The 57,671-nt window shown below is 70.3% G+C and carries 37 protein-coding genes and 2 pseudogenes (1 of these 39 running past the window's edge); 20 read left to right on the forward strand and 19 right to left on the reverse strand.

The window, feature by feature from the left end:
• Window positions 1–22 precede the first annotated feature (22 nt).
• Genes ABD126_RS34725 through ABD126_RS34740 form a run of 4 tightly spaced genes read left to right on the forward strand, consistent with a single transcriptional unit; the run spans window position 23 to window position 18,327 of the window.
• Window positions 23–6,925 (forward strand): amino acid adenylation domain-containing protein, encoded by a 6,903-nt coding sequence (locus tag ABD126_RS34725; RefSeq protein WP_343939124.1) that lies wholly within the window; start codon window positions 23–25, stop codon window positions 6,923–6,925.
• Window positions 6,922–16,884 carry a non-ribosomal peptide synthetase gene (locus ABD126_RS34730; RefSeq protein ID WP_343939126.1) on the forward strand — a complete coding sequence of 3,321 codons (9,963 nt, stop codon included), beginning with the start codon at window positions 6,922–6,924 and terminating at the stop codon, window positions 16,882–16,884. The genes ABD126_RS34725 and ABD126_RS34730 overlap by 4 nt, the downstream gene beginning before the upstream one ends.
• A gap of 13 nt (window positions 16,885–16,897) precedes the next feature.
• On the forward strand, window positions 16,898–17,266 hold the full coding sequence (locus tag ABD126_RS34735; RefSeq protein WP_343939128.1) for a nuclear transport factor 2 family protein: 369 nt from the start codon (window positions 16,898–16,900) through the stop codon (window positions 17,264–17,266).
• Between the two features lie 17 nt (window positions 17,267–17,283).
• A complete protein-coding gene (locus ABD126_RS34740) occupies window positions 17,284–18,327 on the forward strand; it encodes a branched-chain amino acid aminotransferase (RefSeq protein WP_343939130.1) in 1,044 nt (347 codons plus the stop codon).
• Between the two features lie 340 nt (window positions 18,328–18,667).
• Here the strand turns inward: ABD126_RS34740 and ABD126_RS34745 are convergent, their stop codons facing one another.
• From ABD126_RS34745 to ABD126_RS34755, 3 genes and pseudogenes are all read right to left on the reverse strand, one after another.
• Complete coding sequence (locus tag ABD126_RS34745; RefSeq protein ID WP_343939132.1) at window positions 18,668–19,282, reverse strand: hypothetical protein; 615 nt, start codon at window positions 19,280–19,282, stop codon at window positions 18,668–18,670.
• Between the two features lie 605 nt (window positions 19,283–19,887).
• Window positions 19,888–20,247, reverse strand: a pseudogene (locus ABD126_RS38910) (transposase); the annotation flags it as partial.
• Window positions 20,236–20,589: pseudogene (locus tag ABD126_RS34755) on the reverse strand (hypothetical protein); the annotation flags it as partial. The pseudogenes ABD126_RS38910 and ABD126_RS34755, both read right to left, overlap by 12 nt.
• A 1,029-nt stretch (window positions 20,590–21,618) precedes the next feature.
• Here ABD126_RS34755 and ABD126_RS34760 point away from each other — a divergent pair.
• The 6 genes from ABD126_RS34760 (at window position 21,619) to ABD126_RS34785 (ending at window position 27,896) form a co-directional block, all read left to right on the forward strand.
• On the forward strand, window positions 21,619–22,161 hold the full coding sequence (locus tag ABD126_RS34760) for a hypothetical protein (RefSeq protein ID WP_343939134.1): 543 nt from the start codon (window positions 21,619–21,621) through the stop codon (window positions 22,159–22,161).
• Window positions 22,162–22,462: 301 nt separating this feature from the next.
• The gene (locus ABD126_RS34765; RefSeq protein ID WP_343939136.1) at window positions 22,463–22,789 is read left to right on the forward strand and encodes a hypothetical protein; all 327 of its coding nucleotides are present in this window, start codon (window positions 22,463–22,465) and stop codon (window positions 22,787–22,789) included.
• A complete protein-coding gene (locus ABD126_RS34770; protein WP_343939138.1) occupies window positions 22,786–25,386 on the forward strand; it encodes a LuxR C-terminal-related transcriptional regulator in 2,601 nt (866 codons plus the stop codon). Before ABD126_RS34765 ends, ABD126_RS34770 begins: the two co-directional genes overlap by 4 nt.
• Before the next feature lie 146 nt (window positions 25,387–25,532).
• Complete coding sequence (locus ABD126_RS34775; protein ID WP_343939140.1) at window positions 25,533–27,023, forward strand: PPC domain-containing protein; 1,491 nt, start codon at window positions 25,533–25,535, stop codon at window positions 27,021–27,023.
• 55 nt (window positions 27,024–27,078) lie between these two features.
• The gene (locus ABD126_RS34780) at window positions 27,079–27,249 is read left to right on the forward strand and encodes a hypothetical protein (RefSeq protein ID WP_343939142.1); all 171 of its coding nucleotides are present in this window, start codon (window positions 27,079–27,081) and stop codon (window positions 27,247–27,249) included.
• A gap of 224 nt (window positions 27,250–27,473) precedes the next feature.
• Window positions 27,474–27,896, forward strand: coding sequence for a hypothetical protein (locus ABD126_RS34785; RefSeq protein WP_343939144.1), 423 nt, complete (start codon window positions 27,474–27,476; stop codon window positions 27,894–27,896).
• A gap of 628 nt (window positions 27,897–28,524) precedes the next feature.
• Here the strand turns inward: ABD126_RS34785 and ABD126_RS34790 are convergent.
• Window positions 28,525–28,995, reverse strand: coding sequence for a helix-turn-helix domain-containing protein (locus ABD126_RS34790; protein ID WP_343939146.1), 471 nt, complete (start codon window positions 28,993–28,995; stop codon window positions 28,525–28,527).
• A gap of 27 nt (window positions 28,996–29,022) precedes the next feature.
• Window positions 29,023–29,259 (reverse strand): hypothetical protein, encoded by a 237-nt coding sequence (locus tag ABD126_RS34795; RefSeq protein WP_343939147.1) that lies wholly within the window; start codon window positions 29,257–29,259, stop codon window positions 29,023–29,025.
• 610 nt (window positions 29,260–29,869) lie between these two features.
• Here ABD126_RS34795 and ABD126_RS34800 point away from each other — a divergent pair.
• Window positions 29,870–31,450 carry a transcriptional regulator gene (locus tag ABD126_RS34800; protein WP_343939149.1) on the forward strand — a complete coding sequence of 527 codons (1,581 nt, stop codon included), beginning with the start codon at window positions 29,870–29,872 and terminating at the stop codon, window positions 31,448–31,450.
• Here the strand turns inward: ABD126_RS34800 and ABD126_RS34805 are convergent.
• From ABD126_RS34805 to ABD126_RS34815, 3 genes are all read right to left on the reverse strand, one after another.
• Window positions 31,439–31,789 carry a signal peptidase I gene (locus tag ABD126_RS34805; RefSeq protein ID WP_343939151.1) on the reverse strand — a complete coding sequence of 117 codons (351 nt, stop codon included), beginning with the start codon at window positions 31,787–31,789 and terminating at the stop codon, window positions 31,439–31,441. The two genes, ABD126_RS34800 and ABD126_RS34805, sit on opposite strands and share 12 nt — an antisense overlap.
• The gene (locus ABD126_RS34810) at window positions 31,786–33,357 is read right to left on the reverse strand and encodes a transcriptional regulator (protein WP_343939234.1); all 1,572 of its coding nucleotides are present in this window, start codon (window positions 33,355–33,357) and stop codon (window positions 31,786–31,788) included. The genes ABD126_RS34805 and ABD126_RS34810 overlap by 4 nt, the downstream gene beginning before the upstream one ends.
• A 150-nt stretch (window positions 33,358–33,507) precedes the next feature.
• Window positions 33,508–33,891 (reverse strand): helix-turn-helix domain-containing protein, encoded by a 384-nt coding sequence (locus tag ABD126_RS34815; RefSeq protein WP_343939153.1) that lies wholly within the window; start codon window positions 33,889–33,891, stop codon window positions 33,508–33,510.
• A 179-nt stretch (window positions 33,892–34,070) separates the two neighbouring features.
• On the opposite strand from ABD126_RS34815, the gene ABD126_RS34820 reads away from it, so the two are divergent.
• The 7 genes from ABD126_RS34820 (at window position 34,071) to ABD126_RS34850 (ending at window position 39,585) form a co-directional block, all read left to right on the forward strand.
• Complete coding sequence (locus ABD126_RS34820) at window positions 34,071–34,253, forward strand: helix-turn-helix domain-containing protein (protein WP_343939155.1); 183 nt, start codon at window positions 34,071–34,073, stop codon at window positions 34,251–34,253.
• Entirely contained in the window at window positions 34,250–34,576 is a 327-nt protein-coding gene (locus ABD126_RS34825) for a WhiB family transcriptional regulator (protein WP_343939157.1), read from the forward strand. Before ABD126_RS34820 ends, ABD126_RS34825 begins: the two co-directional genes overlap by 4 nt.
• A complete protein-coding gene (locus tag ABD126_RS34830; RefSeq protein WP_343939159.1) occupies window positions 34,573–34,905 on the forward strand; it encodes a hypothetical protein in 333 nt (110 codons plus the stop codon). Before ABD126_RS34825 ends, ABD126_RS34830 begins: the two co-directional genes overlap by 4 nt.
• Complete coding sequence (locus ABD126_RS34835; RefSeq protein WP_343939161.1) at window positions 34,902–35,561, forward strand: hypothetical protein; 660 nt, start codon at window positions 34,902–34,904, stop codon at window positions 35,559–35,561. Before ABD126_RS34830 ends, ABD126_RS34835 begins: the two co-directional genes overlap by 4 nt.
• Window positions 35,558–37,651, forward strand: a complete 2,094-nt coding sequence (locus tag ABD126_RS34840; protein WP_343939163.1) for a cell division protein FtsK — start codon at window positions 35,558–35,560, stop codon at window positions 37,649–37,651. Before ABD126_RS34835 ends, ABD126_RS34840 begins: the two co-directional genes overlap by 4 nt.
• Window positions 37,652–37,789: 138 nt before the next feature.
• Window positions 37,790–37,945, forward strand: a complete 156-nt coding sequence (locus ABD126_RS34845; RefSeq protein WP_343939165.1) for a hypothetical protein — start codon at window positions 37,790–37,792, stop codon at window positions 37,943–37,945.
• Between the two features lie 563 nt (window positions 37,946–38,508).
• Entirely contained in the window at window positions 38,509–39,585 is a 1,077-nt protein-coding gene (locus ABD126_RS34850; RefSeq protein ID WP_343939167.1) for a recombinase family protein, read from the forward strand.
• Between the two features lie 298 nt (window positions 39,586–39,883).
• On the opposite strand, the gene ABD126_RS34855 is transcribed toward ABD126_RS34850, so the two are convergent.
• From ABD126_RS34855 to ABD126_RS34905, 11 genes are all read right to left on the reverse strand, one after another.
• Window positions 39,884–43,087 (reverse strand): hypothetical protein, encoded by a 3,204-nt coding sequence (locus tag ABD126_RS34855; RefSeq protein WP_343939169.1) that lies wholly within the window; start codon window positions 43,085–43,087, stop codon window positions 39,884–39,886.
• A 388-nt stretch (window positions 43,088–43,475) separates the two neighbouring features.
• The gene (locus ABD126_RS34860) at window positions 43,476–44,141 is read right to left on the reverse strand and encodes a lytic polysaccharide monooxygenase (protein ID WP_343939171.1); all 666 of its coding nucleotides are present in this window, start codon (window positions 44,139–44,141) and stop codon (window positions 43,476–43,478) included.
• Window positions 44,142–44,327: 186 nt separating this feature from the next.
• Window positions 44,328–47,060, reverse strand: a complete 2,733-nt coding sequence (locus ABD126_RS34865; RefSeq protein WP_343939173.1) for a glycoside hydrolase family 15 protein — start codon at window positions 47,058–47,060, stop codon at window positions 44,328–44,330.
• A 63-nt stretch (window positions 47,061–47,123) separates the two neighbouring features.
• Window positions 47,124–47,543, reverse strand: a complete 420-nt coding sequence (locus ABD126_RS34870) for a DoxX family membrane protein (protein WP_343939175.1) — start codon at window positions 47,541–47,543, stop codon at window positions 47,124–47,126.
• Entirely contained in the window at window positions 47,540–47,953 is a 414-nt protein-coding gene (locus ABD126_RS34875; protein ID WP_343939177.1) for a hypothetical protein, read from the reverse strand. The genes ABD126_RS34870 and ABD126_RS34875 overlap by 4 nt, the downstream gene beginning before the upstream one ends.
• 65 nt (window positions 47,954–48,018) lie before the next feature.
• Complete coding sequence (locus ABD126_RS34880) at window positions 48,019–48,726, reverse strand: hypothetical protein (protein ID WP_343939179.1); 708 nt, start codon at window positions 48,724–48,726, stop codon at window positions 48,019–48,021.
• A gap of 217 nt (window positions 48,727–48,943) precedes the next feature.
• Window positions 48,944–51,241: a family 49 glycosyl hydrolase gene (locus ABD126_RS34885; protein ID WP_343939180.1), complete on the reverse strand. Its 2,298-nt coding sequence runs from the start codon at window positions 51,239–51,241 to the stop codon at window positions 48,944–48,946.
• Window positions 51,242–51,297: 56 nt separating this feature from the next.
• Window positions 51,298–53,040, reverse strand: a complete 1,743-nt coding sequence (locus tag ABD126_RS34890) for a glycoside hydrolase family 13 protein (RefSeq protein ID WP_343939182.1) — start codon at window positions 53,038–53,040, stop codon at window positions 51,298–51,300.
• Between the two features lie 19 nt (window positions 53,041–53,059).
• Window positions 53,060–53,962, reverse strand: a complete 903-nt coding sequence (locus tag ABD126_RS34895) for a carbohydrate ABC transporter permease (RefSeq protein WP_343939184.1) — start codon at window positions 53,960–53,962, stop codon at window positions 53,060–53,062.
• Window positions 53,949–54,914: a carbohydrate ABC transporter permease gene (locus ABD126_RS34900; protein WP_343939186.1), complete on the reverse strand. Its 966-nt coding sequence runs from the start codon at window positions 54,912–54,914 to the stop codon at window positions 53,949–53,951. The genes ABD126_RS34895 and ABD126_RS34900 overlap by 14 nt, the downstream gene beginning before the upstream one ends.
• 23 nt (window positions 54,915–54,937) lie before the next feature.
• The gene (locus tag ABD126_RS34905; protein ID WP_343939188.1) at window positions 54,938–56,218 is read right to left on the reverse strand and encodes an ABC transporter substrate-binding protein; all 1,281 of its coding nucleotides are present in this window, start codon (window positions 56,216–56,218) and stop codon (window positions 54,938–54,940) included.
• 190 nt (window positions 56,219–56,408) lie between these two features.
• On the opposite strand from ABD126_RS34905, the gene ABD126_RS34910 reads away from it, so the two are divergent.
• Window positions 56,409–57,569 (forward strand): ROK family protein, encoded by a 1,161-nt coding sequence (locus tag ABD126_RS34910; protein WP_343939190.1) that lies wholly within the window; start codon window positions 56,409–56,411, stop codon window positions 57,567–57,569.
• 89 nt (window positions 57,570–57,658) lie between these two features.
• On the forward strand, window positions 57,659–57,671 hold the start of the coding sequence (locus ABD126_RS34915; protein ID WP_343939192.1) for a glucan 1,4-alpha-glucosidase. 3,155 nt of this gene lie beyond the right edge of the window; the window shows 13 of its 3,168 coding nt (coding positions 1–13); the start codon lies at window positions 57,659–57,661; its stop codon lies off the right edge, out of view.

Raw genomic sequence — 57,671 nt, forward strand, 5'->3', positions numbered from 1 at the left:
CCCCTTCCAGACCGGCCAACGCATGTACCGCACCGGCGACCTCGTCAAGTGGCGCGAAAACGGCACCCTGGACTACCTCGGCCGCGCCGACGACCAGATCAAGATCCGCGGCTTCCGCGTCGAACCCGCCGAAGTCCGGGCGGCCCTCACGGCGCACGACGACGTCGTGGACGCGGCGGTGGTCGTGCGCGAGGACCGCCCCGGTGACAAGCGGCTCGTCGCGTACGCGGTCGCGCCCGGCCTGGCGGTGGCGGACCTGCGGGCGCACGCCTCGGCCCTGCCGGAACACCTGCGCCCGAGCGCGTACGTGCTGCTCGACGCGCTCCCGTTGACCCCCAACGGCAAGCTGGACCGCGCGGCGCTGCCCGTGCCGGAGGCGACCCCGACTGCCCGCCGCCGACCCCGCACCGCGCGGGAGCGGATCGTGGTCGGGCTCTTCGCCGACGTGCTCGGTCTGCCCGAGGACCGGGTGGACCTCGACGACGACTTCTTCGCCCTGGGCGGCCACTCGCTGCTGGCGGCCAAGCTCGTGGCCCGCGCCCGCCGCGCCCTGGACGCCGAACTGGGCGTCCGCGACCTGTTCGACGCGCCGACCCCGGCGACGCTCGCGCAACGCCTCGACCGGGCCCGGTCCGCCCGCGTCCCGTTGCGCGCGGTCGATCGCCCGGAGTGGACGCCGCTCGCACCCGCGCAGGCCCGCCTGTGGTTCGTGGACCAGTTGCGCGGCCCCAACCCCGCGTACAACGTGGCGCACACCGTGCGGCTGCGCGGCGAACTCGACGTGACCGCACTGCGGGCCGCCTTGACCGACGTGGTGGACCGGCACGAAGCCCTGCGCACCGTCTTCCCGTCGGTGGACGGCGAACCGCGCCAGCTGGTCTTGCCCGCACACGTGGACTTGCCGGTTCTGTCTGGTGTGGACGTTGTCGGTGCCGCACGTGAGCCGTTCGACCTGACGGCGCAGCCGCCGGTCCGGGCGTCGCTGCTGCGCGTCGCCGACGACGAGCACGTGCTCCTGCTGGTGCTGCACCACATCGCCGGTGACGGCTGGTCGATGGGGCCGCTGCTGCGCGACCTCGCCGAGGCCTACACCGCACGCCTGGCCGGCGGCGCGCCCGGCTGGTCGCCGCTGCCCGTGCAGTACGCCGACTACACGCTGTGGCAACGGGAACTGCTCGACGACCTCGCCGAACCCCAGCTGGAGTTCTGGCGGCGGGCACTCGCCGAGCTGCCCCACGAGGTGCCGCTGCCGACCGATCGGCCGCGCACGGCCGATCGGACCGGCGTCGGCGGGCTGGTGGACGTCCGTCTCGGCCCCGACCTGCACGCGACGCTGCTCGACGTGGCACGGGCGCACGGCGTGACCCTGTTCATGGTGTTCCAGGCGGCCTTCGCCGCGCTGCTGACCCGCCTCGGCGCGGGCACCGACATCCCCATCGGCACACCCGTCGCCGGCCGCACCGACGAAGCCCTCGACGACCTGGTCGGCTTCTTCGTCAACACCCTCGTCCTGCGCACCGACACCAGCGGCGACCCCACGTTCACCGAACTCCTCGCCCGCGTCCGCGACACCGACCTCGCCGCCCACGACCACCAAGACCTCCCGTTCGACCGGCTGGTCGAGGAGCTCAACCCCGTCCGCAAGCCCGGCACGCACCCGCTGTTCCAGGTGGCGTTCGTGGTGCAGAACAACACCAACGACCGCGTCGAGCTGCCGGGGCTGGAGGTCGAGGTCGCCCCGGTGGACATGGGCGCGGCGAAGTTCGACCTCACCCTGAGCCTCGGCGAGGAGCCCGGCGGTGGCGTCACCGGCGCGCTGGAGTACGCCGCCGACCTGTTCGACCACGCGACGGCCGCCGCGCTGGTGGACCGGTTCGCGAGCCTCCTGGCGGCCGTCGCCGCCGACCCCGGCGCCCGCGTCGGCGCGCTCGACGTGCTCACCCCGGCCGAACGCGCCCGCCTCACCGCCGGATCCCCGGGCGCACCCGCCCGGGTCGTGGACGACCGCACGGCGCACGAGGTGATCGCCGCCCACGCCGCCGCGACCCCCGACGCCACCGCGCTGGTCTTCGACGGCCGTCGCACGTCCTACGCCGAACTCGACGCCGCCGCGAACCTGGTCGCCCACCACCTGCTCGACTCCGGGGTGCGGCCCGGCGACCTCGTGGGCGTGCTGCTCGAACGCGGCCCGGACCTCGTCGTGGCGGTGCTGGCGGTGCTCAAGGCCGGCGGGGCGTTCACCCTGCTCGACCCGGGCTCGCCGGCGCGGCGGATGGCCGCCGTGCTGGACGCCGCCGGGGCCACCGCGGTCCTCACCGACGCCGACCACCGGCTGGACGGCCGTCGGTTGATCGACATCGCCGAAGCCCCCGCGTCCTGCGATCGGTCCCCGGACGTCGCCGTGGACCCGTCCGCGCCGGCGTGCGTCATCTTCACGTCCGGCTCGACCGGCCGGCCCAAGGGCGTGCTGGCCCCGCACCGCGCGATCGTCCGCACGCTCGTCGGCCAGGACTACTTCGACCCGTCGCCGGACCAGGTGTGGTTGCAGAGCGCACCGCTGCCGTGGGACGGGTTCGTGCTGGAGCTGTTCGGCGCGCTGCTGTCCGGCGCGACGTGCGTGCTCCAGCCCGGCCGCACGCCCGAGCCGGCCCTGATCGCCGACCTGGTGGCCGCGCACGGCGTCACGACGACGTTCCTGTCCGCGAGCCTGCTCAACTACATGGTCGACGAGCACCCGCACGTGTTCGACGTGCTGCGGGTCGTCATGACCGGCGGCGAGGCGGCGTCACCGGCGCACCTCGCGCGGCTGCTGCGCGAGCACCCGGGCATCCGCGTGGTCAACGGCTACGGCCCGGCCGAGCACATGGTCTACACGTGCTTCCACGACGCGGCACCCGGCGAGGCCCCCGTCCCGATCGGTCTCGCGCTCGCCGACAAGCGCTCCTACGTGGTGGACGACCGGCTGGAGCCGGTGGCCCCCGGCGTGCCGGGCGAGCTGTACGTGACGGGCGTGGGTTCGGCGCTGGGCTACGCGGGCGAGCCGGGGCTGACGGCGGAGCGGTTCGTCGCGTGCCCGTTCGAGCCCGGCGCACGGATGTACCGCACGGGCGACCTGGTGAAGTGGCGGTCGGACGGCCGGTTGGAGTTCGTCGGCCGCGCGGACGACCAGGTCAAGATCCGCGGGTTCCGCATCGAGCCCGGCGAGGTCGTGGCCGCCCTGGACGAGCACCCGGGCGTGCGCCGCTCGGCCGTCGTGGTCCGCGAGGACCGGCCGGGTGACAAGCGGCTGGTCGCCTACGTCGTGCCGGAAGGGGCGTTCGACCACGCCGCGCTGTCCGCCCACGCGGCGGCCGTGCTGCCGAGCCACCTGCGGCCCGCCGCGTACGTGGCGATGGACCGCATCCCGCTCAACGCCAACGGGAAGCTCGACCGGACGCAGTTGCCCGCGCCGACGCGGGACGCCGAAACCGGGCGACGCGCACCCCGCACCCCGCGCGAGACGATCATGGTCGGGCTGTTCGCCGACGTGCTCGGCCGGTCCGCGGACGAGATCGGCGTGGACGACGACTTCTTCGACCTGGGCGGGCACTCGCTGCTCGCGGCCAAGCTCATCGGCCGGGTCCGTGCCGCCCTCGACGCCGAGATCGCCGTCCGCGACCTGTTCGACGCGCCCACCCCGGCCGGGCTGTGCGGGCGGCTCGACCGCGTGGCCGACCGGCTCGCGCTCACCCCCGTGCCGCGACCGGACGAGGTGCCGCTGTCCTACGCGCAGGCCCGCCTGTGGTTCATCGACCAGTTGGAGGGCGCGGGCGCGGCGTACAACGTGCCGCACACGGTGCGGTTGCGGGGCGCGCTGGACGTGGCGGCGCTGCGGGCGGCGTTGACCGACGTGGTGCGGCGGCACGAGTCGCTGCGCACGGTGTTCCCGTCGATCGACGGCGTGCCGCGGCAGGTGGTGCGACCGGCGGCGGACGTGGTGCTGTCGTTGCCGGTGCGGGACGCAAAAGAGTCCGATGTGGACGGTCTCGCGCTCGCCGCCGCACGGGAGGCGTTCGACCTGACGGCCGAGCTGCCGGTGCGGGCGTCGCTGCTGCGCGTCGCCGACGACGAGCACGTGCTCCTGCTGGTGCTGCACCACATCGCCGGTGACGGCTGGTCGCTCGGCCCGCTGCTCGGCGACCTGACCGACGCGTACGCGGCCCGACTGGCGGGCCACGCGCCGGACTGGGCCCCGCTGCCCGTCCAGTACGCGGACTACACGCTGTGGCAACGGGAACTGCTCGGCGACCCGGACGACCCGACGAGCCCGCTGGCCCGGCAGTTGGAGTTCTGGCGGCGGGCGCTGGCCGGCGTGCCGGACGAGCTGCCGCTGCCCGCCGACCGGGCGCGTCCCGTGACGCCGTCCGGGCACGGCGAGTCGGTGCCGGTCGCGGTGGACGCCGCCGTGCACCGGGCGCTGCTCGACCTGGCCCGCGCCACCGGCACGACGTTGTTCATGGTGCTCCAGGCCGGGTTCGCGGCGCTGCTGACGCGGCTCGGCGCGGGCACCGACGTGCCCGCCGGTTCCCCGGTCGCGGGTCGGACCGACGAGGCGCTGGACGACCTGGTGGGGTTCTTCGTCAACACCCTGGTCCTGCGCACCGACACCAGCGGCGACCCGACGTTCACCGAGCTGCTGGCCCGCGTCCGCGACACCGACCTGGCCGCCTACGACCACCAGGACGTCCCGTTCGACCGGCTGGTGGAGGAGCTCAACCCGACCCGCTCGCTGTCCCGGCACCCGCTGTTCCAGGTCATGCTGGTGCTGCAGAACAACGCGGCGGCCACCGTCGAGATGCCCGGCCTCACCGCCGAGATCAGCCCGGTGGACACCGCGAGCGCCAAGTTCGACCTCACCCTCGGCCTGCGCGAGGAGCACGACGACGCGGGCGCGCCCGCCGGGATCACCGGCGCGCTGGAGTTCGCCACGGACCTGTTCGACCGCGGCACGGCCACGGCGCTGGCCGCCCGCCTGGCCCGGATGTTCACGGCCGTGGTGGCCGACCCGGACGCGCGGATCAGCCGTCCCGAGCTGCTCGACCCGCAGGAGCGGCGCGGCCTGCTGGCCGCGTGGACGGACACCGCCGCGGACGCGCCGGTGGACCGCTGCGCCCACGAACTCGTGGCGGCGCAGGCGGACCGCACACCCGACGCGGTGGCCCTGGTGCACGGCGACGTGCGCGTCACGTACCGCGAGCTGGTCGACCGGGCGAACCGGCTGGCCCACGAGCTGGTGGCGCGCGGCGTGCGGGCCGGTCAGGTCGTCGGCGTCCTGCTGGACCGCGACCCGGACCTGGTGGTGGCCGTGCTGGGCGCGCTGACGGCCGGCGCGGGGTACACGGCGCTCGACCCGCGGTTCCCGCGGCGTCGGCTGGCGGACCTCGTCGACCGGACCGGGACACCCGTCGTCGTCACCTCGACCGCGCTGGCCGACCGGCTGCCGGACGTGTCCACCGTGCTGGTCGACCGGCCCCGGGTCGACGCCCACCCGGCGACTCCGCCGGGCGTGGCGGTCTCACCCGAGGACGTCGCGTGCGTCATGTTCACCTCCGGCTCCACCGGCGTGCCCAAGGGCGTCGTCGCGCCGCACCGCGCCCTGGTCGGCACCCTGCTCAGCCAGGAGTACGTGGACTTCGCCCCGGACCACGTGTGGCTCCAGTGCTCGCCGGTGTCGTGGGACGCGTTCGCGCTGGAGCTGTTCGGGCCGCTGCTGTCCGGCGCGACGTGCGTGCTCCAGCCCGGCCCGACGCCCGAACCCGCGCTGATCGGCGCGCTGGTGGCGGAGCACCGGATCACGACCGTCCACCTGTCGGCGAGCCTGCTCAACCACCTGCTCGACGAGTACCCGACGGCCCTGGCCGGGGTGCGCCAGATCATGACCGGCGGCGAGCCCGCGTCCGTGGCGCACCTGCGCAAGCTGCTGGACCGGCACCCCGGCGTGCGGCTGGTCAACGGCTACTCCCCGGTGGAGAACATGATCTTCACGGTCTGCCACCGGGTGCGGCTGGAGGACACCGACCTGCCGTCCATCCCGGTCGGCCGGCCGATCGTCAACAAGGGCTTCTACGTGCTGGACGACCACCTCAACGTGCTGCCGCCCGGCGTGGTCGGAGAGCTGTACATGACGGGGGTCGGCCTGGCGCGCGGCTACCTGGGCGCGCCGGCGCAGACCGCCGAGCGGTTCGTCGCCTGCCCGTTCGAGCCCGGCGCGAGGATGTACCGGACCGGTGACCTGGTGAAGTGGCGGGCGGACGGCGTCCTGGACTTCCTGGGCCGCGCCGACGACCAGATCAAGATTCGCGGGTTCCGGGTCGAGCCGGCCGAGGTGGCAGGCGCGCTGACCCGCCACCCGGCGGTGCGGCAGGCGGCCGTGGTGGTCCGCGAGGACCGGCCCGGCGACAAGCGGCTGGTGGCCTACGTGGTGGCCGAGCCCGGCGCGGAGCCGGACGCGGCGTCGCTGCGGGCGCACGCCGAGGAGCACCTGCCCGAGCACCTGCGGCCGAGCGCGTACGTGCGGATGGACGTGCTGCCGCGCAACGCCAACGGCAAGCTCGACCGGGCCGCGCTGCCGCCGCCCGACTACCTGGCCCGGCCCGCCGGGCGGCGGCCCGCCACCCCGGCCGAAGAGGTGATGTGCGCGCTGTTCGCCGAAGTCCTGGGCCTGGTCGGCGAGGTGGGCGCCGACGACGACTTCTTCGCCCTCGGTGGCCACTCGCTGCTGGTGACGCGCCTGATCAGCCGCGTCCGCTCGGCGTTCGGCGCCGAGCTGTCCATCAAGTCCGTGTTCGAGCACCGCACCGTGGCCGCGCTCGTCGAGCGCCTGGGCCACGCGGAGCAGGCCCGTCCCGCACTGCGGCGCCGGAGCCGGTCGGAGGGAGTCCAGTGAGCACGCGCATCCCCCTGTCGTTCACGCAGCGGCGGCTGTGGTTCCTCAGCCGGGCCGAACCGGGCGCCGGCTACAACATCCCGGTCGCGCTGCGCCTGCGCGGGAAGCTCGACGCCACCGCGCTGCGGTGCGCGCTGGCCGACGTGGTGGAGCGGCACGAGGTGCTGCGCACCGCGTACCCCGAGGTCGACGGCGAGCCGTACCAGGACGTCCGCGCGACGGCGGTGGAGCTGCCGGTGACCGAGGTCCCGGCCGAGGACCTGCGATCCGCGCTGGAGGAGGCCGCGCGGCACGTCTTCGACCTGACCGCCGCACCGCCGGTCCACACGCGACTGTTCACCGTGGACGACGACCACGTGCTGCTGATCCTGCTGCACCACATCGCGGGCGACGGCGGCTCGACCGGTCCGCTGGTCCGCGACCTGGCGACCGCGTACGCCGCGCGGGTCGCCGGACGCGCTCCGGAGTTCGCCGAGCTGCCCGTGCAGTACGCCGACTACACCTACTGGCAGCAGGACGTGCTGGGCGACCCCGACGACCCCGGCAGCCGGTTCGCGCGGCAGGTCCGGCACTGGGCGGACACCCTGGCCGGCCTGCCGGTCGAGGTGGGCTTCCCGGCGGACCGGTCCCGCCCGCCCACGGCCGTGCGGCGCGGCGACTCCGTGCCGGTGGACGTGCCGGCGGACGTGCACCGCGCGCTGCTGGACCTGGCCGCGACCACCGGGACGACGCTGTTCATGGTGGCGCAGGCTGCGGTGGCCGCGCTGCTCACCCGGCACGGCGGCGGCACGGACGTCCCGCTGGGCACGGCCGTCGCCGGGCGCGGTGACGAGGCGCTGGACGACCTCGTGGGCTTCTTCGTCAACACGCTGGTGCTGCGCACCGACACCGGCGGCGACCCCACGTTCGCCGAGTTGCTGGACCGGGTCCGCGACACCGACCTGACGGCGTACGCCAACCAGGACGTGCCCTTCGAACGGGTCGTGGAGGAGTTGAACCCGCCCCGCTCGCTGTCCCGGCACCCGCTGTTCCAGGTGATGCTCGTGCACACGGCCGAGGGCGGCGGGGACGCCCCCGCCCTGCCCGGCCTGGCCGTGGAACCGGTGCGGCTGGGCACCGGCTCGGTGAAGTTCGACATGACCGTGGGCTTCGCCGAGCGGCCGGCCGCCGGCGGGCTGCGGGTGAACTGGGACTACTCGACCGGCCTGTTCGACCGCGCGACGGTCGTCGCCCTCGGCCGGCGGCTGGTGCGCCTGCTGACCGCGGTCGCGGCCGACCCGCACACCCGCCTGGGCGCGCTGCCGCTGCTCGACGACGACGAGCGCGCCGCGCTGACCGAACCGGGCACCACCCCCGTCGACGCCACCGCGCACGACCTGTTCACCGCGCGGGCACGGCGGCACCCGGACAAGGCGGCGCTGGTCCACGACGGCGGGCGCGTCACCTACGGCGAGCTGGACGCGTGGGCCAACCGGATCGCCCACCGCCTGCTCGACCGCGGCCTGACGCCGGGCGCGGCGGTGGCCGTCCACCTCGACCGGGGGCCGGCGCTGGTCGCCGCGCTGCTGGGCGTGCTCAAGGCGGGCGGCTGCTACACGTTGCTGGACACCGGTTTCCCCCTGGAGCGCCGGCGATCCACCGTGCGCCGCGCGGGTGCGTCACTGGTCGTCGGCGCGCCGTTGGACGGGGCGGAGGTCGTCGATCCGTTCGCGCCCGGCCCGGACCACGCGCCCGCGCTCGTAGTGCCCGCCGAGTCGCCCGCGGTCGTCATGTTCACCTCCGGCTCGACGGGCGAGCCCAAGGGCGTCGTGGCGCCGCACCGGGCCCTGGTCACCACCCTGACCGGCCAGGAGTACGCCGAGTTCGACGCCGTCTGGCTCCAGGCCGCGCCCGTGTCGTGGGACGCGTTCGCCACCGAACTGCTCGGCCCGCTGCTGCACGGCGGCACGTGCGTGCTGCACCCGGCGGGCGCGCCCGACCCGGCGGCCATCGCCCGGCTGGTGGTCGAGCACGGGGTCACCGTGTTCAAGGGCTCGGCCAGCCTGTTCAACTTCGTGCTGGACGAGCACCCCGAGGTCTTCGCGACCGTGCGGCACGCCATGACCGGCGGTGAGCCCGCGTCCGCCGCGCACGCGGCCAAGGCGTTGCGCGACCACGGGCACGTCCGGTTGACCAACGGCTACGGCCCGGTCGAGAGCATGGGCTACAGCACCGCGCACGAGATCACCGCCGCCGACCTCACCGGGCGCTGCGTCCCGATCGGCCGCCCGGTCGCCGGCAAGCACGGCTACGTCCTGGACGCCCGGCTGGCGCTCGTGCCGCCCGGCGGCGTCGGCGAGCTGTACCTGGGTGGCGGCGGTCTCGCGCACGGCTACCTGGGCGCGCCGGGTGCGACGGCGGCGCGGTTCGTCGCCGACCCGTTCCACGCCGGCCGGCGCGTGTACCGGACGGGCGACCTGGTGCGGCTGCGCCTCGACGGCGTCCTGGAGTACGTGGGGCGGGCGGACGACCAGGTGAAGCTGCGCGGGTTCCGGGTGGAGCCCGCCGAGGTGCAGGCCGCCGTGGCGGCGCACCCGGGCGTCACGGGCGCGGCCGTCGTGGTCCGCGAGGACCGCCTCGTCGCGTACGTGGTGGGTGACGTCGAGCCGGCGGCGGTCCGCGACCACGTCGCCGCGCGGCTGCCCGAGCACCTGGTGCCGTCGGCGGTCGTCGTGCTGGACGAGCTGCCGCGCACCCCGAACGGCAAGCTGGACCGGCGGGCGCTGCCCTCGCCCGCCGCGGTCGACCGCGAGCCGCGCACCCCGCAGGAGGAGATCCTGTGCGGCCTGTTCGCGCGGGTGCTGCGGGTGCCGCGGGCGGGCGCGGAGGACGACTTCTTCGCGCTCGGCGGGCACTCGCTGCTCGCGACCCGGCTCGTGAGCGCGGTGCGCGCGGCCCTGGGCGCCGAACTCGGCATCCGCGACGTGTTCGCCGCACCGACCCCGCGAGGCCTGGCGGCACGGCTGGGCACCGGCGCGGCGCGCCCCGCCCTGCGCCCGGTCGACCGGCCCGACCCGGTGCCGCTGTCCCACGCCCAGCAGCGGCTGTGGCTGCTCGACCAGGTCAACGGCGGCACGGCGGCGTACAACTCGCCGTGGGCGCTGCGGCTGCGCGGACCGCTGGACGTCGACGCGCTGCGCGCCGCGCTGGGTGACGTGGTGGCCCGGCACGAGTCGCTGCGCACGGTCTTCCCGCAGGTGGACGGCGTGCCGGCGCAACGCGTCCTGGACACCGCGCCGGAACTCCTCCCGGCCGGCGAGGCGGACCTGGCGGAGCTGTCGGCGCACGTGTTCGACCTCGCCGACGAGACGCCGCTGCGGGCGCACCTGCTGGCGGTGTCCCCGGACGAGCACGTGCTCCTGCTGGTGCTGCACCACATCGCCAGCGACGGCTGGTCCAAGGGCCCGCTGCTGCGCGACCTGGCCACCGCCTACACCGCCCGCGCCGGCGGCGCCGCGCCCGACTGGGCCCCGCTGCCCGTCCAGTACGCGGACTACGCCCTGTGGCAACGGGAACTGCTCGGCGACGCGGACGACCCGGACAGCCTCGCCGCCCGTCAGCTCCGGTTCTGGCGCGACACCCTCGCCGGTGCGCCCGAGCAGCTCGACCTGCCGACCGACCGGCCGCGCCCGGCGGTGGCGTCCGGGCGGGGCGGGCTGGCGGCCGTCGAGTTCGGCGGGGACGTGCGCGACGCCGTGCGGTCATTGGCCGAGGCGACCGGCGGCACCACGTTCATGGTCCTGCACACCGCCCTCGCCGCCCTGCTGACCCGGCTCGGCGCGGGCACGGACGTCGTGGTCGGCTCACCGGTCGGCGGTCGCACCGACGAGGCCCTGGACGACGCCGTGGGCTTCTTCGTCAACACCCTGGCCCTGCGGGTGGACACCTCCGGCGACCCGGAGTTCGGCGAGCTGCTGGCCCGCGTCCGCGCCGCCGACCTCGCCGCGTACGACCACCAGGACGTGCCGTTCGACCGGGTGGTGGAGGAGCTGAACCCGCCCCGCTCGCTGTCCCGGCACCCCCTGTTCCAGGTGACCCTGGTGGTGCAGAACGCCGCCGGCGGCGACGCGGCGCCGCTGCCCGGCCTGGCCGTCGAGCCGGTGCCGACCTGGACCGGCACGGCCAAGTTCGACCTGGTGCTGGCGTTCACCGAGCACGCGGACGGCCTGACCGCCAACGTCGAGTACGCCACGGACCTGTTCGACGAGACCACCGCGCGCTCCCTGCTGACCCGCGTGGGCCGGCTGCTCGCGTCGGCCGCGCCGACGACCCGCCTGGCCGAGCTGGACGTCCTGCTGCCGGGCGAGCGGGAACTGGTCCTCGACCGCTGGAACGACACCGCTGTCGCCTCGGACGCTTGGGTTTCCGTGCCGGCGCAGGTGCGGCGGCGGACGCGCGAGACGCCCGACGCCCTCGCCGTCCGGTCCGAAGTGGACGCTCTGACGTTCGCTCGACTCGACCGTGCGGCCGACCGCGTCGCGAACCACCTGCTGGCTCTGGGCGTGACGCCCGGCTCGGTGGTCGGCGTGTGCGTGCGCCGCTCCCCCGCCGGCGTCGCGGCGCTGCTGGGCGTGCTGCGTTGTGGCGCGGCCTACCTGCCGCTCGACCCGGACTACCCGGCCGACCGCCTGGCGCACATGCTCGAAGACTCCGCCGCGCCCGTGGTGGTCACCGAACACGCGCTGCGCGACCGCGTCACCGCGCCGGCCGTCGTCTGCCTGGAGGACCTGACCGGCGAGGCGGCCCCGGTCGACGTGCCGGTCGGTCCGGCCGATGCCGCCTACGTCATCTACACGTCCGGCTCGACGGGCCGCCCCAAGGGTGTCGTGGTCGACCACGGCGGCCTGGCGGACCTGTGCGCGTGGCACGTCCGGGAGCACGCGATCACCCCGGCCGACCGGACCGGGCACGTCGCCGCGCAGGGCTTCGACGCGGCGGTGTGGGAGCTGTGGCCGAACCTCACCGCGGGCGCGTCCGTGCACCTGCCGGCCGCGGCGACCCTCGCCGACGGGCTGGTGGACTGGATCGCCCGCACCGGCCTGACCACGTGCTTCCTGCCCACGCCGCGCCTGGAGGTCGTGCTGGACGACCTGGCCGCGCGGGCCGGCTCGCTGCGGGCGGTGCTCACCGGCGGTGACGCGCTGCGCGGACGCCCGCCGGCCGGCACGCCGTTCCGGCTGGTCAACCACTACGGCCCGACCGAGTTCTCGGTGCTGGCGACGGCGGGCGACGTGGCCCCGACCGGCGCGGCGGCGCCCACGATCGGCCGTCCGGTCGCCAACAGCCGGGCCTACGTGCTCGACGCCCGGCTGGAACCCGTGGCGGTGGGCGTGGTCGGCGAGTTGTACCTGGCGGGCGCGGGCCTGGCCCGCGGCTACCACGCGCGGCCCGGCCTGACCGCCGAGCGGTTCACCGCGTGCCCGTTCGGCGCGCCCGGCGAGCGGATGTACCGCACGGGCGACCTCGTGCGGTGGACGGCGGAGGGCGAATTGGAGTTCGCCGGGCGCGCCGACCACCAGGTGAAGCTGCGCGGGTTCCGGATCGAACTGGGCGAGATCGAGTCCGTGCTGACCGGTCACCCGGCGGTGGCGCACGCCGCGGCCGTGGTCCGCGAGGACCGGCCCGGCCTGAAGACCCTCGTCGGGTACGTCGTGCCGCGGGGTCCGCTCGACACCACCGCCCTGCGCGCCCACCTGTCCACCGTGCTGCCGGAGCACATGGTGCCGACCGCGCTGGTGGTGCTGGACGCGTTGCCGCTCACCGTGAACGGCAAGCTCGACCGCCGCGCCCTGCCCGAGCCCGAACGCACCACCGGCGACCGTGCCCCGCGCACGCCGCGCCAGGAGATCCTCTGCGGCCTGTTCGCCGAGCTGCTGGGACTGCCCGAGGTCGGCGTGGACGACGACTTCTTCGACCTGGGCGGGCACTCGCTGCTGGCCACCCGGCTGGTCGGCCGGGTCCGCGCGGCGCTGCGGGCGGAGGTCCCGGTCGCCGCGCTGTTCGCCAACCCCACGCCCGCCGGGCTGGACGCGTGCCTGGACCGGGGCGGTCCGGTGCGGCCCGCGCTGCGCCCCGCAGTGCGGCCCGAGCTGGTGCCGCTGTCGTTCGCCCAGCGCCGCCTGTGGTTCGTCAACCGGCTGGACGAGGCGAACCCGAGCTACGCGGTGCCCGTGGCGCTGCGGCTGCGCGGCGGACTGGACGTGCGGGCGCTGCGGTCGGCCCTGGTCGACGTGGTGGATCGGCACGAGGCGCTGCGCACGGTGTTCCCCGAAACCGGAGGGGCGCCGCACCAGCAGGTCAGGACCGGCGTGCGGGTGCCGTTCACGCTGCTCGACCGCGCCCCGGACGAACTCGACGCGACGCTGCGGCGGCTCGCCGCCGCGCCGTTCGACCTCACGACCGACCTGCCGCTGCGGGCCGCCGTGGTGCGGCTCGCCGACGACGAGCACGTGCTGCTCCTCGTGCTGCACCACATCGCGGGCGACGGCTGGTCGATGGGTCCGCTCCTGCGCGACCTGTCCGCCGCCTTCACCGCCCGCCTCGACGGCCGAGCGCCGGACCTCGCGCCGCTGCCCGTGCAGTACGCGGACTACGCGCTGTGGCAACGGGACCTGGTCGGTGACGACCTGGTCGCGTACTGGGTCGAAGCGTTGGCGGGCCTGCCGGACGAACTGGAGCTGCCGACCGACCGGCCGCGCCCGGCGACGTCCGCGCAGACCGCCGGCCGGGTGCCGGTCGAGCTGGGCGCCGACCTGCACCGCGCGGTGCTCGGCCTGGCCCGCCGCACCCGCACCACGCCGTTCATGGTGTTCCAGGCGGCCTTCGCCGCGCTGCTGACCCGCCTCGGCGCGGGCACCGACATCCCCATCGGCACACCCGTCGCCGGCCGCACCGACGCCGCCCTCGACGACCTGGTCGGGTTCTTCGTCAACACCCTCGTGCTGCGCACCGACGTCTCCGGCGACCCCACGTTCACCGAGCTGCTGGCCCGCGTCCGCGACACCGACCTGGCCGCCTACGACCACCAGGACGTTCCGTTCGAGCGGCTGGTGGAACGGCTCAACCCGGCCCGCTCGCTGACCCGGCACCCGCTGTGCCAGGTGCTGCTGACGTTCCAGAACACCGGCGAGGCGGCCTTGGAGCTGCCGGGGCTGGCCGTCGAACCGGTGGGCGTCGAGTCCGGCACCACCGCGTTCGACCTGAACCTGGGGCTGCGCGAGACCCGGGACGCGTCCGGCGCGCCATCGGGTGTCGAGGGCGCCCTGGTGTACCGGGAGGACATGGTGGACGCGGCCACCGCACGCTCCCTGGTGACACGCCTGGTCCGCGTGCTGGCCGCGGTGACCGCCGACCCGGACCTGGCGGTCGGCGACGTGGACCTCCTCGGCGACGAGGAACGCGAACGGGTCCTGGTGGCGTGGAACGACACCGCGCGCGCCGTGCCGGACACGACGCTGCCCGCCCTGTTCGCCCACCAGGTCCGCCGCACGCCCGACGCGGTCGCCCTGGTCGGCGACGGCCGGACGTTGACCTACGCCGGGTTGGACGCGCGCGTCGACCGGCTGGCCCGCGCGCTGCGGGCCGCGGGGGCGGGTCCCGAACGGGTGGTGGCCGTGCGGCTGCCCCGGTCGGTGGACCTGGTGGTGGCGCTGCACGCCGTGCAGCGGGCGGGCTCGGCCTACCTGCCGGTCGACCCGGGCTACCCGGCCGACCGCATCGCGTTCATGCTCGCCGACGCCGATCCGGTGCTGGTGCTGGACGCGGAGGCGTTGCGGGAGCTGGAGGACGGGACGACCCCCGCCGTGGCGCTGCCCGACGTGCGCGGCGGCGACCCCGCCTACGTCATCTACACCTCCGGGTCCACCGGCCGGCCCAAGGGCGTCGTCGTCACGCACGAGGCGATCGTCAACCGGCTGCGGTGGATGCAGGACGAGTACCGCCTGGGCCCGGACGACCGGGTGGTGCAAAAGACGCCGTCGAGCTTCGACGTGTCGGTGTGGGAGTTCTTCTGGCCGTTCCAGGTGGGCGCGGCGCTCGTCGTGGCCCGCCGGGACGGGCACCGCGACCCCGCCTACCTCGCCGACCTGATCCGCGCCGAGGGCGTGACCACGGCGCACTTCGTGCCGTCGATGCTGGAGGCGTTCGTCGCGCACCTGGAGGAGTCCGGCGAGCGCTGCCCCGGCCTGGTGCGCGTGGTGTGCAGCGGGGAGGCGCTGCCCACGGCGCTGGCCCGCCGGTTCGCCGCGGTGTCGAGCGCCGGCCTGCACAACCTGTACGGGCCGACCGAGGCGGCGGTGGACGTGACGTTCCACGCCGTTCGCGGCGACGAGACCACGGTGACCGTCCCCATTGGACGTCCATTGTGGAACACCGGCGTGCACGTGCTGGACGACCGGCTGCGGCCCGTGCCGCCGGGGGTGCCCGGCGAGCTGTACCTGGCGGGCGTGCAACTGGCCCGCGGCTACCACGCCCGGCCCGGTCTCACGGCGCAGCGGTTCGTCGCGTCGCCGTTCTCGCCCGGTGCGCGGGTGTACCGGACCGGCGACATCGTGCGGTGGTGCGGCGAAGGCGTGCTGGAGTACCTGTCGCGCGCCGACGACCAGGTGAAGATCCGCGGCCTGCGGATCGAGCCGGACGAGATCGCCGCCGTGCTCCAGGACCACCCCGACGTCGCGCGGGCCGCCGTCGTGGCCTGCGAGCACGCGCCCGGTGACCTGCGGCTGGTCGGGTACGTCGTGCCGGCGGAGGGCGGTGCGCCGGAGCCGTCCGCGCTGCGGGCGCACGCCGCGTCCCGGCTGCCGGAGCACATGGTGCCGTGGGCCGTGGTGGTGCTGGCCGACCTGCCGCTGTCCCCGAGCGGCAAGCTCGACCGCAAGGCGCTGCCCGCGCCGGTGGTCGAGACCGCCGGACGGGCGCCGGCCACGCCCGCGGAGGAGGTGCTGGCGGGGCTGTTCGCCGACGTCCTGGGCGTGCCGGCGGTCGGCGTGGACGACGGGTTCTTCGACCTCGGCGGCCACTCGCTGCTCGCCACCCGGCTCGTGTCGCGGATCGGCGCGGAGTTCGGCGTGCGGCTGGGGGTGCGGGCGGTGTTCGAGGCGCCGACCGTCGCCGCGATGGCACGGCGGCTGCACGAGGACACCGCCACCACCGCCGTGCCCGTGCTGCTGCCGCTGCGCGCCTCGGGCGTGCACGCCCCGCTGTTCTGCGTGCACCCGGCGGCGGGCATCGGCTGGGTGTACTCCGGCCTGCTCCGCCACCTGCCCGACCGCCCGCTGTACGCGCTCCAGGCGCGGGGGCTGTCCCAGCCGGACGCCCGGCCCGCGAGCCTCGACGAGATGGCCAAGGACTACCTCGACCAGGTCCGCGCCGTCCAGCCGACCGGCCCGTACCACCTGCTCGGCTGGTCGTTCGGCGCCGGCGTCGCGCACGCGATGGCCGCCGCGCTGCGCGACGAGGGCGAGGACGTGGCGCTGCTGGCGCTGCTCGACGGCTACCCGTCCACGCCGACCGGGGAGGTCTACTCGGCCCGCGAGCCGCGGGTCCTGGCGGCGCTGCTGCGCTCCCTCGGCTACCCCGACGACCCGGCGCCCGTGTCCGTGGCGGACATCGCGGCCCGCGTCGCGGACGGTCCGCTGGCCGACGTGGTGCCGACCGGGTTCGCCGACCTCGCCGAGGTGTTCGCCGACAACCTGACCCTGACGGCCACCGGCACGACCGCCCGCTTCGACGGCGACGTCCTGTTCTTCACCGCCACCGCCGACAAGACCGACGACTCACCCGTGCCCGCCGACTGGCGCGCGCACGTCACCGGCGACGTCCACGCCCACCGCGTCGACTGCCGGCACGGCGACCTCACCCGCCCCGGCCCGCTGGCCGAGGTCGGCGCGGTGCTCGCCGCCCACCTGGAAGCCCGCCCGTAGAGGAGAAACCGCCATGACGACCGCACTGACCCGCGAAGCCGCGCTGGTCCACGACTTCTACCGCTTCGTCGACGCCGGCGACGTGCCCGCGCTGGTCGCGATGTTCACCGAGGACACCACCTACGAGCGCCCCGGCTACCCGCCGGTCGCGGGCCAGGACGGCATGGCCCACTTCTACACCCACGTCCGGATCATCAAGCAGGGCGAGCACCGCGTGGAGTCGGTCGTCCTCGACGGCGACCAGGTGGCGGTGCGCGGCTCGTTCGAGGGCGTGCTGCGCGACGGGACGCGCACCAGCCTGCGCTACGCCGACTTCTTCACCCTCGCGGCCGACGGCCGCTTCAGCAAGCGCGAGACGTTCTTCTTCGCCCCCCTCGTCTGAGCCGTTAGGAGCCCGCCATGACCTCCGTCCTGCCCAAGCCCGCCGCCACGTCCCCCGGCCACGGCGCCGCGTTCACCCGCCACCTCTACAGCCTCAAGTACTCGCCGTCCCTCGGCTGGCACGGGGGCGAGCTCCAGCCGATGGAGAAGCTGTCCCTGCACCCCGCGACGCTCGGCCTGCACTACGGCCAGGTGATCTTCGAGGGCATGAAGGCGTTCCGGCAGCAGGACGGGTCGGTCGCCGTCTTCCGGCCGTGGGAGAACGCCCGCCGCTTCAACCGCTCCGCCGCCCGCCTGGCGATGCCGGACCTGCCCGAGCACCTGTACGTCGACGGCGTGGACCGCCTGGTCGCCGCGGACCACGGGGAGCTGTCCGACGACCCCGACCACAGCCTCTACCTGCGGCCGCTGATGTTCGGCACCGACGCCAACCTGATGCTGCGCCCGTCGGAGGAGTACCTGTTCCTGGTCATGGCGTTCGTGGCGGGCGGCTTCTTCGGCGACGTCGTCCGCCCGGTCTCGGTGCTCGTCTCGCGGGACCAGGCGCGGGCGATGCCGGGCGGCACCGGGGACGTGAAGTGCGCCGCGAACTACGGCCCGTCGTTCGTGGCGCAGCGCAAGGCGCAGGAGGCGGGCTGCCAGCAGGTCGTGTGGCTGGACCAGGCGGAACGCCGCTGGGTCGAGGAGATGGGCGGCATGAACCTGTTCTTCGTGCGCGGCGACGAGGTCGCCACGACCCCGCTCACCGGCACCCTGCTGCCCGGCGTGACCAGGGACTCGCTGCTGCGCATGGCCGCGCGCCTGGGCTACCGGGTCGCGGAGCGCCCCGTGTCGGTGGACGAGTGGCGCGCGGGCTGCGCGTCGGGCGAGATCACGGAGGTCTTCGCCTGCGGCACGGCGGCCGTCGTCACACCGGTCGGGCGGGTCCGCGACGTGGACGGCGACTTCACCGTGGGCGACGGCGAGATGGGCCCCGTGACGAAGACCCTGCGCACCGCCCTGGTCGACCTGCAACACGGCCGGACCCCGGACGTGGACAACTGGCTACACCGCGTGTGCTGAGGGCGCGGAAGGGCGGACCAGCCCGGGCGATGCCGCTGCTCACCGCCGAGCTGGACGGCACCGCCGACCGGGAGCGCGGGGTGTTCCGAACCTGGAGGAGGTCACGTCGCGGGGTGACGACATCCTCCAGGCCCCTGCGTCCGTCGCCATCGCCGACGGCCGCGGCACCACCCGGCAGCGACTGCTGGACGCGCCGCGGACGGTGAGCCAGCAGCCCGCCGGCGAGCCGGAGGGCGAGGGCCCGGCCGCCACCCCCACCGGAAAGTGATCACGTCCCCGCAACGGCCCGGGTCGGCGAGCAGCCGGCCCGGGCCGCGGGCGGCGTCCGGACACGACCGCGTCACCAGAACTGGAGGGGTGCGAGTCCCGATGGTCGACGTCCGCGCCCACCCGACACCACCGCCTCCCCGGACGGCGCATGCGGTCGACCACCACCGACGCTCATCACTTCACCGTCACTCCCATCAATTGCCGCCAACAGGACACCACGGCTCGCCGAGACGAGTCCTCCGGCCCGGAACCGCCTTGCCGGATGGTCACCGCGCCGCTTAAGCAGGCGATGACACTTGACGTGCCAGGTCCCATCGGGACGGAGGTCAGCGGAGAAGTCGATGCCGGCGCCGGGTTGGCCGATGGTGCCGTCGGCGCCGGGGTTCCAGGGGACGGGTTCCCACCTGATCTCCGGCAGCTCGGTGGCGACCGCGCCGCCGCAGGCGTCGCACCCGCCGTTGCCCAGCTCGACGTACCGCACGAGCAGCAGCACTTCGGCGACCAGTCGGGAATTCCCGGGCACGGCGGTGATCGGCGGTGTCCGTGCGGCGAGGGCGCGGGTCTCGGCGAGGTCCGCGTCGAACCGCGCCGACGCGGCGTGCCCGTTGCCCAGTTCGCGCAGCAGGGTCTCGGTCGAGTCGTGCAGTGCGGCGGGCGGCGTGAGTTCGAACGAGCTGATTGCCACCGGGTTGAACAGGGACCGGATCCCGTGCCCCTCGGCGCGGCGACCGGACCAGAACCCGCATCGTTCCGGAGACGGTTGGCAGGGCAGCACGGTCAAGGCGATTCTCGACGGCCCCGCTACACCGGGTACGCCTTCTTCGGGCGCTGGACGCGGCAAGAAACGTTGCTCGACCCCGACGACGTGGCGGCCGGCCACGTGGTCGGGTTCCGCCGGGCCGGTGCCGATCGCATCGTCCGGTCGCGCAAGCCGGCGCACCCGGAGATCGTGAGTGTCGAGGAGTTCACCCTGGTCCCAGTTGCTCCGGAAGTCGAAGTACGCGGGCGGGCTGAAGACCGCGCAAGGCGGAACGCGCCGAACGACCCACGAAACGGGTGTACCTCTCGATCGGAGATCCCGGCAGAAGCGTCCTCGCCTGGCACCGGTAGTACATTCCGCGCGCCCGAGGGCTTGCCTCCATCTTCCTTTCGCACACGTCGCACCGCACCCGCCCCGGAACAGGACGTCCTCCAGAATGCTGTCAACACCTGGTTGGGCGGACTGTTCGCGCCGGAGTACGTTGACCGCACGGTGGCCGCATTGGTCGCGTCACAGGGAACTTTGTCCCCCTGGAAGGCGGTGTTGTCGCCGTAGGCGGCGTCGGCCACCACCGGCCGCCGGGACATACCCCAGTCCAGCAGCTCGTCGATCATGTCCAGCGCCAGGCGCCACTTCTCCCGGTGCCGCACCTGGTCGGGTATCGAACATCGGGCCCGCTTCCGGCCGATCTCCGCGGCTGTCGCCTCGTCGTCGGCTTTCCGGTCGTCCCAGGACTCCGGCAGGAACAACCGCCAGTCCACCGCGGCCGAGGTCCAGTCGGTGACCGCGTGCACGCTGACCCCGACCTGGCAGTTGCCCCGCTTGCCCAACGCCCCGCAGTACGTCCGCGCCACCCCTGGCGACGATGTTCCGTCCTTGTCGATCACGGTCGAGAGATCCGACTTGAGGTCGTCCAGCCGTTCGGTGATCTCGCTCAGCCGCTGTTCAACACTGTCCAAACGGGACCACAGGCTGTCCGCGGGGTCCGTGACCGGTTCGTCGGCTTCCGGTGGCCTTCGGCCGTGCAGCACGGCATCAAGGTGTTGCGGGTGCCATCCGAGTGCGGTGGACAGCGACTCCAGGGTGCGCGGGCTGCGGCGGCGCTCGACCGTGTGGTGCTGGACCTCACGGACGATCGCTTGCGACACGTGCGACCGCTCCGCGAGTTCACGTTGACGCCAGCCCAGCGCGTCGCGCGGGCAGGAGGTGACCGGGATGCGGACGTTCCGCACGGTGCTTGAGCAGCGGATCTGGATCCCAGCCGCCCATCCGACGCGATCGTCCAGCCAGTCGAGCACGACCGCCAGGTCCAACTCAGCGCGCGCAGGCGGCTTGGCAACGACTTCGCTGGCGGCCTGGGAAGGCTCACGGAGCAACTCCTCGACGCTGACGCCGAAGATCCGCTCCAGCAGCCGCGCCGTGACCGGCTGGACCCTGCCGAGTGGTTCGCCCGGCCGCCGGCGGCCGGCCGGTCGAAGGTTCGTCTGCATCTGGCGAAGCTGGGCGAAGGCGCGTTGCTCGACCACCGAGCGCGGCGGGCACGGGTGGGCAGTACATCACCAATTACCCAAGTTCAAATCGCGACGCACACGACACTGGTGAGGATGATGAGCCCGGTCATGACGCACCGCTCCGATACCGCTGGACGTTCACCCCTGGTGGCCAGCGGTGACGTCTCGCAGACGCGGCGCTCACTAACCCGGCTGGTGCATCGGCCGAGTCAGGGCCTGCCATGCCACCTGGGAAGCCACCTTGGAAGATCTTGCTTTCCGCCACGACCAACGCGGTGAGCACAACACCGCTCAACAGGCCGATGATTCTACGAAACAACGTCAACTCCATTCATCGCAGGGGAAGTCGACCCGGCAAAAGAAATGCGAATACGATGCATTTCAAGGTCACCATAACGACTTCGCCCGCACTCACAAGAGGACTCGACGAGGCGGAGCTCAACAATCTGTCGCGACCACTTCTCTGCAGTAGTGTCACCACAGCTCAGCTACGCTGCGAGCGGCAGCAGCCACAAGAACGCTGGAAAAGATCTAGATTTCTGGCGAGTTCGCCACTGGAGGTGCGCGGTGAGATCAGCCCTCAGCACCAGCTTTGGCACCACTCTCAGATCCGCCATTCGGGCCAACGGCCTCACGCTGCAAGGTGTCCACGCCCGCCTCAGCCGGCGTGGCGTTCAGGTGTCCATCGCGGCGTTGAGCAGTTGGCAGTCAGGACGCAACAGGCCGGAACGCCCAGATTCCTTGCGTGCGGTGGCCGAGCTGGAATCGCTGCTCGGTCTCGATCGCGGCGACCTGATGGCCTTGCTCGGCCCACGTCGCCCCCGCGGCAGGCGCGCCGGGGCACGGGCACGAACCGACCTGCTTCCGGACTCCGGCGCGGCGGCCGATATCAGCGGTCAAAGCGGCCGGATCCGCCTCTTGTACGTCGAGGAGCATGTCCGCGTGAACCCGGACCGTTCGCTGAGGGAAATCGTCACCAGATCGGTGGTCGAGGCCAGGGACGACGGCGTGAGCCGCTACCACGCGGGTAATCTCGCCGATGCTGCAGCCGATCTGAGTCTGGTCCGCACCGTCGCCATCGGGGGAAGTCGGCTCGGCCGAGTACAGCGGGACCATGCTCACCGACTCGTCTCAGCGGAGTTCCTTCTGGACCGCGCCTACCGCCGTGGAGAGGCCTTCACCGTCCAATACAAGTTTTTCATCAACCAACCGGTCTTCGACACCGAATACTTCCGGGTGTTCACCGCCCCCTTCCGCTTTACGTATTGCAGGTCAGCTTCGCCCGCTCGATGACCCCCGTCCGGTGCCATCGGTTCGAGACACCCGGCTGGACGAATCCGAGAACCGACCGGGAAGTGGGTCTGCTCGGCCACCGCAGCGCCCTGGTCACCGCAGAGGCCATCACCTCTGGCGTGTACGGCATGCGTTGGCAATGGGCGTGAGCTCGCCACGCCGGGCGTAGCAGGAGCCCTCGCTGTCCCAGGTCCGGCGCAAACGGCGAAACACAACGAGAATCGCCGGGTCCAGGGCATCAGCTGGAGTGATGAGCCATGTATATGACCGGCCTGGCCCATCCGCTTCTACAGTCTGGAACGTGCGAATCTGGTTCCTCATCCGCGGATGGACGTACACACCAGCTCCCTGCCGGCCGGTCCGCAGGCCGCTCACCGAGCCCCTGCGCACGACTGCCGCCCTGTGCGACCGGATGAACAGGCAACGCACCTTCTCGCCTCACCCCCTACCCGAGCGGTTCGTGCTGGACGCGATCGCGGTCGCCGCCACCTTTCCGTCCAGCACTCACGAGGCATCCGCCCTCGTCGGCAACTCCGAGGTGCGCGCCGCAATCGGTGGCGCCGCCGACGATGCCGCTGTTTCCGATCTGGTCAGCGCCTTGCTGGGTCGAGTGCCCGTGCAGGCGTGAGCGACCGGCCGAAGCTCCTCGCCCGAGTGGATCTCGCACTCGCTGACGGTGTGGCCCTGCTCAACGGCCCGCGCGGCATCGGAAAGACCACGACGCTGAACGCCGCCGTGGCCCAGGCACACGCCCGCGGTGAGATCGTGCTGCGGGCCAACGGAGCGTGTACCGAGCGCTGGATAGCCGGTCAGGCGCTGGCCGACCTGCTCGCGTCCTGCCCAGGTGAGGTCACCGCTGACCTGCGGGCGCTCGCCCGCCCGGCTCGCCGCGGCACCCGCACGCAGATCTTGCGGCGCACAGGGTTCCTCGGGCTGCTCGCCCGCCTGACCGCCGACCAGGACGTGCTGGTAGCGATCGACGACGTCCACTGGATCGACACCGTGTCCGCCGACGTGATCGCCCACGCCGCTCGCCGGGCAGATGATCGCATCCGGTTCCTGTTCGCCGGGCAGGACGCAGCGGCCGTACCCTGCCAGGCAAGCTGGATCACCGTCCCTCCGATGACCGTCTGCGAAGTGGCGGACCTGCTCGCCCCGCACCGGGTGACCGAGCGGACTGTGTCCCAGGTTCACGTCGAGGCGGCGGGCAACCCAGGCGTCGCACTCGCGGTCTGCACCGGACAGGTCCGGGGCCACGTCGAGGATGCGCTGGCCACCTTGACCGCCACGGCCTGGGACACGGTTCTGGTGTGTGCACTCGCTGCCCGGCCGACATCGACGCTGCTGCACCGGTCCGGGTGCTCGGACCCGGACGCCGACCTGGAGGACGCGGTCGAGTGCAGTCTCGTCGTGGTCGAGGACGGCGCAATCCGGTTCACCCCACCCGCCGCCGCAGCCGTTGTCGCTGACCTGGCGGGCGCAGCTGCACGCCACCACGTCCACCGCCGTCTGGCTCGAGCGGTCACCTCCGCCGCCGAAGTTCAGCGCCACCGGGCACTGTCCCACCCGGAACCGGACGAGCGGCTGGCCAGCGCGCTGATCACCGCCGCCCGCTCCGCACGCCGATCCCCCGGCTTCGCGGCCGAACTGTTCCTGATGGCCGCCAACCGGTTTCCCCCGGAGAAGCCGGGCCGCAGGTTCGACGCGCTGCTTTCGGCGGTTGAGGTGGGAGTCGGAGCAGGCGTGCCGGGCGTGGTCGCCGAGGCGGCACGCGCGGTCCTCGCGGAGTCGGCGAATCCGGTCCACCGCGTCCGCGCTCGCACCGCGCTGGTCCGCCACGCCGGTCAGAGCGCGCCTGGCGCGAGCGACCTCCTCGCTGCGGCCGAGGCCGACGCCACCGACGACCTCGCGTCTCAGGCAGGAGTCAGCCTTTGGCGGGCGTACGCGGCAACCGTCGCCGCCGATCCCCGCACCGCCGACGAGGAGGCCGCCCGCGCCGTCGCGAATGCACAGACCATCGGCGACACGATCACAGAGGCGTACGCGCTTGCACTGCGTGCCAGGGCGAGACGCCTTCTGCGCCGCCCAGGTTGGAAAGCCTGCCTCGACGAGGCGCTCGCCGTGTCCCTGCCGGACACCGCGGGCCACATGCACCTGACCCCGCAGCACCTCGCCGCCCGATTCGCCACCTACGACGACCAGATCGACGAGGCCCGGACGATCCTGCAACGCCTGCTCGGTGTGGCCGAGCAGGGACCGATGGAGGACCTCATGAGCCCGCTGTGCGGGTTGGTGGAGGTGGCCGTCCGCCAGGGCCGGTGCACCGAGGCGATGCAGCACGCCCGGCGGGCCGTGCGGACCGCCGGGCAGGCAGCGCTCAGTCCTGGTCCCGGCTGGTACGTCACAGCCCTGGCCGAGCTCGCGGGTGGGGATCTGGCCCTGGCCCGGTTCTACGCCGAACACGGCGTCCGCGCGTGCACCCAGGACGGCGATGTCGTGTACCGGCTGAGGAACCTGCACGCCCTCGGGCAGACGCTCGCCCGGCAGGGCGAGACCCGGCAGGCGATCGAAATGCTCCGGGAAGTGCAGCGCACCGAGGCGGCACTCGGGCACGCCGACCCGACCGTTTTGCGCTGGCAGCCGGAACTCGTGCTGTGCCTGGTGCGTGTCGGCGATCACCTCGAGGCTGAGCGCTTGGTGAGCGCGACACGCGAACTCCTCGACGGTCTCGGAGCTCGCGGAGCGGGCGCCGGGCTCGACCGCGTGCTCGCTTTCGCCTGGGCTGCCAGCGGAAGAATCGACGAGGCCATCGACCTCGTGCGTGGTGCCGCCACCGTGTTCGCCGCGCTCGGGCAACCGCTGGAGCAGGGGCGGTGTCTGTTGATCGAGGCCGCGGTCCATCGGCGCAGGCGTCGCTACACCGCCGCCGCTCACTCCGCCGCCACAGCACTGGACGTGTTCACGCGTATCGATGCCGTTCCATGGGCCCGGCACGCCCGCGCCGTCGCCGCGCGCATCGCCGCCGTCGGGTCGGGCGTCCAAGATCTCACCACGACCGAGCGGCGCGTGGCGGAGCTGGTCGCCGAAGGAGCCACCAACCGTGAGATCGCCCAGCACCTCTACGTCAGCCCGAAGACGGTGGAGGCCACGCTCACGCGGGTATACCGCAAGCTCGGGCTGCGTTCCCGAGCGCAGCTCGCACGGCAGCTCGACCGGCAGTCATAGGGAATTCCCTGCATCCTCGCTGAGACGCGACTCCTACCGTGGGTGATCCCTGCGAAGTTCCCCTGAGATCCCCTGGGTGGGAGGAGAACGACCATGCGCGATGCCCGTACAGCAGTATCCGCTCTGCCCGGAGCCTTTCCCTCGGCGTGGTGCGCGAAATGAAGCGAATCCTCGCGATCACGCTGGCGATCGTCACGCTGTGTTCCATCCCCAGCATCGTGTCGGCCGCCGACACCGGTACAGCCCCACGTGCTGCCGGAGGGCAGCTGACCAGCGGCGTATCCACTACCGGCCGCATCGACGGGGACTCGGACGAGCGGTGGACCATCAACGTCCCTTCGGGCTCGCGAACCCTGACCATCCGGCTCGACGGGAATGGCGAACAGCTCGACCTGCTCGGCAGAGCCGGTGCAGAGCCCAGTTGGTTCCTTCACGACATCAAGACCGACACCGCCGACGGGGTCGCCGTCGTCACGGTCGACGCGCCGGCTGCAGGTCCCTGGTACCTGACGGTGAGCGGCCGGTTCCTGTTCGAGCCGCACAGCTACGTCATCACCGCGACCGTCAGCGATGGACCGGTACCCACCACGACCGCGACTTCGACGACCTCACCGACCACGACAGCGCCAACCACGACGTCCACCACGCCCACGACACCACCGGACAGGTCGGTGGTGGTGGACCGGGACTGCGCAGACGGGACGTTCGTGCAGACCGTGGAGGACTTCCGCGTACCGTCGCAGTTCACCGACATCAGTGACCTGGTCAACGGGTACAGTGCCGCCGGCTACATGAACTTCATCAACGGCGTGCTCTCCCGCCGCTACCCCACCGGCAAGCGGATCGTCGACCTCGGCGGCGGACAGGCCGCTGTGGACCGGTGGTTGTGGCGCAAGGACACCGCTGCCCAAGTCCTCGGTCAGCTGTCGATGGTCGTCCACGAGATCGGGCACCAGATCGACAAGAGCAACCCTGAGAACAAGTACTTCGTGACCCGCACGCGCAACGGTGCGGACCTCGTCCTCACCGCACCTGGAATGCACGGCAAGGGCACGACGTCGACCAGCCCGATGTTCTCCATGGCCCGCTCGCTCCTGCTCGCCGACGCCGAGAACCGCAAACGGCCCCCGGCCGAGCGCGGCACGATCACCACCAGCCGCGAGTTCGGCTCCGGCAGCCACGGCAGCGACCGCACCTACGCCGAGACCTACCTCAACGGCGACCCCTCCGACACCCGCTTCGACTCCGGCGACCAAGGCTTCAACATGCTCGTCGAGGAGTGGAACCAGTACATCAACTCGATGGCCGTCACGTACTACCTGCGGGGCGACACCAGTACACGCACCAGTGACCGGCACGCACTGCTCACCTTCCTGTGGTGGATCGAGCGCTATCTCGCGAAGATCCGGACCGAACACCCGGACCAACACACCTACCTCACCTCGAACCCGAGCTGGCGAACGACGCTCCTGACACTGTGGGGTAGGTCCTGGCGCTACCTGAACACCAGCGTGCCCGGCATGGAACCGGACACCGCGTACCTCACCGAACTCGTCCGCCAACCCCACCTGCTGACGGAAATCCAGCGCCTGCGTGGCGCCAACGGCTGCGGCACCCCGACCGAACTGTTCCCCTGACCCGTTTTCAGCAGCCCACGGGCACCGTGCAGGCAACGGCACGGTGCAGCGAATCTTGGAGCGGCTGATCGATGAGCACGGCATGACCGGCCTGTCCCGCGCGCGGGTACCTGCCGATGTGCGACGCGAAACCAGCGCGGGCGCGGATCAGGTGTTCGAGGACATGTTCGTGTCGCAGACGTATCGGCCCGGGCATGGGAGACCGAACGCGACTCCGGCGAGGTGACGGTGGCAGCCGCGCGGTGAACAGATGCCGCGCGGCTGCCACCGTGAGCGGGTGAACTTGTCGTCGCCCGGACTGGTGGTTCCGGGCGACCGGCGATGCGACGTTGTGGTGCTGCACCGCGGCGCGCACCGCCACCAGCAGACCGGTGGCCCGCATCGAGGCCCGCGCGACGACCAGTCGTTTCTTCCAGAACGCCGGTGTGCCCGCGCTGTTGCGTCGTCACGTTGAGCGTGCTGACCGGCAACGCCACCATCACCGACCCCCACGACGTACGCGAGTACCTGGCCCTGTACGCGCGGCTGGAACGGCTGGTGGTGCGCGGGGAGGAACTGTCGACGACCCGACGCGGATCGGGCAGGGCGTGGTCCAGCTTCTCCTGGCCGAAGATCAGCAGCACCGACAGCTCCGGCACCGCGCGCACCAGCACCAGTTCGCGTTCGCCGAAGGAACACCAGCGCCGGACACTGGAGGGGATGTGCAGGAACCGCCTGCTGTTCAACTCGTACTCGCCGCCGCGGGCACCGCGCACCACGATCGTCCCGGCGTGCACGGCGATGTCGATCCGCGTTCCCGCTTCCCAGCCGGGAACGTCGAACAACATGCTGCACGTCAACCGACCCTTGTGGTCCAGCACCGTCGTGGCATAGCGGCGAAGATGCCGCAGACGAATCGGCGGAAGTTCACCCGGACTCGGCGCGGGCGTACGCCGCAGATCCAATTCCCGCGGCTTCACGGGCTCGGCCAGCGGTGTGCCCGCGCCGCCGTTTGATGGACGTCGGTTGGCCTCCGACAAGCTGCCGCCGGGCACGGGGCGAGGGGCACGACCGGGCACGAGCGGCGGGATGATCCGGTCACTCACCGCGACCACCCCGCACGGGGTTCATCTGCCCTGCAAACGACTTGAACCCCCCGACCACATGATGCGATCGGGGGCTGGTACTGCCATGATGCATGGTGGGAGATTTCCCACGTTTAAGTGTCCGAGGCCGGACTTGTGCACTATTCACCCGAGTATTCCTGCGACACCCCGCCTGACCACGGCGGAATTGCTGTCCCTGAACCTGTCCCGCTTACCCGCCGATGCGGGTAAGCGGGACAGTCTTATGGGACGCATGTCCAGGCTGCTGAACTGGGGAAATGTGCAAGGCTTGACGCTGGGACGGGAGGTGCTCCCCCGTCCCAGCCTGTCCCGCAGGCCCCTGTTCGAGCGTCGTAGCGACTGACGCGAGACGGGACGGGACACCGCGCCTGTGGCAATCCGACTAGAGGAGGGAGTCAGCGCAGTGACTTGGACACCGTTCGCCGCTGCGCGGCATCGCGTGCGATCGCAAGGGCCAACGTCACCATTCGCTGGCAAAACGCAGGACTTACGTCGTAGACAGTGGCCAAGCGGATCACGTCGATCACCTTGACAAGTGATCCGTTTTCGATCCTCGACACCTTCGATTGACTGATCAAGGCACGTCCACCTGCTTCACGGCCGGTGAGTCCTGTGGCCAGTCGTGCACGCAATAGCGACGCTCCCAGTTCTCGCCGACGCGTTCGCTCGTCGACGGAAATTGCCACGCGGGGTTGCGACCGTCCGCCGGACTGGCGCATGGGCACACCCGCCTTGACGAGAGCGTTCCGCATCGTGCCGTAACAACGGTCGTTCTCGACCGCAAGTTCACGGATCGTCTTTCCGCTCATGTACCCGGCGATCCAACTCGCCCGCACGTGATCGGACATCTTCGCCACAGCGTTCACAGCCCTTTCCGTCAGCGCGAAGGGCGATCAAATGTCGCCGACGATCTGCCCCGCTCTGCGCAGTGCAGTGACTTTCAGATCTAGCTTGTTGCCGAACCGAAGAAGGCAAACGTCATGCGTGGGTGTCCTGTCGAAAACCTCTTCCAAGGTATCCACCGGGCAGCGGAGGCCGCACACCGCCAACCACTCTTGCTGCTTGTCCCATTTAGCCGGGAAAGCGTGCACCTGCCAGTCTTCGGTGGACAACCGCAGTACGTAGCCCACGTCCATTGCTATACGCCTAACATTGACGGGAGCGGGAGTTCCAGTCGGTCTAGCGATGACGATTCAGTCGCTTGAAACTCCAGCGCCCCCACCAGTCAAGTACATCACCAATTACCCAAGTCCAGATCGCGACGCACACGACACTGGCGAGGATGATGAGCCCGGTCATGACGCACCGCTCCGATACCGCTGGACGTTCACCCTTTGGTCGGAAGTCAAGGGTTCGTCAAAGCCGAGTGCGCGGTGGCGCGCTCTGTCCGGTATCTGATGCCGGACCGCGAAGCGTGCGGCGAATTCGCCATAAGCCAACGCAATCGCGATGACGAGCAGGAGGACCACGATGGTGGTGGGGCCACATACGCAGAGAGGTGCTGACGCGTCCGCGCTCATGGCAATTCACCTGCCGTTCCTTATGTGGGTAGGGCGAGGGTCCGGCGGCGCTTGAGGCGGCGCGGAGGCCAGCGCCGCCGGACAGTCCGGTGACCGCACGTGTGCGGGTCGTGCCAGACTGAAATCAGGATTTCATCAGCGCCTGATCAGCGGAACGACCTGCAAGCGACCCGCTGGCGACTTGGGAGCGCGCGCGTCGCGCGGGCAGGAGGTGACCGGGATGCGGACGTTCCGCACGGTGCTTGAGCAGCGGATATGGGAGCGGCGGCTGACTCTCGAAGAGTTCGCCGAGTACGCCGAGCAGTTCGCGCGCGAGCATGGCGAACCCGGAACCATCGGGGTGCGGCACCTGCAACGATTGGTCGCCGGCCAGCGGCGGCCGGGCGAACCGCTCGGCAGGGTCCAGCCGGTCACGGCGCGGCTGCTGGAGAGGATCTTCGGCGTCAGCGTCGAGGAGTTGTTGAGCGAGCCCTTCGTTGCCGAGGCCGCCGGAGAGGTCGTCCCCGCCGAGCCGCCGGCGCGCGCCGAGGTCGACTTGGCGGTTGTGCTCGACTGGCTGGACGATCGCGTGGGTTGGACGGCCGGAATCAGTCGGTCGAAGGTTCGCTCGCATCTCGCGAAGCTGGGCTCAGACGGCGCGTTGCTGGACCACCGCGCGCGGCGGGCGCGGATAGGCCGGAAGCGCCTGACGAGCGTGTTGGCCGACTACTACGGAACCAGCGCCGGAACGCACGGACTCTATGCGGCCCGATGCGGAGGCTCGGAGATCACCACGAGCATCCTCACTCGGCGGACCTGGTTGGACCTCGGGGTGCCGCTGACCCCGGAACACGATCGGCTGACGCTGGTGGACGGCGAGCCCCATCCGCGAGCCGCCCTCGGTGACGTCGGGGCAATGGCGGCCGTGGCCCGGCTCGCCGAGTCCGCCGCACTGGGTGTGCGTGTCGCGAACCTGCCGCTGTACCGACTCCTGAGCGTTGATCTCGGGCCAACGATCGACGGGACCGTTGGCATGGTTCCGTTCGCCGAATACGCACTGACCGTCGACCTACTTGAACGGGAAGTCACCGAAGCCCTCGGTGAGGGGAAGTGGCGAAGTCGTTTGCCGTTGAGGGACAAGTACTTGCCCGATCTGCGGGCGGTGCTCGACCTACCGGGGCGGGTGTGCGCGGGCGGGGTACTGGCGCTCTGCGCGATCGCCCGCCCACGTGATCAGTTCCGCGATGCGCCGGACTTCGCGGTGTTGGTGCAAGAGCGGTCCGGGCACGTGCTGAACGGGACCGGACGCCTCGCCGTCATCCCCAAGGGTTTCCACCAGCCGTTGACCGACTTCCGCGCCGATGCGCGGGTTGGCGCGACGCTGCTCAGGGAACTTGAAGAGGAGTTGTTCGGGCGTAGTGACGTGGACACCACGGCGCACTCGGGACGCGCCGCGTCGCCGATGCACCTCGGACGCCTGTCCGAACCGATGCGGTGGCTGTTGGAAGAGCCTGGTCGCTTGCGCACCGAGTGCACCGGGTTCGGGTTGAACCTCGTCAGCGGCAACTATGAGTTCGCCGGCCTCATCGTCATTGACGATGAGGACTTCTGGCGGCGCTACGGCGGCCAGGTCGAGGCAAACTGGGAGGCCGCAGGTCTCCAGCTGTACTCCAGTTTGGACAGTGAGCTGATCACGGAGCTGGTTTCGCGCGAGTCCTGGAGCAACGAAGGGCTCTTCGCGTTGCTCCAAGGACTTCGGCGACTACGGGAACTCGGCGACGACCGGGTGAGGCTGCCGCTTGTCGAGCACTCAGGTCTGTGATGGCCAGCGGACGGTGAGCACGGTCGAGTCCGCCAGCGCCTCCCACGAGTGATCGACACCCGGTCCCCACATGACGTAGTCGCCGGGGCGGCTCATCGTCGAGTTGCCCTCGGTGGTGTCAACCCGGAAGTTCCCTTCCACCAACATGACCAGGGTCGTCCGCTGGTCGTCGGAGGTCCATTCCACCCGCTTGTCGCCAGCCGGGTGGTTGAACCACTTGACCTCTACGTCCTTCTGGGATCGGACGCCCTGTGACGGGTCGATGAAGTGGCCCACCAACCAGCCGCGCGTGTCGGCCCCGTCTTCGGCTGCGTTTCCGGCTTGCCAGTTGGCGGTCACGTTATCTCCCATTCGATCGGTGGCAGGTCAACCCGGCTTCCGCCGATTTCCCGCAGTCGGCGAAGTCCTTGCAGGAGCGCGAACAGTCCTTCGTTGCTCCACGCCGCGTCGTTGACCAGTTCTTCCAGCAGGTCAGTATCCAGGCTTGAATACTGCCGAAGCCGGGACGCCTCCCAGTTGGCTTGCACCTGTCCGCCGTAGCGGGTCCAGAACTCTTCGTCCTCGATGACGATCAGGCTGGCGAACTCGAAGTTGCCGCTCACCAGGTTGAGCCCGAAGCCGGTGCACTCCAGCCGCAGGCGACCCGGCTGACCCATGAGCCAGCGCATCGGTTCGGACAATCGGCTCGGGTGCATCGGGTCCGCGTGTCGCTGCTCGCCAACCGTGTTGTCGATGTCCTCGCGCCCGAACAGTTCCTCTTCCATCTCGCGCCGCAGCGTCGCGCCCACCTGCGCGTCCACGCGGAAGTCGGTCAGCGGCTGGTGGAACCCCTTCGGGATCACCGCCAGACGACGCGCGGCGTTGATCACATGGCCAGAGCGTTCCTGCACTAGCAGGAGGTAGTCCGCTTCGCCGCGGAACGGGTCCGCCGGGCGTGCGATCGCGGTCAGGGCGAGCGTTCCGCCGGCACACATCCGGTCGGACACGTCTAGGACTGCGGAAAGGCTGGGAAGGTAGGCGTCACGCAGCGGGAGAGCACCGGGACTGGTGGGCTGACCGGTGGTGAGCGCGTCGATCAGCTCACCCTCCAGCAGGTCCATCGTCACCGCGTACCCCACAAAGCTCGTCACCCCAACGGTCCCCGTGATGGCGTGCTTGCGCACGTCCACGTCGAGCAGCCGGAACAGCGGCATGTTGACCATGCGGTTTCCCAGTGCCAGCGCTTCGGCCAACCGCTGAGCGGCGCGCCCGGCGGTCTCTTCGTCCATCGCTAGATCATCGGCCGGGGTTACGCCGGACAAGGTGAGCTTGTCGTGACGCGGGAGCAGCGGGCAGTCGAGGTCGAGCCAGTCCGGGTGCGTCAGCACCGTGGTGGCAGCTTCGGTGCCGGTGCCGAATCGGGCGGAATAGCGGCCGTGGCCGTTGGTGGCGTGGCCGTAGTAGTCGGCGAGCGCACGCGCCGTGTCGCGCTGGTTGACTCGACCTCGGCGGACGCCCCGGTCGTGGAGGTCCCGCACGTCCAGGCGGACGAGCCGCGCGGCGACCTCACGTCGTGCCCTACCGGGCTCCCATCGGGCGTGCTTATCGAGCCAGTCCAGCGCGGCGACGATGGTCGGGTCCGAGTTCAGCCGGACCTCGGCATCCGCCGCCGCACCCTCCGGCAGGTCCAGCGGCTCAGGTGTGGTCATTTCGGCGAACCGTGCTTTGACCTGCGGTGATGCGCGATCGAGCGCCGTGTCCAGGAGCTGTTGCACGTCCGATTTCGGCCGGGTGTCCGGCTTCTGGTGCCAGAACGTGACGGTCCGGGGCGCGATGCCCAAGTGCTCGGCGAAACCCTCCTGGCTCATTCGCAACGCCGCTTGGAGGGCGCACGCGGTCCGCCCGGTCCAACGATTCGTCACGCCCATCGTGTCGCCACTCCCCCAAGCGCGATGTTCGGCGAACTTGCGGTGGTCTTGCTGCGGTTTTGCGGTGGTCTTTCGTGGGCCGGTGGAGGAATCCGCAGTGGAATTGGCGGCATGGAAAACAAGCCGATCCACCAGGCAGAACCCACGGCGCTACCGGCGCTCGCGGACATGTTCGATCACGGTCGAGAGGTCCGATTTGAGGTCGTCCAGCCGCTCGGTGATCTCACTCAGCCGCTGTTCGAAGCTGTCCAGGCGGGACCAGAGGCTGTCCGCCGGGTCCGTGACCGGCTCGTCGGCTTCCGGTGGCCTTCGGCCGTGCAGCACCGCTTCCAGGTGTTGCGGGTGCCATCCGAGTGCGGTGGACAGCGACTCCAGGGTGCGCGGGCTGCGGCGACGCTCGACCGTGTGGTGCTGGACCTCACGGACGATCGCTTGCGACACGTGCGACCGCTCCGCGAGTTCTCGTTGACGCCAGCCCAGCTCATTAACTCGCTGGTTGATCGCCTTGGCGACCGCCGCCCAATCTTCCGACACGTATTCCTCCGCGCTCCGCCTCAGCGCTGAGATTAGCCGCCTCCCGCTGTTCCGTGATGTGACACGACGCGTTTCGCGTCGGGCGCGACCATTCGCGTCATCCGTCGCGCTGAAATCAGCATTCTAGGGCTGAAATCGTCAGTCCGAATCACAGAAGGGCTTTCATCATGAGGACTTCCATGCCTTCTTCCGCCTACACCGTTCGTCAGGCCGCTTGGGTGCTCGGCGTCGCGCCGTCCACGGTCTCCCGCGCCATCCGGCTCGGCACCCTGCGGACCGTCCGCCGTGGCGGCCGGCTGGTCATCCCGGCAAGCGCACTGGTGCGGCTGCTCGGCGAGCCCTGTCCGGGAGGCACGCCGTGAACCTGGTCGAGATCGCTTGGGGACTGGACCGCTTGCGGTGGGTGCCGAGCGCGGTGCTCACCGAGGTCGTGAACCGTGACGGCCTGTGCATGTGGGCGTTCATGGACGAACCGCCGTGGGCCGGCGAGGAACTGACCGACCATGAGTTGGCATCGCGGATGTGCGCGGGCTGCCCGGTGCGAGACGAGTGCTTGGAACTGGAGTTGCGCACCGCCGGTGCGGACACGGTCGGTGTCTGGGGTGCGCTGCCTGCCGATGAACGGCGGGAGCTGCACTGGCACTGGCTCCAACGCGGTGAACGCGCCGAGAGGAGGCGTTCATGAACGCACTCAGCCTCACCCCGACTCAGCTCTTGGCCGGTCTCGGCGTGGTCCTGGTGCTGCTGATCGTGTGGCGGGCGGGTGCTCGCCGAGCGAAGGCAGCCGCGAACGCGGCGCGCACGAGTGCCCGGTTGGTGTCGCTCGCCGGACGGGTGGCGGTCAACGCCGCACTGATCGTGATCGTTCAGTGGGTGGTCATCACCTACCGCCCGGATGGGTGGCTGCTCTTGGCGGTGCTCGTCGTGCCCGCGCTGTTCGCGTCCTACACGCTGACGCGGGCGCTCACCGTGACCACCTACGAACCGCACCGTCGCCGAGGTGAGCGGCGGTGAGTGAGTCGGTGGAACGGGTGGCGGTCCAGGTGGACCGGCTGTGCTGGACCGGGATTCTGCTCGGCTTGGCGTTCACGATGACCAACGTTCAACAGTTCGCGGCGGCCGGTGCGCCGGTGTGGTCGTTGGCCTGGTGCGCGGCGTGGCTGCTCGACCCGATGGTGTCGCTGGTGCTGCTGGCGATCCTCAGGGCTGAGCAGGTCACCGCTCGGCACGGCGTTCGAATGGGCGGATGGGTGCGCGCCGCGAAGTGGTTCACGCTCGCGGCCACGTACGTGATGAACACGTGGAGCGCGTTCACGGCCGGCTCGGCGGCGCTGGTGATCCTGCACTCCGTGCCGCCGCTCGCCGTGTTCGTGGCCGCTGAGGCGGTCACCGACTTGCGGGACAAGCTCGCTGCGGCAGTCGTCAAGGCCGCACCGAACGTTCCGGCTGAGGCCGAGCAGGCAGCGCCGAAGCCACTGCCGACGCCGACACGGCGGACAGCGGGGCGTACACCGCGTACGTCGTTCGCGGACTACCTCGAAGCGGCACGGGCGGCGCGCACACCGGATGCGGTGGTCACCCCTGCTTGGGTCCGACAGGTGACCGGGTGCTCACGCGGGCTGTCGTCCCGGCTCGCGGCGGCGCTCGTAGCGGACGGGGATCGCCCATGAGCGGCGACCTGGTACCGGCCGAACCGGTCTATGACGGCGAGTTGGTCGCCGATGAGCCGAAACTCGTTCGCCGATTGGAGACCGGCTGGCAGCGCTCGAAGGCCGTTCCCTCGGCGCTGAAGTCCCGTCAGAGTTTGCGTAACGCGGCAAGGGATCTGCTGGGCTGGCTGGGACGGCTGCCAGCGCGTTTCGCCGGCGCGGTGGTACGCGGAACGGTCGTTGCCTTGCGTGCGTGGCGGCAGTGGGTGCGGGTGCGCGACTACCGCGAGGCCGCCGAGCAGTCGGAGAAGCTGGCGGACAAGTTCATCGAGATTCGCGCGCTGACGCTGTTCCGGTGGAAGGTGACGGGCGTCGTGGTGGCGGCCGGCTCGGCGGCGCTGACCGTGGCGTACGTGATCTACGGTGGGTCGGCTCTGTGGGTGGCGTCGGTTGTCGCGTCGGTGGCATTGGCAATCACCGGCCGCCGGAAGGACGGCTCACCCGGCCGGAAAGCGGTGCTCGCCGGCCCGCGCACGCTGACGTGGACGATGGACCCCCAGGTGTTGGTGGACGCGTTCCGGGACGCGAAGCTGATCGGCAAGGACGAGACTTTGCGGCTGGTCGAGCGGGCAGCGCGGGTTGGTGACGGTTGGGCGGTCACGGTGGACCTGCCGGCCACGCGCAAGGCAGTGGACGTGATCAAGAACCGGGATGCGCTCGCGTCGGCCCTGGCCGTGGATGAGGTTCAGCTCATCGTTGAGCGGGTGCGCGGTCGAGGCGGTCACGCGGGGCGGGTGTTCCTCTGGGTGGCCGATGAGGACCCGTACGCCGGTCCGCCGCTTCGGACGCCGCTGCTCGATGTCGAGTGGTGGGACGCATGGCGGCCAGTGCCGTTCGGGCGCGACGCGCGGAACCGCCGGATCGACCTACCGCTGGTCTGGACTTCGCTGCTCGTCGGTGCGATTCCCAGGCAGGGCAAGACGTTCGCGACCCGACTCGCTGCCGCCGGGTTGGTGCTCGACCCCTACACGCGGCTGTACGTGTTCGACGGCAAGGGCGGCAAGGACTGGGAGGCCGCCGAGCAGATCGCCTACCGGTACGTGTGCGGTGACGAGACCGAACACGCGGAGGCTGTGCGTGACCACCTGGTCGAACTGGTGGCCGAGGTCCAGTCCCGCTACGCACGAATGGCCACATTGGACGATGAGCTGTGTCCGGAGTCGAAGATCACCCCGGCGATTTCGCGGGACGCGGAGCTTGGGATGCCGATCACCGGCGTGATCATCGATGAGGTTCAGGTCTACCTTGAGAACACGACGCGCGAGCAGATTGGCGGCAAGAAGACCACGCTCGGCGCGTACGTAGCGGACCTGTTGACCTACCTCGTACGCAAGGGTCCGGCGGCCGGCGTGGTGGTCATCCTGGCGACGCAGCGGCCGGACTCGAACACGATCCCGTCCCGGCTGCGTGCGGTGCTCGGCTCACGGTTCGCGTTGCGGGTGATGGACTGGCGGGACTCCAACATCGTGCTCGGCGAGCAGATGAACACGCGCGGGTACGACGCTTCGACTCTGCTTCCCAGCCACAAAGGCGTCGGCATCCTGCGGCCGGACGGTGAGACGGACGCCGGTGCCGACATGGTCGCCATGACGGTGCGGACGTACTACATGCCGAACGCGGACTGGCGGGTGATTTGCGAGCGTGGGCGTGCGCTTCGCGAGGCTGCCGGCACGCTCGCTGGTCACGCCATCGGCGACCAGGCGGCGCGGCCCGTCGATTCGACCGCTGTGCTGAGCGTGCTCGGTGGGGCGTCGGCCGGCGGGTGGGTGGTCGATCTGCCGGAGCCGTTGGCAGCGGTCGTGGACTACCTCGGTGACGAGCTGCACGAGCGCGAGTTCGTGCCCACCGCGGAACTGATGGAGGTGCTGGAGGTCGAGCCGACCAGGTTCGGCCGGGAGATGAGCGAACTGGGCTGCCGGCCGCTGCGGCAGTACGTGCCGGATGGGGACAGCGTCCGGCGGGTCAGGGGCTACCTCACGGCGGACATCAGAGCGGCTGTCGAGCGGGCCAGTTCTGATGAAATCGGCTCGGCACAGGGTGAGCTTCCATGAGCGCTGGTGACGACGTCACCTTGCGCCTGCCGGAGGACCTTCCCGTGCTCAACGCTGCTACCAGCCGCATACTGCTTGCCATACTGGTCGAGCTGACGACAGTGGAGGTCTTGGACGGACCTCCGGGAGGGTGTGACCGTGACTGCTGAAATCAGCCGTGACCCGTGGGCGGTACTGGACGAGCTGATGGGCGTCGAGGTCGTGGACATGACCGAGGACGGCATAGGACCGGTGGCGTTCTACGGGCGGTGCTCGACTGAAGACAACCAAGACCCGGAGACCTCACTCGGGTGACAGTTGGGCAACGCACGGAAGTTCGTTGAGCCGCTGGGCGGTGTCGTCACCGCCGAGTTCTTCGATGTTGGCCAGTCGCGGTCGGTGCCGTGGGAGCGACGCGAGGAGGCTTCCCTACTGCTAGGCGCGTTGAAGAACCCGGACCGTGACTGGAACGCGGTCGTCGTCGGTGAGGGGACGCGGTGCTGGTTCGGGAACCAGTCTCACTCATTGCGCCAAGGTTCGCCGCCTACGGGGTTGACCTGTGGGTGCCCGAGTTGGGTGGCAAGTACGACCAGCGGAACCCCTCGCACAAGATGCTGATGAGCGTGCTCGGCGGAGTGAGCGAATCGGAGCGCCAGCACGTTCAGGCCCGTGTGCGAGCGGCGATGGACGCACAGGTCGTCAACGAAGGGCGACACCAAGGCGGGCGCGCACCGTATGGGTACGTGAGGTGGACGGTGGTCCGCACCCGAACCCACGGAAGGCGGCGGAGGGATACCGACTGCGAGTGTTGGTGGTGGACGAGCCGTCGGCGGAAGTGGTGCGGCGCATCTTCGCCGAGTACCTGTCCGGAGAGAAGGGTGACCGCGCTATTGCCAATGGACAACCGGGACGGCGTCCCTTGCCCATCGGCCCGGCGGCCCGAGCAGAACCGTCACCGCATCACGGACGGCTGGCAAGGCAGCACAGTGCGGTCGATCCTGGAGAACCCGCGCTACACCGGTTACGCCTTCTTCGGCAGGTGGACCCGACAGGAGACGCTGCTCGACCCCGACGACGTGGCGGCAGGTCACGTCATCCGGTTCAGGCGCTCGGTGCCGGAGAAGGTGGTTCAGTCGCGGAAGCCGACGCATCCCAAGATCATCAATGTAGAGAACTTCGTCGAGGCCCAGTTGCTCCGCCGCTCGCGGGCGGCCGGTGGGTTGGCCGCAAGCCGGAAGTTGGAGCGTGGGCCGAAGGCCGCCAAGCGTCCCTATCCCCTTCGTGGGCGCGTGCGGTGCGGTTACTGTACGCGACGGATGGAAGGCACTCCGCGCGCGACGCGGACGTACTACCGATGTTCGGCGCGGACACTGGTTCCCGGGTCGCCGGCGCTGAACGGGCACCCGAAGAACGTCTATCTGCCCGAAACCGCGGTTCTGGAGCCACTGGGCAAGTGGCTCAGCGGGTTGTTCGCACCCGAGAATGTGGACCAGACCTTGTCTGCGCTGGTCGAGTCACAGGACAAGGTCGGGTCGTCGGACAATGGGCACGAAGCGGCGAAAAAGCGACTCGAAGCGGCCGAGGGGCGGTTGAGGCGATTCCAGCAGGCCATTGCTTCGGGTATCGATCCTGCGGCACTGGTGGAAGCGGTCAACGAGGCCCAGGCTCAGCGAGCAGCGGCGAAGGCGGAGTTGGAGGGTGTCAGCGCGCCGGGCGGAGTCTCGGACGCGGAGATCTACGCCATGATCGACTCGTTCGGCGACGTGCACGAGATCATCAAGCGGGCGGACGCCGCCAAGCTTGAGCAACTGTTCGCCGAACTACGGCTGGAAATGGTCTACAACGCCGAAGGGCGGACGGTCGATGTGACCATCCGCCCTGCCGGTAGGGTTAGTGCACGTGTCCGAGAGGTTTGCCCGAACACGCGTCCGTGGGGAATTTCCCACTCCCGCTGAGGAGGAGTGGCTCATAAGTCCAGCCTAGCAGGGACGCGAGCCGCCTGTGCAAGAGTGGGGAATTCCCCACAAAGACTTTCATGTAGTGGAAGCCGGGGCCCTCGGCGGTGGACACGCTCGGTCACTGCGGGAGGCGACTGCGATCATTCCAGCTATTTGACGACACGGAGTGAATCCAAAAATGCTGACAACACCGCAGACTTCAATAGTTGGACGCTAGGACTGCTGACCGTCTGCCAATAGTCACTTACGCCGCCAGGCTCCTACGGGGTGCAGACTACGGGAATCCAGCTTCATCCTATTGACCGTGTCGATCCAGTTCGGCGATGACGGCGGGATAGGCGTTCGGCTCAACCTTGACTACCCGATCGACGATGTCGAGCCAGTTGCCTATGGTGAGCGCCCTGGCGAGTTGTCTCCGAAACGGGAGAGGTGAGGATCCTGCCCATAGCGGCGGCGCGCCGGTGCGAACTATTGGCGTCTGCTCATTGCTTCTCTCGGGATCGAAAAAACGTTCGACTCTCTCCGCGATCTCGGTCAGGGTGCGCACGCGATCAGGTAGGTAGGGCACCGTCACGGCGTGCAGGGCAGCAGGTTTCGGCTGATCCGACAGTTGCTTCCCGATGGTGTTCAGCCGTTGCAGGAGATGCTCGGTTGTGGTCAGGTCGGCCATGTTGGCCGCGGCGCGGAGCGCTGGGAGGAGTATCATCGCCTGATTTCCGATGTCGTCAGTGTCGGTCGCTAGGCCGATCGCCTCGTCGAGCAAATTTTTGCTGCCGGTTCTCTCCGCGATGAAAGTGAGGGCCGCCGCACGGTGCATCGTCACCGTGGCCGATCGCGCAAGTCCGACGGCCTGGTCGTCGTCTCCGCGCGCCAGAAGCACGCGGATCATCTCCAGGCGTGGGCGTCGTTGTAGTGCAGGTCGTGTGATCTGGTTCAACGCGTCGGCGAAGCGGTGGAGGTCGCCGGTAGAGGCGATGCCTTCGGCGACGCGTTCCCAGGCTGCCGCCCGTATCTCGGCGTCCTGGAGTGAACGGACCAGCGGTTCGGCGCGGTCGACGTCTCCGAAGTCCACCATGACGTCAATCCATCCAAGGAGTCTGCCTTCGTCGATGTCGGGTGACGCCGAGCGCGCGGCTTGCTCGGTCGCCTCGAGGACACGCAAAGCCCGGTCGGTATCGGTGCGACGAAGGAACGCCACGGCCACCGACAGGGTTCCGACGAAGTGCCCGCATGGCAGCAGCTCGGAGAAGACCATCGCTTCGGCTTTGTCACAGTGTCCGGCGTCCGCGAGGGCCACTGCGGTCGCCATGACGGTAAACCGGCGGAAGCCGCCGGCGGGGATGTCATCAAGGACGATGTCGATTTCGGCGACGAGGCGGTTCGCTCGGGCGGGTTCGTCGTTCCTGCCCGCTGCGACGGCGACCGCCGCGAGCCGTGCGTACCGGTACTGCGCGTCCTTGGCGGTCCGGGCGAGCGCCTCCGCCTCGTCCAGTCGGCCGCTCTCGGCCATGACCTGCGTGATGTGTAGCAGCGTGTCCTCACGGTCTTCGACGCTGTCGCGGGTCCGGGCGAGCGAGACCGCGGCATCGTCGAATCCGGCTTTGGTCAGAGCTTCCGCGACGTCCATCACACCGCCCCGTGTCCGGAGTTCATAGGCCCATTCGGGATCGGTGACCAGGCCGGCCAACTCGGCCGCTCTTTGCGGGTGGCCCAAGGCTGCTGCGGCGGCTGCCATCGTGGCGAACACGATCGCCTTCACGTGATCCAAGCTCCGGCTTAATACGTGCCGGCCGACGCGTCTGCGTTCGAAGGCTTCCTCGGCGTCGCGGTACCACTGCTCGGCCTGCTCCCGATCCGAGACGTCCAGTGCCGTCAGCGCCATCGAGGCATACACCCGGGCCTTGGAGGACGCGCCCTTGACGTCGTCCACCACGCGTTGTGCCCTGTCGTGGTCGCCAATGTGCGTGGCCACCTCTGCCAGTTCGCAGTGCAGCCATTCACCCCAGTACTGATTTACGGCCCGAACCATCGCTTCGACCGTGTCGAGGAGTCGCGACGCTCGTCGCGTGTGGCCGTCGCGATGCAGTTCGCGTGCCGTCGCCATGAGCGCACGGGCACGCCGAACGGGATCGCTCATCATCACGATGAGAGATTCGGCGTGGTCAACACGGCCGGCCATGGCCCACACGTGCGGCAGCGAGGTCGGTATCCAGTCCTCGCTTTCCTGCAGGCTTGTGCGGTGGACGGCGAGCCTGGCCAACGCGACGAGGTCGGGTTCGTCCTCGCCGAGGAACATCGACTGTGCCGCCTCGACCTCGCCCACGGATGCGTGGTGGTGGCCGAACGCCGAGTACGCGATTTCGTGTCTGCGGGCGTCGGTGACGTGGTCGAGGAGGCGCGGGACGTCGCCGATCGAGATCAGCGTGGAGGCGTAGCCGTGTAGCAGATAGCGTGGTGTGTCCGAAGGCCACCCGCGTAGACGGTAGGAGTCGGCCCACGTGTGGAGCCGCTCGTGGTAGGAGCGTAACCGGGAACCGAGCATCTCCGACGCGAGAGCGTGCAGCTGTTCGTGGGCCAAGATGCAGACCGGGGGCTCGCCGGGGCGGCGGGAGAAACTGCGACCGGCCGTGGTGCGCAGGTCGTCCTCGACTTGCCACGGCGACGTGTCGGTCAGTTCCGCGAGGTCGCGAGCGGACAGGCCACCACCAGCCGCGGTGACGAACCCGAGCAGGTCCCGCTGGACCTGGCTGCCGTGCAGAAGTCGTTTGAGGTCCCTGGTCATCGCGTCGCGCACGGCAGAGGCTTTCGGTGAGGCGGACAGGTATTCCACGCGTGCGGACGTACGCAGCGGGTGCTCGGGCGGGACGTCATCCGGGAGCTCGGGGTCCGGCCGGCCGGCCACGATCACACGGACGCCGCCGAGTGGAAGCAGTGCGGCGATGCTGTGGGCATCGGCTGAGCCGTCGACCCCTCGGTCCTCGTCCAGGCCGTCGACTACCAACGCGAAGTGTTCACCCCGACGGCGGACCCGCTCTGAGACATCGAAGAGCAGCTGCCGGAGATATGGCTCCCGGGTGGTGTCGGTGAGGTCCGAGCGGGGACGTTCGCGTGCGATGTCGTGGAGTTGGTCCAGGACGTTGTCCACGAAACCGCGTCGGTCGTTCTGGCCGGGGAGCCGTGAGGTGATGAAGAACGACACGAGGCGCACCCCGGGCGGTGGGTGCATGACGAACCACGACAGCAGCGCGGACTTGCCCGACCATGCATTCGCCTGCCACCACAGGTAGTCCTCCACCGTCGACGCTGATGTGCAGAACGCCGACAGGACGGACAGCTCCTTCTCCCTGCCTTCCAGGATGTCCGGCGCCAGTGCGCGTACCTGGGACGAGTAGGCCGAACGCACGGGATCGGCCGCGTCCATGTGGACGTCACCCAGCATCACACCGACCTGCACCACCGAACCATCGACCCGACCCGAAACCTTGTTGGTCCACCTCACCCACCGATCATCCCGCTGTCCTCTGGCCCCTGACAGCGGCGTGTGGGTGAGGCTCGAGCCCCGCCTAGATACACAATCTCCGGCACGCGGTGATCGGCGTGAGATGAACCTGATTCGGGCTAATCGTCCGCTGCCTAGGATCCAGGCGTTGACGGTGCGCTCGCGCGTCTCGGTAACCGAGGCGAAACCCCGCCGCCCGCAGGACGCGGTGGGATGAATTCGTGCGGCCGAACGAGGACTACTGCATCACATGAGGCGGAACCTGTTTGCCCTGGTCTATAGGACTGCGCTTGAGGGGGCGGTGAACTGGCCGGTCCTCGGATCCAGGGTGGTCGAGGACCGGCCAGCAGGACGGAGGTTGAGCCGCCGATCTCGGGGCTGGGGGCGGTCAGCCGAAGTTCACGTCACTGCACAGGAAGTACTTCTGGTCCATGTGCGACGCCTTCCAGATGGTGACCACGACGTGGCGTCCGGTGTAGCCGGAGGTGGTGACCTCCGTCTTGTAGTCGAGCTGGGACGGGTACCGGCCGGTTTGCTTGATGAAGTCCAGGTCGTGCCAGCCGATCGTCGAGTGGACGGGGTCGAAGCCCTGTTTGCTGATGTAGATCTTCAGGTAGTCGGCGCCGTGGCGGGCCACGTCCTGGACGTGGACGGTGAACGTGCTGCCCACGTTGGTCATGTGCCACGGGCCCGGGTTGTCCATCGGGCCGTAGCGGCCCATCTCGGCGCGACCGGCGCTGCAGATCTGACCGTTGGGTACGACCTGCTCGATGTTCTCGCCTAGGTTGTTGGCGTACAGGGCGTTCCAGTTCCACATGGCGTCCGAGCTCTGCTGCCACGCCAAGTGGCACATGGGGTCCTGCTCCTGCATGCCCGGCGCGTCCGGCCCGTACCAGCGGGTCGCGCAGCCGTAGTTGCGGGTCGGCGGGTCGATGACGGTGCCGTGGGCCGATGCCCGGGTTGGCTGGAAGGTCAGCAGCGACGCGACGACGGACACGAGTACGGCCAGGTGCAGGGCCGTCCGGCGTCGTAAGGCCGGGGGTGCGGTGTGCATGGGTCCTCCGTTGGTAGGGACGCGACTGGACGGGGTGCGGGCGCTTGGCCCGCCCACGGTGGCGCCGCCCCGGTTGATCCGGGACGACGCCACCGCTTGTGCGCGAGCGGGTCGCAGGCCGCCACCGGTGACCCGCTCGCTCCCCTGCGCTGTCGGGCTTCGCAGGGGGCGTCGTGGGTGTGGTGGTCAGGCGGGTGCGCCGTTGACCGTGAACGCGGTCGGCTCGATCGCGGTGCCAGATCCGGTGAACCCGATGGTCACCGAGTCACCGGGGGCGATCCGGGCGTTGTAGCCCTCGTTGCGGGCGGTGACCGCCTGCCCCGACTGCGACCACCGCGCCGACCAGCCGTTGACGACGCGTTGGTCGTCGGGGAAGGAGAAGGCGAGCAGCCAGTCGGCGATCGGCGCGGAACCGGTGTTGGTGATGGTGATCTGTGCGGTGAAGCCGGATTCCCAGGCGCTTTGCACCTGGTAGTCCACCCTGGCGGTGCCACCATGGGTGGTCACCTCCACCGGCGTGGACGGGGCCGAGGTTGCGCCATCGGCACCGCGGGCGACCACGACGAACCGGTAGCGCGTCGCCGGCGTCAGGCCGGTGATGGCCAGTGACGTGGTCTCGGTGTTTCCCACCGGCACGTCACCGCCGGTGTCACGGCGCAGCACCGTGTACCCAGCCACGGGTGAGGAGCCTGGCGCGGACGCCGTCCAGCTCAGCTTCACCGAGGTCGATGTGACCTCCGACGCCGCGGGTGTTCCGGGAGCGCCGGGTGGTCGGACGTTCGCGCAACCGGTTCCGGTGTACCGGCAGGCCACGATGGACGGTGTGCTGAGCGATCGGCCTTCCCGGATCGACCAGGCGAGGCGGACGAACTGGCCGTGCGCCCAGCCCAGCGGGGTGGCCGAGTTCGTCGGGCGGCCGGCGACGAAGCCGTCCTGGCCGGCGGGCGTGGTGTTGTCCCAGACCTGTTCGGGCAGCAGGCCGCCTTCGGTGGCGGTGGCCGCCATCGCGGCCAGGCGGGCACTGGCGTCCTGACCGGCCGCGAGCTCGCACTCGCCGCGTTCGCCGGCGAACAGAGGCCACAGCCGGCCGACGGTCGTGCGGCTGTTCCGGGGGTGGCCGAAGTTCCACTCGCCGCCGTCGCGGCGCTCGCCGTAGCCGTCGAAGTTGTAGCGGTGCCAGTGCTGTCCGCTGGGCGTGTTCTCGGCGAGCTGGGCGTCGACGACCTGCATCGTGGTGCGGATGTCCGGGTCGTCGGCCGGGAGCACGCCGAGCCGGACGAGTTCGAGGTAGCTCGGGTCGACGATGGTGCGCTGGTCGGCCGCGCTGGGGCCGCTGTCGCCGATGTCGTAGGTGGTGCCGTTCTCCGGGTTGCCGTCCTTGGTGATGCGCAGGAAGTACGGCTTGGGGTTGTAGGGACCGTTGGTGGTCAGCGTCCAGTCCTTGACCTTGGCCTGCCACTCGTCGGCCTTGGCCAGGTAGCGCCGTTCGGCGTCGGTGTCGCCGTTGGCCTTGGCGATGTCGGCGGCGGTGACGAGGCCGGCGATCTCGGCGGCGATGGTGGCGGGTGAGTAGCCGCCTTGGTTCTCCCAGCGCTCCTGCTTGGTCACCGGGCCGTTGGCGACGATGTAGTCCGCGGCGCGCTTGACGTGGCCCCAGTTGTCGGGGTCGGTCTTGCCGAGCGTCCAGGCCAGCACGATCGGCGCCGCGACCTCGTCCATCTGGGTGTTGGTCCAGTGCTCGCCGCCGTCGAGCTTGCTGTTCTGCGGGAACGAGCCGTCGCCCTTCTGCTGCCGCTTGAACAGGTAGCGCAGCGCCCGTTCGGCGGCGGCGGTGTCGCCCGCCGTCATCAGGCCGCCCGCCTTCCCGGACACGTCGCGCGCCCAGACCAGGTGGTAAGCGCCCGAGGGGTTCTCCAGGCCGGGGTTGGTGCCCCACGCCCACGGCATGGTGGGCGAGGCGACGAACGCGCCGCGGTAGGTCTTGTCCTCGTGGGAGGCGAGGATCATGACCGAGGAGTTGTAGACGGCCCTCTCCTGGTCCGTGCGCAAGGAGGCGGGCGGCGGCTTGAGCGTGGCCACGTAGTCGTGCCAGCCGTCCGCGTACTTGGTGGAGACGGCTGGGTAGCCGGCCGTGAGAGAGGCCCGTGCCGTGGACAGCGCCTCACCGCCGCTCCCGCCGAAACCGAGCGCCACCGTGGCCTTGCGGCCCCCGGTCACACCGGTCACGGGCAGCCGGCCGGTCTGCACCACGTTGCCGCTGCTCTGCGCGTCGTAGTGCCAGTCCATCCGGTAGTCCGACCGCAGGTCGGTCCAGCCGTCGCTGGCGCCGAGGTAGCCGCTGGAGGTCTCGGCGAAGGCGGGTGAGGACACCAGCGCGCTGCCGGTCCGGTCGTCCTGGGCGACGAGCGCGTCGCCGTCGGTGCGGCCGGTGTCGTTGTTCTCGTTGGACTTGCCGTTGGACAGGCGCGGGTTGTAGAGCGCGTAGAGCCGGTACGGCTGCCCGGTCAGCGACTCGAAGTCGACGTCGAGCAGGAGCGTGGACCGGTCGGGGTCGGTGACGTAGGTCTTGGTGATGCGCCACTTGCCGGACTTCGCGGTGTTGACCTGCTGGTACACCAGCGCTTTCGGGTCCAGCAGCCTCGCCTGCCGGGTGGTCGAGTCGGTCTCGCGCTCGGCGAACGTGCTGCCGTCGGAGACGACGAACTGCAGGTCGCGCACGCTCGGTGTGCCGAGGTCCGGGTAGTACACCTCCGACAACCCGCCGTTCTGCAGGGTGTACCAGACCTTGCTCTCCAACGTCTTGGACGTGCCGAAGCCCTGCTTGTTCGCGGGCGCCCAGGTCGCCGGTTGCCGCCCTGGCGCGCCGGGAGCGTTCTCCGCCGCCGAACCGGTTCCCGGCACGCCGGCTATCAGTGCCACCCCCAACGCCAGTACGCTCGCCACTCTGCGTCGTACGGATCGCATGTGCCACCTCGTTGTGGTCTATTTCCTTGCGCCGATCAAGTCTTCGGACTGTCGTGGCTGACTCGCCGACATGAGCACCAGGCACGCGGTGATCAACACGATGTTCTTGACGACGAACTCGCCCTCGGTGGTGAGCAGCAGCGGGTTGCCTGCCTGGAACGCCGCCTGCGGCTGGACCACCAGCACCAGGAAGGTTCCGAGCAGGTGGACCAGGGCGACCGCCGCGACCCAGCGCAGCCGGCGGCCGAGCCACAGCGCCACGCCGAGCACCACCTCCGCGGCGCCGAGCGAGACCAGCAGCAGCTGGCGGTCCAGCCAGGGCACCGTGCGGGCGACCAGGTCGGCGACCGGTGTCACGTCGGCCACCTTGAGCGCGCCGAACCACACGAACACCAGGCCGAGCGAGCCGCGCAGCAATGTCACCGCGCGAGTGGTCATGGTGCACCGCACGTGGTGGTGTCGGCGGGGTCGACCCGCCACTGGCCGTCGTGCAGGCGCAGCAGGTGCTCGCCGGTGCGCTCGCCGTGTCGCCAGGCGACCCGCGCGAGGTCCGGCCCGTCGGCGACGACGCCGAGCACTTCATACGGGACCCCTGGCGCGCAGTGCGCGAGCCGGTTGACGAACGCCTCCCGAGGGTCGCGTTGCTGCGCGTCGGTGGTCCACATGTCCCAGGCCGTGGTCGGGTCACCGCCCGAGAGCAGGCCGAGGTAGGTGGTGGCGACCCCGCGCAGCCGCGCGGCGTCCTCCGCCGTCATCGAGTGGTGCTGGTGGTGCGAGTGGTCGGGTTCGCCTGTTGAGCAGGCGGCGGCGAGCACGACGGTCAGGGCAAGGCAGGCAAGGGTTCTCATGGATGTCCTCCCGGGACGGCCGGGCGACGGCCCCGCGTCGTTGCGGGGCCGCCCCCTACCTGGCGTCAGTTGCCCAGGCGCTTGGTGCCGTACTGGGAGATCCAGTGGTTGCCGCCGACGTTCATGTCCGCCAGGACCTCGACGGAGTCACGCGTGGCCTCCAGGCTCATGGAGCCCTGGTTGGAGCCCGCCAGCTCGTAGGTCCACGTCTGCCCGACCGGGATGGTGCGGTCGGCCAGTGGCACGTCGTGGAAGCCGAACCGGATGATGTAGTGCGACTCGCCGTTGCCGCGCGGGACCTCGACGTAGTCCTGCTGCGGGTGCCCGTACTGGACGGACGCCCGGTAGTGGTGGTCCACCGATCCCGAGGGCGCGCGGAACTTCAGCACCAGGCAGTCGGTGTGTACGGGAGCGCTGCTGGTGTTGGTGAAGATGAGCTTGCGGTTGCCGTAGAAGGTGCCGCCTTCGAGCTGCACCTTGACCGACAGGCCGACGTTGCTCTTGAAGGCGGTGTTCAGCGGTTCGTCCAGGACCGGGTTGCGGCTCGGCACGGTGTAGTCCGTGCCCCGCCGGCACCGCTCCAGCGGCGAGCCGTCCACCGACGACGGGCCGTCCGGGTACTGCTGGCCGTGGGCCGCCGGTCCCGCGCTCACGGGGGACGTGACCGCGACGACGTTCGCGCTCGCCGGCAGCGAGGACACTACGAACGCCGCGGACAGCGCGAGACCGGCGACTCCGGTCGCGGACAACGCCGATTTGGCCGACTTCTTCATCAGGTGTGCCTCCGTCAGGATCGGAAGGAAGCGCCCGGGAGAAAGAGTGTCTTACCGGGGCTTGGTACACCGTGGCGGCGGCATCTTCAGGTTAGCGGCACGAGATTTTCGTTGTCAACGAACGACAATCAGTAACACATTTGTCGCAATAGCACTGTCCATTTTCGACTCTATTGTGATGGGTGTGCGACCGGGGATCAGCGTCGCGGTGGCTCGGTCAGCTGGTGAGGGTCCACTTCTGACTGTTCCAGGTGCCGCAGTCCCACAGGTGCAGGCGTGCGCCGTCGGCGGTGCTCTGCCCTTCGATGTCCAGGCAGCGGTTGGACTTGAGGTTCTTCAGGGTGCCGTTCGACTGGAAGGCCCACTTCTGGCTGTCCCACGTGCCGCAGTCCCACAGGTGGGCCTTGGTGCCGTTGGCGGTGGCGCCGCCCTCGGCGTCCAGGCACTTGCCGCCGGACTTGAGCTGCTGCCCCTCCAGCGTCCACGTCATGGAGGGCACGGTGGCGCAGGCCCACTGCTGGATCGCGGTTCCGTTCGCCGTGCCGCCGCCCGCGCGGTCGACGCACTTGGCGGTCGCCCCGTTGACGATCCTGCCGCCGGTGCCCGGGTTCGGGCCGGAGTTGTTGCCGCCGGGGCCCCAGGCGTTCCAGTTGTCCCAGGTCTCGGCGTCGAAACCGAGCCGGCCGAGCTGGTCGGCGGCCCAGTTGGTGCCCGCCTTGTCGATGACGGTGCCGCCGACGGTGTAGTTCTCCAGCTTCAGGCCGCGGCTGTCACGGGTCTCGTTGCCCAGGTTGACCTTCTGCCCGCTGCTGTTGCTGTACCGCTTGAGGAGGCTCACCTGGGATGACGGGTCCAGCTGGCTCCATGCGTCGATCTTGAGGTTCTTGACGTGGATGTTCTCGGTGCTGGACAGGGCGAAGATGCGGATCGCGCAGTTGGTCATGCCCTCGACGGTGATGTTCTCGAAGGTCATGTTCTTCACCCACGAGCTGGGGTTCGCCGTGGTGGTCGAACCCATGTTCTCCCAGTGCGAGGAGGAGTTGAGGATGCAGGTGTTGTACTTGACGTCCTTCCAGTACATCCGGTTGTGGATGACGTGGGTGTTGGTGACGCGGACGTTGTCGATGTTGCGCGGGGTCCAGCCCCACTGGATGACCGGGCCGTTCTCGTTCTTCCAGATGACGGTGTTATCGATGGTGACGTTGCTGTGGTACATCTTCAGCACGTCGTCGTTGGCGTTGAAGAACGTGTTCTTCATGGTGCTGCCGCGGTAGAGCTCGATGCCGTCGGTCTGCCAGTACCAGGAGCCGACCTGCTTGTAGTTCTCGACCCGCATGCTGAAGGTCTGCTCGTCGCCGTAGACGACGAACGAGTGGTACGGCGGTTCGTTGACGGTCACGCCCTGGAGGTCCAGGTGTTGCTGGCGACCGTGGGCCGAGGCGAACTGGAGCATCTTCACGCAGGTGGAGTGGCAGTTCGACGCGCCGGAGAGGTGGTCGTAGTTGTTGGCGGTGTCGGCCTCGTAGACGTACTGCTCGCCGGAGAGCACGCCGTAGCCGGTCACCTTGTACAGGCCCTGGCTGTCGTCGGGGAAGCGGATCGCGCCCTTCACGTACGCGCCGGGGGCCAGGTAGACCCACTTGACCTGCTTGGGCAGCAGCGCGTGGTACTTCGAGGTCATGTAGTAGGTGCCGGGCCGGAAGTACACGATCTCCTCGCTGATCGTGTTCAGGTTGGTGACCTGCCCCTGCGGCGGGTAGTAGGTGCTGCCCGAGGCCGAGGTGGGGATCAGCCGGTCCCGCTCCGCGCCGGTCGGCGTCGGTTCGGCGAAGACCATCATGGAGTTGCGGGGCTCGGTGTGGATGGCGCGGTTGCCGTTGCCCGACGATGTGGTGAGCTTGCCGGCGTCACCGGCCGGGCCGGACATGTCGTTGTACGCCGTGTAGAGCTGAGGGTCGAACTCGACGGAGAAGCGGTAGCCCGCCGCGTTGTAGGGGACCTTGATGCGGACGGTGTCGCCGTCGACGAGCTGCTTGGCGAAGTCCAGGCCGCTGGGCTTGATCTTGACCTGGTCGGTCGAGGAGATGCTCTGGCCGGTGCGCAGGGACACGTCGACCCACACGTCGGTGCTGTACTGGAAGGACGACCAGCTCATCGTCAGGTTCGCCGAGGAGGAGAACTCCGCGCCGTCCTCCTTGGTGTAGCCGATCTTCCCCTTGCCGCTGCGCGGGATGCTCAGGTAGGTGAACGAGTCGTACCTGGTGGCCGGTGCGGCGGCGGTGGCGACCTGGACGTCGTAGAACGACGAGCGCCTGACCTTGTCGCTCGCCACCGGGCTGCTGGTGTTGAACTCGTGGTTGTCGTGCCACCACGTCTTGAGCTGGTCGCTGTCGGCGGTGGTGACGGCGGCCTGGGCCGGTGGCGCGCCCACCCAGGCGGGCACGATGGTGCCGACCAGGGCGAGCGCCAGGCCGGCGACGAGTGCCGCCGGCCGAGACGTTCTTGCTGCGGGCATGGCAGGGTCCTCTTCTCATCATTGGGAAGGGCGTGCTGATGCTCGTGCGCGTGGTGCTACTTGCTGTGGATCGATCGCATGAAGACGTGGGCCGACCACGGCTCCATCGCGATCCGGCCGTTCACAACGGACGGCTCGTCCGTGTTGGACAGCAGTAGGTCGGTGGTGGACCATTCGCCGTCCAGGGTGGCGGTTTGCGGTGTCCCGCTCAGGTTGGCCACGACGAGCACCCGATCGTCGCCGAGGGCTCGTTCGTAGGCGTAGAGGTACGGCTCGTCGGCCAAGAGCATCCGGAAGTCGCCGCGGGCGATCACGGGGAGCGCGTGGCGCAGTTCGATGAGCCGTCGGTAGTGGTTGAAGACGGATTTCGGGTCGTCGTACTGGGCTTGGGCGTTGAGCCAGGTGTGGTTGGGGTTGACCGGGAGCCACGGCCGGCCGGTGGTGAACCCGGCGTTGGGAGTCGCGTCCCACTGCACGGGGGTGCGCGCGTTGTCGCGGCCCATGGCGCGCAGGCCGCGCAGCACTGCTTCCGGGTCGGCGCCGGCGGCGACGGTCTCGCGGTAGTGGTTGAGCGACTCGACGTCGCGCATGTCGTGCACGTCGGCGAACGGCGCGTTGGTCATGCCCAACTCTTCGCCCTGGTAGACGTACGGGGTGCCGCGGTGCAGGTGCAGGACGGTGGCCAACGCCGTGGCCGACTCACGCCAGAACTCGCCGTCGTCGCCGAAGCGGGAGACGACGCGGGGCTGGTCGTGGTTGCTCCAGTACAGGCTGTTCCAGCCGACGTCCCCCAGCGCGGTCTGCCAGCGGCCCAGCGAGGCCTTGAGGTCGCGCAGGTCCAGCGGTTCGGGGTCGAACTTGCCGCCGGGGCCGTGGTCGAGGGAGACGTGCTCGAACTGGAACACCATGTCCAGCTCGCGCCGCGCCGGGTCGGTGAAGAGCCGGGCGTCCTCCCAGGTGACGCCCGGCATCTCCCCCACGGTCAGCAGCTGGTCCGACCGGCCCTCGAACACCTCGCGGTGCATCTCCTGGAGGAACTCGTGGATGCGCGGGCCGGTGCCGTAGTGCGGGAACCCGTCACCGAGGCCGCCGGTCCCGGTGGTGGCGCCGTCGGGCAGGGCGGGGTCCTTGGAGATGAGGTTGATGACGTCCATCCGGAAGCCGTCCACGCCCCGGTCCAGCCACCAGCGCATCATCTCGTACACGGCGTGGCGGACCTCGGGGTTCTCCCAGTTCAGGTCCGGTTGTTTGGGCGCGAACAGGTGCAGGTAGTACTCGCCGGTGGTCTCGTCCAGCGTCCAGGTCGGGCCGGAGAAGAACGACTCCCAGTTGGTCGGCTCCGCCCCCGGCTCGCCGGCCGCGAACCCCTCGCGCGGCGGTCGCCACCAGTACCAGTCGCGCTTCGGGTTGTCCTTGGACGAGCGGGACTCCACGAACCACGGGTGCTCGTCGGAGGTGTGGTTGACCACCAGGTCCATGATCAGCTTCATGCCCCGGCCGTGGACCTCCGCGAGCAGGCGGTCGAAGTCGGCCAGCGTGCCGAACGCGGGGTCGATGGCCCGGTAGTCGGAGATGTCGTAACCGTTGTCGGCGTGCGGCGAGGCGTAGACGGGAGACAGCCAGATCACGTCGACGCCGAGCCGTTCCAGGTGGTCCAGCCTGTCGATCAGGCCGGGCAGGTCGCCGACGCCGTCACCGTCGGAGTCGGCGAAGCTGCGCGGGTAGACCTGGTAGACCACGGCCGAGGTCCACCAGGGGGCCGCGTCCAGGGTGGGGGCGACCGTCTGGTCGAGAGTCATGGATGTCCTTCGTGGGGAGTTATTTGACCGCGCCGAGGTTCACGCCGCGCATGAGCGTGCGTTGGAAGAGCAGGAAGAACACCAGTGCCGGCAGGATGCCCGCCAGCGATGCCGCGGCCAGCGCCGTGGGATCGCTGGTGTACTGGCCGCTCAACGCGCCCAGCGCCACCGACACGGTCTGGTTGTCCGCCGAGGGCAGCAGCACCAGGGGCAGGAAGAAGTCGTTCCAGGTCCAGATGAAGAAGAACGTCATCAGCACCGCCATCGTCGGCCTGGTCAGCGGCAGGACGACGTGCCGCAGAACCTGGAACCGGGAGGCGCCGTCCAGCCGTGCGGCCTCCAGCACCTCCGGCGGGAACGTGCCCAGCACCGAGGACAGCATGTAGGTGCCGAACGCGCTCTGCAGCACGGCCAGGATGACGATGACGCCGGTCATGGTGTCGTAGAGCCCGAGGTCGCGGGTGAGCACGAACAGCGGGTACACCAGCGCTTCCTGCGGGATGGTGAACGCGAGCATGAACAGCGCGAGGATCCACACCCGGCCGCGGATGCGCCCGATGCCGATGGCGAACGCCGACAGCAGGCTCAGCGCCACCGCGATCAGGGCCACGCTGCCGCTGATCACCACGCTGTTGAGCAGCTTGCGGTTGAAGTCCACGCCGCCCCAGAAGTCGACCAGGGCGGAGAAGTCCAGTTCCGTGGGCAGCGACACCGGTCCGTTGGCGATGTAGTCCGGCGCGGGCTTGAACGCGTTGATGACCGCGATCCAGAACGGGAACAACATCAGCAGGCCGACGCCGGCGACCAGGGCGAGCACCACCCAGCCGCTGACGCCGCGCTTGCGGCGCTTGACCTTGCGCACGGTGGGCGCGGGAGGCGTTGTCGGGATCACGGCCGGCTTCTCCAGGCTATCCACGGCCATCTTCGAACCCTTCGGAGTTGCGGGTCTGGTAGCGCAGCAGCGCGACCGCGACGACCGAGATCATCAGCGCCAGCACGGAAGCCACCGCGGCGCCGTAGCCGACCTTGGTGGTGGTGAAGAAGTTGGAGAAGGAGAAGTAGGCGGGCACGATCGTGCTGGTGCCCGGCCCGCCGCGGGTGAGCACGAAGATCGGCGCGAACACCTTCAGCGCGGCCACCGAGGTGGTGATCAGCACGACCGCGATCTCCGGGCGCAGCTGGTTGAGCGTGATGGTGCGGAACTGCTGGAACCAGCTCGCGCCGTCGAGTTCGGCGGCCTCGTACAACGCCGGGTCCACCCGGGACAGCCCGGCCATGAACACCACCACGGTGTAGCCGATCTGCAGCCACACCAACACGTTCATCACCGCGTAGATGGCCAGGTCGGAGTCGCCGAGCCAGTTCTGCGCCAGGCCGCCGAGCCCGACGTCGCGCAGGGTGGTGTTGATGATCCCGTACTGCGGTTGGTACATCCACTTCCACAGCACGCCCGCGACCGCGATGGGCAGGATCTGCGGCAGGTAGTAGGTGGCGCGCAGGAAGCTCGCCACCTTCGACCCGAACCTCGGCGAGATGAAGTTGAACAGCACGGCCGCGACCACCACCCCGATGGCGGTCGGGAGGATCGCCATGGCCACGATGAACGCCGCGCTGTGCCGGAACGAGGCCCAGAACAGCGGGTCGCCCATCAGCCGTTGGTAGTTCTCCAGCCCGATGAACACCGGGGTGCCGACGCCCCGGAAGGACGTGAGGCTGTACCAGAGGTTCATCCCGAACGGCACGGCGACGACGGCGAGGAACCCGATCGCGCCGGGCAGGATGTACCACCAGTAGCCGGCCCTGCGTTCGGTCGTGCCCTTGCGCGCCCGACGAGGCGCGGCGGTGGTGGTCGAGGCTGCGTCCATCGAGGACATGGCGATCCTTTCGGCCCGGCCGGTCAGGCGGACGGCTTGCCGGCGTCGTAGGCGGCCTTGATCGCCTCCACCACCTGCTGCGGGCTCGCGTCACCGCCGACGAGGTTGGTGGTGTTGGCCAGCAGCACGTCGTTCAGCCCGGCCACCGGCCAGTCGGGGTACCAGGCCAGGCCGCCGTTGTCGCCGGCGAGCAGCTCGGTGAACCGCTCCCCCACCAGCAGGCCCATCGCCGAGCTGGCCGCGCCGGGTTCGGCCGCGACCGGCACGCCGCCCTTGTCGGCCAGGAGGTTCTGCACCTCGGGCCGCTGGGTGATTTCGATGAAGTCGTAGGCGAGGTCCTTGTTCTTGGCCTTCGCGGGCACGACCCACAGGTTGCCGCCGGAGCCGGGGTGCAGCTTGTTGCCCGGGAACAGGAACTGGCCGGTCTTGAACGTCGGCTGCTCGGCGATCTGCCCGCCCCACCAGGTGCCGGAGACGAACATCGGGTACTGGCCCGCGATGAACGCGTTGCCCGCGTCCTGGGCGGGGATGCCGGTGGAGTCGGTGCTGATGTACTTGCGCTCCACCCACTGGCGCATGGTGGTGGCGGCCTTCTCCCACGCCGACCAGTCCACCTGGCCCTCGAACCGCTGGTAGGCGGCCAGCGACTTCTGGTCCATGTGCGCGAGCGCCAGCGAGTAGAGCAGGTGCGGGCCGGGGTAGTCGGCCGAGCCGAGCGCCAACGGCGTGACGCCCTTGTCGGCGAAGGTCTTCAGCGCGTTCTCGAACTCGGCCGGGGTGGTCGGCACCGGCACGTTGTGCTGGGTGAACAGGTCCTGGTTGTACCAGACGCCGACGTACTCGCCGTAGTTCGTGACCCCGTACCGCTTGCCCGAGCCCATCAGGCCCTTGTCGTCGTACAGGCCGACCTGCTGGGCGGTGTTGTCGACCTTCCAGCCCCGGCTCTTGGCCACCTCGGTCAGGTCGGTGAGCAGGCCCGCCTTGGCCACGACGCCGGCGGTGGCGTTGCCCTTGAGGTACTCCAGCACGTCGGGGGTGTCGTTGGAGTCGAGGATGAGCTGGCCGGACTGCTGCATCTGCTCGTAGGTCTTGAGCTCCTGCTTGACCGTGACGCCGGGGTGCTCCTTCTCGAAGATCGAGATCGCGTGCTTCCAGGCGGCCGACAGCGCGCTGTCGTCGGACTCCCACCACCACACCTTGAGCGTGTCGGGGTCCCCGGAGTCACCTCCGCTCGAACACCCGGTCATCACCAGCGCCAAGGCGGCGGCCACCGCGGTGACCAGCCGTAGGGGGTGTTTGCGCATGTCGGTCCTCCAGAGTCGCGACGGCGGCGTCGCCTACCGGGGTTTTCTTTGTCGCAACATTAAGGGTGAAGCCACTGTAACCCGTCAACCCGCAGCTAGTCACGTTTTCGTCACGCGGGAGGTCTTGCCAGGTAGTTTCGCGGCGGTACTATTGCGGCCCGGTTACCCCTGCACTCGACGAGGAGCGCACGTGCTCGACGCCGCCTCACCCTGGGCACCCTTGCTGCCCTCCGCCCGCCGCGTGACGCTGGAGGTGCTCCTGCACGGCCCGCTGGCCCGGTCGGAGCTGGCGGACCGGCTGGGCCTGTCGACGGCGAGCCTGACCCGGCTGACCAAGCCGCTGATGGACGCGGGCCTGCTGCGCGAGGTGGACACGCCGAACCTGCGCGGCGGCGGCCGGCCGTTGCAGCCGCTGGACGTCGACCCGGACGTGCAGCGCTTCATCGGCATCAAGCTCGCCGGGTTCCGCGCCTACGCCGTGTTGACCAACCTGCGCGCGGACATCCTCGACCACGCCTCCGTCGAGATCGCCGACCAGGACGTCGAGTCGGTCGTGGCCCGGATCGCCGACCTGGTCGCGTCACTGGACGACCCCGCGCGACCAGTCGCCGCCGTCGGCATCGGCATCGGCGGCGTGGTCCACGAGTTCGCCCGCGTCCAGCGCGCCGTGTTCCTGCACTGGAAGGACGTCGACCTGAGCGCGGCGGTCTCGCGCGCCACCGGCAGGCCGACCGTGGTGTCCAACGACCTCGACGCCCTGCTGGAGGCCGAACACTGGTTCGGCGACGGCCGGGACGTGGACAGCTTCGCCGTGCTCACCATCGGCGCGGGCGTCGGCGGCGGCCTGGTCATCCACGACCGCCTCGTCGGCGGTCCCGACTCCGGGCTCGGCCTGCTCGGCCACTTCCCCGTCGACCCCTTCGGCCCGATCTGCCCCGAAGGCCACCGCGGCTGCGTGAAAGCGCTGCTCACCACCGACGGCATCCAGTCGCAAGCCGCCCTCACGCTGGGCCGGCCCGTCACCTACGACGAGGTGCTCGACCTCGCCGAAGCGGGCAACGCCGTCGCCGACCAGATCGTCGGCCGAGCCGCCCACGCGTTCGGCACGCTGATCGCGGCGGTCGCCAACATCGCCCAGCCTGAACGGATCATCCTCACCGGCGAGGGCATCCGCCTCGCCCAGGTCGCCGAGGCGCGGGTGCGGGCGACCATCGCCCAGTCCCGGCACGCCGAGGCGTCGCCGATCGACCTGCGGTTCATCAACGACGACCCCACGCTCTGGGCCCGCGGCGCCGCCGCCGTGGCCATCCAGCGCACCGTCCTGGCCGTCCTGCCCCTGCGGGCCGGCTGACCACACCCATCCCGATCCCCCACGGCGCGGACCGCCGTGGCGATGGCGCACGCCCGCCTCCGCCGAGGCCCGCTCAACGAGGAGCACTCATGCGACCACCCA

The sequence above is a fragment of the Saccharothrix mutabilis subsp. mutabilis genome (assembly GCF_039521145.1).
Lineage (GTDB): Bacteria > Actinomycetota > Actinomycetes > Mycobacteriales > Pseudonocardiaceae > Actinosynnema > Actinosynnema mutabilis.

Bases quoted from the DNA above. Each gene is read 5' to 3' on its own strand.
- ABD126_RS34895 (WP_343939184.1), bottom strand. From the start codon at position 53,962: ATGGCCGTGGATAGCCTGGAGAAGCCGGCCGTGATCCCGACAACGCCT.
- ABD126_RS34800 (WP_343939149.1), top strand. From the start codon at position 29,870: ATGCGGACGTTCCGCACGGTGCTTGAGCAGCGGATATGGGAGCGGCGG.
- ABD126_RS34740 (WP_343939130.1), top strand. From the start codon at position 17,284: ATGACCTCCGTCCTGCCCAAGCCCGCCGCCACGTCCCCCGGCCACGGC.
- ABD126_RS34890 (WP_343939182.1), bottom strand. From the start codon at position 53,040: ATGACTCTCGACCAGACGGTCGCCCCCACCCTGGACGCGGCCCCCTGG.
- ABD126_RS34900 (WP_343939186.1), bottom strand. From the start codon at position 54,914: ATGTCCTCGATGGACGCAGCCTCGACCACCACCGCCGCGCCTCGTCGG.
- ABD126_RS34810 (WP_343939234.1), bottom strand. From the start codon at position 33,357: ATGGGCGTGACGAATCGTTGGACCGGGCGGACCGCGTGCGCCCTCCAA.
- ABD126_RS34725 (WP_343939124.1), top strand. From the start codon at position 23: ATGTACCGCACCGGCGACCTCGTCAAGTGGCGCGAAAACGGCACCCTG.
- ABD126_RS34905 (WP_343939188.1), bottom strand. From the start codon at position 56,218: ATGCGCAAACACCCCCTACGGCTGGTCACCGCGGTGGCCGCCGCCTTG.
- ABD126_RS34830 (WP_343939159.1), top strand. From the start codon at position 34,573: ATGAACGCACTCAGCCTCACCCCGACTCAGCTCTTGGCCGGTCTCGGC.
- ABD126_RS34820 (WP_343939155.1), top strand. From the start codon at position 34,071: ATGCCTTCTTCCGCCTACACCGTTCGTCAGGCCGCTTGGGTGCTCGGC.
- ABD126_RS34860 (WP_343939171.1), bottom strand. From the start codon at position 44,141: ATGCACACCGCACCCCCGGCCTTACGACGCCGGACGGCCCTGCACCTG.
- ABD126_RS34880 (WP_343939179.1), bottom strand. From the start codon at position 48,726: ATGAAGAAGTCGGCCAAATCGGCGTTGTCCGCGACCGGAGTCGCCGGT.
- ABD126_RS34735 (WP_343939128.1), top strand. From the start codon at position 16,898: ATGACGACCGCACTGACCCGCGAAGCCGCGCTGGTCCACGACTTCTAC.
- ABD126_RS34875 (WP_343939177.1), bottom strand. From the start codon at position 47,953: ATGAGAACCCTTGCCTGCCTTGCCCTGACCGTCGTGCTCGCCGCCGCC.
- ABD126_RS34885 (WP_343939180.1), bottom strand. From the start codon at position 51,241: ATGCCCGCAGCAAGAACGTCTCGGCCGGCGGCACTCGTCGCCGGCCTG.
- ABD126_RS34870 (WP_343939175.1), bottom strand. From the start codon at position 47,543: ATGACCACTCGCGCGGTGACATTGCTGCGCGGCTCGCTCGGCCTGGTG.
- ABD126_RS34840 (WP_343939163.1), top strand. From the start codon at position 35,558: ATGAGCGGCGACCTGGTACCGGCCGAACCGGTCTATGACGGCGAGTTG.